Here is a 56,306-nt window from a genome sequence, read left to right on the forward strand (position 1 = left end):
GGTCACATTCCGAACCCGGAAGCTAAGCCCTCCAGCGCCGATGGTACTGCACCGGGGACGGTGTGGGAGAGTAGGACACCGCCGGACAAACTTTCAATTAGGCCCTCCACTTCGGTGGAGGGCCTAATTGTATTTGCGTTTCCCGGGCCCGCTTAGAATGCGGATCATGCGCCGAATCACGGGCTGGAAGAAGTACGCGTTGTGGGCGGCGCTCGGCGTCGTGACCCTGGCCGCCTCCGGTGGCGTCGTGTGGCGCGTACTGGGGCCGGCTGAGGTCGTCACCACGGCGGCGTCGGCGTACCCGAATCCCTCGGTGTCGCCGACACCGGGTGCGCTGGGCGCGCTCGTCAACAGCCCGCTGATCGTCGACGACCACCTTCGGGTGTACGCCGCCAAGCGGCAGATCCAGGCCGACGACCAACCGGCGTACCGATATGAGACGAGCCCCTATTGGTCGTATCGGCGCTGGCCGCAGCAGCTGATCGGGGTGGTGCATCCGCCGACGGCGTCGACGTCGGGCGTACCGGTGGTCGTGGGGAGCTGGTCGGACGGCAAGCTCACCGCGATCGACGCCCGGAGCGGTCGGGTGGCCTGGGAGGCGGCGGCCGACGTTCTCGGCACGGAGTATCCCGGGCGGCGTACGGGGTCGGCGGTCGTCTGGACGCCCGCAGGGCTGCTGACCGGCGTCACCAAGGCCGGCTTGGGTGTCGTCGTGACGGCGAAGGAAGGCGTTACCGCCACCGACGCTGCCACAGGCGCCCGACTGTGGAGTACGCCCGCCCCCGGCTGCGCCACCCAAGCGTTCACTGTCCCCAACGAGGTGGTCGTCCCCGATCGGTGTGACGGCCCCACTGTGCTGCGCCGGTTCGACTTGAGCACCGGTACGCCGACCGACCTGTCCATCGAGGCGGCGAAGACGGTGACGCCGCTCGGCTGCCGCGTCGGCGTCTCCGAATGCGGCGGAGTGCGTACGCACACCGGGGCGTGGACCTGGTCGGAGGGGGCGCCGAAGCCGGCCGAAGGCCTGCGCGGGGAGACCGCTTGGCTCGCGGGGACCACGGCGATCGACGCGCCGCTCGGCGACACCGCGGACACCCGTGCACTGACCGGCAAGGATCCTGTCACGGGCGCCGTCCGGTGGACGTGGAGCGCCGTCGGGGACGACCCGTCCGACGCGCAGATCATCGCCACGACGCCGACCCGGGTTCTCCTGCTGACCAGGGCGCGTACGCTCATCGCCCTCGACCCGGCCACGGGACGGGAACTGACCCGGGTGTCGGTTCTGATGGACCACGACCCCGACAAGCAGTACGCCGTCGGCCCGGTCGCCGCGAGCGGGGTCTACGTCGCGATCGAGCGACTGACCCTGACCGCCGCGGAGGCCGACACCGACGACGAGTACTACTTCACGAACCGTCCGGTCCTGCTGGCGGCTACCTGACTTGGCACTTCCTGATTAGAAGGCCTTCTCGGCCGCGTTGAGGAAGGTGTCGTTCTCCTCGGGCGTGCCGATGGTGACGCGGACGCCGTCGCCCGCGAACGGGCGGACGATGACCCCGGCCTGCTCACACGCCTGGGCGAAGGCCGTCGCGCCGTCGCCCAGCGGCAGCCAGACGAAGTTCGCCTGCGACTCGGGGACGTCCTGACCCAACTTCAGCAGCGCGTCCCGGACTCGGGAGCGCTCGGCGACGACCAGGGCGGCCCGGCGGGCCATCTCCTCCTCCTGGTCCAACGCGGCGAGCGCAGCAGCCTGGGCGGCGATGTTCGTGGAGAACGGCGTGATGACCTTGCGGACCGCCTCGGCGACCTCCGGCTGCGCCACCAGGTAGCCGGCCCGGAGACCGGCCAGGCCCCACGCCTTGGAGAGCGTCCGCAGCACGACCACGTTGGGCCGGTCGCCGAACTCCACCAGACCGTCCGGCACCTCGGTGTCGGTCACGAACTCCCGGTATGCCTCGTCCAGGACGACGACGACGTCGGGGCCTACTGCGTCGAGGAAATCGCGGAGCTCGGCCCGCCTGAGCGGCGTACCAGTCGGATTGTTGGGGTTGCAGACGATGACCAGCTTGGTGCGCGAGGTGACCGCGGCAGCCATGGCCGGCAGGTCGTGGCCGTGCGCGGCGGTGTTCGGCACGCGGACCGACGTGGCGCCGGTCGTGGCCGCGATGATCGGGTACGCCTCGAAGGACCGCCAGGAGTAGACGACCTCGTCCCCGGGCAGGCAGGTGGCCCGCATGATGTGCTCCGTCATGGCCACCGAGCCGCAGCCGGCGGCGATCCGGTCGACCGCGACGCCGAGCCGCCCGGCGAGCTTCTCGCGGAGCGCGACCACCCCGAGGTCCGGATAGCGGTGTACGCCCTGCGCGGCCTCGACGATGGCCTCGACCACGCCCGGCAGCGGGCCGTAGGGGACCTCGTTGCTGGCGAGCTTGATCGAGCCCGGCACCGTCCGCCCGGGGACGTAGCTCGGCAGTGCGGCCAGGTCGGCGCGGGTGAGATTCATCGCGGCCTCCTCCTTCAGTTCAATGGTGCCTTGCGATCGGGGATGCGCACCACGAAGGTGCGGGCCAGCCGGTCATGCCAGGCCAGCCGGAGGACCGAGTCGGTCGCGATGAAGAAGTTGTCGACGATCGGCAGGATGAAGCCGAAGATGCCGCAGCAGACGTAGAGCAGGAACGGGTAGCCGAACAGCGACCAGCGCCGGAACGAGCGGCCGAAGGGCAGCCGCTCGGTGCTCTCCCAGGGGATGACCCGCAGGCCGAGCAGCATCTTGCCGAGCGTCTGACCGCGGCTGTGGGTGACCGGCACCTCGTAGGCGAACCACAGGGCGTAGGCGATCAGGGAGATGATCAGGCCGAGTTCGCCGATCCGGCTCCAGGATTGCGTGTCCACCTCGCCGGAGCGCAGCCATTCCTGACCCAGCGCGGCCGACTCGGTGACCCACTGGAATAAGAAGTAGCCGTTGAAGATCAGGTTCAAGACGAGCAGCGCACCCAGGTCGATCGCGCGGGCGGCGAGGCGGCGGCCGGGTGAGGCGAGCGCGAGGCCGTGCGGCGTCACCGGACCCGCCGGTGGGAACGCGATGTTCTCCGGCCACCACGGCGGCTTCACCGGCGCGTACGGGCCGTGCGGGGGCTGGCCGGGATGCGGGGGCTGGCCGGGGAAGGTGAGCGGGGGCGCGACCGCGGTCTCGACCGGCCTCGGCGCCTGCTCCGCTGTCGCGGGTTCTGCGGTCTGCTGATCGGCCCAGCCTTCGCCGTCCCAGTACCGGGTCGTGGCGGGATCGGCGGGATCGGGGTACCACCCGGGAGCTACGGACATCTCATCAACCGATCTTCACTACGACGGTGCGGGCGGCCTTGTCGTGCAGGCATTGCTGAAGCGGCTTGTCCCAGAGCTGCCACAGCCCGTCGACGTAGGAGAAGAACGGGACGAGCGCGCCGCCGTGCTCCACCAGCCAACGCTTGGCGAGCATGCCGCGCGTACGCTCAGCGGCCGGGTCCACCGGGACGATCTTAAGCTTCACCACTCGCTTGCCGATCGTCTGCCCCGACCGCCAGGTGAACTCCACCAGATACAGGTAGGAGACGACCAGGTTCACGATCAGGATGACGCCGAAGATGGCCAAGTAGCCCCAGAGCAGGCCGGTGAACTCCGAGCTGTCGATCTGGGTGGTCCCGTCGGCGGAGGTCTGGATCGTCGTGACCTCGGAGACGAAGGTGTAGACCCACCAGATCACCAGCGGGATCGCCACGATCGCCCCGATCGAGCCCATGATGAGCCCGTCGATCAGGTACGCACCCAGCCGGCTGAAGAAGTCGGCCAGCGGCTGCCCGTTCGGCGCCAGCGGGGCCGGCTGCAGGTAGACCGGGCGTGGGTAGCCCGGCGCGTACCCAGGGTAGGTCTGCTGGGGAACCGCGTAGCCGCCCGGCGGCGGGGTCACCGGCTGGGGGGCCACTGGCGGGGCCACCGGCGTGGGCGTCGCCGGCTCGGGGGCGGACTCGGCCGGTGGCGACGATGTGGGTCCTGTCACGGCAGACATCCTGTCACGGCTCGACCACCGACGCCGCCGCCTGTTTCGCGCTGGATCAGGGATCTCGGCCGAATCTTGGGGCATGATTCGACCGCGATCCCTGATCCAGCGCTACGGGTGAAGCGGGGCAGGCCGTCGTCAGAGGTTTCCGCGCATGTCCTGCTCGCGCTCGATCGCCTCGAACAGGGCCTTGAAGTTGCCCTTGCCGAAGCCGAGCGAGCCGTGCCGTTCGATCAGCTCGAAGAACACGGTCGGCCGGTCCTGGACCGGCTTGGTGAAGATCTGCAGCAGGTAGCCGTCCTCGTCCCGGTCGACCAGGATGCGGCGGGCCTTCAGCTCCTCGATCGGAACCCGCACGACGCCGATACGCGCCCGCAGCTCCGGGTCGTCGTAGTAGGAGTCCGGCGTGGCCAGGAACTCGACCCCGGCCGCCGCCATCGCGTCCACGCTCGCCAGGATGTCGTTGGTGGCCAGCGCGATGTGCTGCGCGCCCGGGCCGCCGTAGAACTCCAGGTACTCGTCGATCTGCGACTTCCGTTTGCCGACGGCCGGCTCGTTGAGCGGGAACTTGACCTTCCGCGTACCGTTCGCGACCACCTTCGACATCAGCGCCGAGTAGTCGGTCGCGATGTCGTCGCCGATGAACTCGGCCATGTTCGTGAAGCCCATGACGCGGTGGTAGAACTCCACCCACTCGTCCATGCGGCCCAGCTCGACGTTGCCGACGATGTGGTCGACCGCCTGGAACCGGCGCTTGCCGGGGGCCACGATCGGGTCGCGCGCGATGAACCCGGGCAGGAACGGGCCGGTGTAGTTCGACCGGTCGATCAGCGTGTGACGGGTGTCGCCGTAGGTCGCGACGGCGGCGTACCGGATCGAGCCGTGCTCGTCCTCGACGGTCGTCGGCTCCGTCAGGCCGACCGCGCCGGTGCTGGTGGCGTGGGCGTACGCCGCGTCGACGTCCGGCACCTCCAGCGCGATGTCGACCACGCCGTCGCCGTGCTTGGCGTGGTGCTCGGCACCCGGCGCGGCCGCGTGCACCGCTCCCCGGAGGACGAACCGCGCCGAGCCGCTGACCAGCACGTACTCGGCGTAGTCGCGGTAGCCCTGCTCGGGGCCGCGATAGGCGACCAGGGTCATCCCGAAGGCGGTCGAGTAATAGTGGGCGGCCTGCTTGGCGTTGCCGACGAGGAACGCGACGTGGTCGACCGCTTTGACGGGGAAGACGTCCTGCTCATCGGCGGCCTCGTGGGCGGCCGGGATGGTCTGCGTGCTCATGGGGGTAGCGTGCGTCACACCGCCCGGATGGGCAACCAGTACGGTGATCACTAGTCAAGTTGTGCAATCTGCCTGACCGAACCCGCGAGTAGGTGGTCAAGATGCCTAGTGAGGTCGACGTCCTCGACGCCCGGTTGATCCGGCTCCTGCATGAGGAGCCGCGGATCGGCGTACTGGAGTGCGCCCGGCGCTTGGGGGTAGCCCGGGGCACCGTGCAGGCGCGGCTGGACCGGCTCCAAGCACGGGGAGTCATCACCGGATTCGGGCCGCAGCTCGACCCCGCCGCCCTCGGGTACGCCGTCACCGCCTTCGTCACGCTGGAGATCCGGCAGAGCCGGGGACATGACGCGGTGGCTGAACATCTTGTCGCCATCCCGGAGGTCCTGGAGGTGCACACGATCACCGGATCGGGCGACCTCGTCTGCCGGGTGGTGGCCCGGTCGAACGCCGATCTGCAACGGGTGATCGACGGCATCGTGGGCTACCACGCGATCGTGCGGGCCTCGACGATCATCGCGCTCGCCGAGCAGATCCCCTATCGCGTCCTGCCCTTGGTCGAGGCGGCGGCAGCAACTGGGTGATTCGCCCCAATATCACGTTGATCATGGACTCTCCTGTCACGACACGCCGCCGAGTCAACGGTCAACTTCATGATCAACGGGGTGGGGGCGGCTACCGTGTCCGCGTGGCCAAGGGGAGGTCGACCGCTTCGGGCTGGCTCGTCGCCGGCCTCCTCGTGCTGATCATCCTGGTGAGCACCGGCGTCTGGAACCCCTTCCCCGCCATCTGGAACTGGATCAACACCTCGGCCACGCTCGCCGAACCCACCCCGAAATGGCAGGAACGCCTCGGTGGGGTGCCGGTCCACGTGCTCGACGCCGACGGCACGGTCATCGTCGAACAGCGCGAATCCGTGGAGGGCCGATCCCTGGCCACCGGCGCGCACCTCTGGCAGCAGGAGGCCGACTGGACGGCATTGGCCGGGTCGGCCGGGCGTACCGTCGTCGTCACCGGCAAACTGCTCGTCAAGGGCTACCGCGTGCTCGATCCGCGTACCGGCAACCAGCTGCGCAAGAACGACAAGGCGGCGGCGGTGTGGACGTTCGCCGACGCGATGATCGACGTCACGTGCCGGACCTCGCAGGACTGCGTACTCACCGCCCGGGAACCGGCCAGCGGCGACGAGAAGTGGCGAGCCGACCTGCCCGGCGTCGGTTTCGTGCTCTTCGCCGACAACCCGGACCTGCCCGGCCTGCGCCCGTTCGAGGTCGACCAGGCCGACGGGTCGCTGACCGGATCCGGTCGCATGCCCCGCTACCTCGGCTTCCCGATCGACGACGAGATCCATCTCGTCGACACGCGTACGGGAGAGGTCGTCAACGTGCTCAAGAACGCGAAGAACGAGCGCGTCTACCTCGCCGGCGGCAGGGTCCTCCACAGCGAGGCCAAACCGATCTCCGGCGGCTGTGAGCAGCACCTCATCGCCCGCGACCCCATCACCAACCGGGTCGTCTGGCGGCTCGACGGGTTCAACCTCGGCACCATCTCCGGCGCCGCCTGCGACCAACGGTCCGAGCCGCGCGGCGCCGGGTCCGCGCTGCTCGCCACCCGGCCCGACGGGCGCCAGGTCCTGCTCGACGCGGCCGACGGCCGCCAGCTGCTCGTGGCCCCGGAAGGTGCGAAGATCATCGCAACCGATGGCGTACGCGCAGTGCTGCGCTCCAAAGACGGCAAGACGCTGACGGCGTACCAGTTGGGCGAGCCCGACGTGTTGTGGAGCCGGAAGGCCGACCCCAAGGCGAACGTCTCCGTCACGCGTACCCATATCGTGGTCTTCGATCGGAAGCCCGACCGGATCCGCGTGCTGGCACCGGACAGCGGGCAGCCGGTCGTCGAGGCCGCGAGCGAGGCGAAGGTTTTGGCGTTGCTGCCGCAAGGGCTCCTGCTGGGCGACCACCGGGATCTCGGCCTGCTGACGTTCCCGAGCGTCCAGCCGTGAGGTGAGGCACCGCTCCCGCTGGAGGCGACCGGCGGGTAGGTACTCTCATGTTCATGAGTTCCGGGGAGTTTGGGTACGCGCCGCTGCTGCCGCTGGCGCCTGACGCGACCGAGTATCGGCTGATCACGGACGAGGGCGTGGACGTGGTCCGCGGTCCGGGCGGGCGCGACTTCCTCACCGTGGAGCCGGCGGTGCTCACCCAGCTGACCGCCGAGGCGATGCACGACATCGCGCACTTTCTGCGCCCGGCCCACCTGACTCAGCTGCGATCGATCCTGGACGACCCGAAGGCCTCCCCGAACGACCGGTTCGTCGCGCTGGACCTCCTGCGCAACGCGAACATCGCGGCCGGCGGCGTGCTACCGATGTGCCAGGACACGGGCACCGCGATCGTCATGGGCAAGCGCGGCCGCCACGTCCTCACCGACGGCGGCGACGAACCCGCCATCGCGCGCGGTGTCTACGAGGCCTACACCAAGCTGAACCTGCGCTACTCGCAGCTCGCCCCACTGTCCATGTGGGAGGAGCGCAACACCGGCAGCAACCTCCCCGCGCAGATCGAGATCTTCGCCGAGGACCCCGACGGCCACCCGGACGCGTACAAGTTCCTCTTCATGGCCAAGGGCGGCGGCTCGGCCAACAAGTCCTACCTGTTCCAGGAGACCAAGGCGCTGCTGAACCCGACCCGGATGCTGCAGTTCCTCGAGGAGAAGCTGCGCGCCATCGGGACCAGCGCGTGCCCGCCCTACCACCTGGCCATCGTCATCGGCGGCACCAGCGCCGAGCACGCCCTCAAGACCGCCAAGCTGGCCTCCGCGAAGTACCTCGACGGGCTGCCGACCGAGGGATCCATGCTGGCCCACGGCTTCCGTGACGTCGAGCTCGAAGCCGAGGTGCTGGAGCTGACCCGGAACTTCGGGATCGGCGCGCAGTTCGGCGGGCGCTACTTCTGCCACGACGTCCGCGTCGTCCGCCTGCCCCGGCACGGCGCCTCGTGCCCGGTCGCGATCGCCGTCTCGTGCTCGGCCGACCGCCAGGCGCTCGCGAAGATCACGCCGTCCGGCGTATGGCTGGAGCGGCTGGAGACCGACCCGGCCCGGTTCCTCCCGCACACGACGGCCGAGGACGTTTCCGAGGAGGTCGTCCACGTCGACCTCAACCAGCCGATGTCGGTGATCCGCGAGACGCTCGCGCAGTACCCGGTCAAGACGCGGCTGTCGCTGAACGGCCCGCTCGTCGTCGCCCGCGACATCGCCCACGCGAAGATCGCCGAGCGCCTCGACGCCGGTGAGCCTCTCCCGCAGTACCTGCGCGACCACGCCGTCTACTACGCCGGCCCGGCGAAGACGCCCGAGGGTTACGCCTCCGGCTCGTTCGGCCCGACGACGGCCGGCCGGATGGACTCCTATGTGGCCAAGTTCCAAGAGGCCGGCGGCTCCTACGTGATGCTGGCCAAGGGCAACCGGTCGCAGCAGGTCACCGACGCGTGCGCCAAGTTCGGCGGGTTCTACCTCGGCTCGATCGGCGGACCGGCCGCGCGCCTGGCCGCCGACTGCATCAAGCACGTCGAGGTGCTGGAGTACCCGGAACTCGGCATGGAAGCCGTGTGGAAGATCGAGGTCGAGGACTTCCCGGCGTTCATCGTCGTGGACGACAAGGGCAACGACTTCTACGCGGCCACGTCGCAGCCGGTGCTCACCATCGGCCGTCGCTGACGCTCGCCTCGCGCTTGCGCTCGCCTCGCGTCAGCGGAGGGCGGCGGCGATCGCGGTGGCGGCGGTGAGCAGCGGTTCGCGTACGGCGTCGGGGTTCAGCTCGCCGAGCGAGACGACGCCGACGCTGGCCGAGATGCCCTCGACGCCGAGCACCGGGGCGGCCAGCCCGTACGCGCCCGGCTGCAACTCGCCCGCCGAACGGCTCAGCTCGCCGGTGAGGATGGCCTTCCCCGCCGCGCCCCGATCCAGGGGATGCCGGGAACCCACCCGGTACGCCACATGGAACATCGTGGAGCTGGGTTCCACGACGGCGACGGCCACTGCTTCGGCTCCGTCGGCCAGGGTGAGATGCGCGGTCGCGCCGACCTGCTCGGCGAGCGTACGCAGAGCCGGGAGCGCGGCGTCGGCCAGCAACGGCTGAGCTCGGCGGGCGAGGTGGATCAGGCCGATGCCGGGCAGCAGCCGACCGGCGGAGTCCCGGCGCACCATGCTGTGTTCGCCCAGCGTGGCGGCGAGGCGGTAGACGACCGCACGCCCGACGTTCAGCCGGTTGGCCGCCTCGGTGACGGTGACGCCGGCCGGGCTGTCGGCGACCAGCGTGAGCAGGCGCAGCCCGCGATCGAGCGTCTGAGCGGTGTCCATGGCGCACAGAGTACGTTGGTCCAATGATCACGACGGTGGCGTTCGACGCCGACCACACGCTGGTCGACCTGCTGCCGGCCGTGCTGGCCGGACTGGCCGCGGTGTCGGCGGAAACCGGCGTACCGGTGGAGGTGTTGCGGGCCGACGCGTCCGCGCACTGGGCGGCGACGCCGGAGCTGCCGGCGCGCGACATCCGGATCGCCGCGATGCGCCAGTCGCTGGCCCGTCACGGTCTCCAGGCGCGCCTGGACGACATGGTGGCGCTGTTCTTCGACGTCCGGTACGCCAACAGCCGCCCCTACCCGGGTGTGGTCGAGATGCTGGCCAAGCTGCGCAGCGACTTCCAACTCGGGTACGCCACGAACGCCAACAGCCGCGCGGAGCTGGTCGGCCTGGGTGGATTGTTCTCGTTCGAGATCTACGCCTTGCAGAACGGGGTGCCGAAGAAGCCCGCCGCCGAGTTCTTCCACGCCGTCCTCGCGGCGGCGAAGGCGGACGCGGCCGAGGTCGTCTACGTCGGCGACACGTACGCCCACGACGTCGCCGGGGCGGCCGCGGTCGGCCTACGGACTGTGTGGCTCAACCACGCCGGCGATCCGGTGCCCGGCGAGATCGTGCCCGACGCCGTCGTCGCGTCGCTCGACGAGCTTCCAGCGCTGCTTTCCCGCTGGAACGCGGCCTGATCAATCGACATACCCGGTCCCGCCGTCGCTGGGCGCTTTGACTATCCTTGACGGGTGACGCTGAGACTCTTCGACACCGCGACCCGGTCGGTGCGCGACTTCATGCCGCGCGTACCCGGCAAGGTTTCGATGTATGTCTGTGGTCTCACCGTGCAGTCGCCGCCGCACATCGGGCACCTTCGTTCCGGGGTGAACAACGACGTGCTGCGCCGCTGGCTGATCCATCACGGGCTCGCGGTCACCTACGTCCGCAACATCACCGACATCGACGACAAGGTGCTGGCCAAGGCGGTCGAGCAGGACCTGCCGTTCTGGTCCATCGCGTACGCGAACGAGGTGCGGCTCGAAGCGGCGTACCGGGCGTTGAACGTCGCGGCGCCGACCTATGAGCCCCGGGCCACCGGCCACATCCCGGAGATGATCGAGCTCATCCAGATCCTGATCGAGCGCGGTCACGCGTATGCGGCCGAGGACGGTTCCGGCGACGTCTACTTCGACGTCAAGACCTACCCCGAATACGGCGCGCTCTCCGGCCAGCGGGTCGACGAGATGCTGCCGGCCGGGGACGCCCCCGACCGCTCCAAGCGGGACCCCCGGGACTTCGCCCTCTGGAAGGGCGTCAAACCGGGCGAGCCGGAGAACGCGTACTGGCCGTCGCCGTGGGGCCGCGGCCGGCCGGGCTGGCACATCGAGTGCTCGGCGATGACGTGGCGCTATCTCGGCGCCGAGTTCGACATCCACGGCGGTGGCCTGGACATCTCGTTCCCGCACCACGAGAACGAGATCGCCCAGTCGCGGTCGGCCGGGCTGCCGTTCGCCCGCTACTGGGTCCACAACGCCATGCTCAATCTGGGCGGCAGCAAGATGGCCAAGTCCGTCGGCAACGTGCTCGACGTCGAGGCGATCAGGAAGCTCGGCGTACGCCCGATCGAGCTGCGCTATTACCTCAGCTCGGCCCACTATCGGTCGATCATCGAGTACTCCGAGGAGTCGCTGCGCGAGGCGGCCAGCGGCTTCCAGCGCATCGAAGGCTTCCTGACCCGGGCCACCGAGGTCGTCGGGGATACGGAGCCGAGCGTGTTGTGCGCCGAGTTCGTCGAGGCGATGGACGACGACCTGAACACCTCGGCCGCGTTCGCCGCCATTCACGACGTCGTGCGCGAGGGCAACACCGCGCTGGCGGCCGGTGAGACGAAGACGGCGGCCGGCGCGCTGGCGAGTGTCCGGGCGATGCTCGGTGTGCTCGGACTCGATCCGCTCGACCCCGCTTGGGCGCAGGGCGACTCGGCTGCGGGCGGCTTGCGCTCCACTGTGGATGCGCTCGTCGCGCTCGCCCTCCAGCAGCGGGCCGCCGCCCGCGAACGCAAGGACTGGGCCGCCGCGGACGCGGTCCGCGACCAGCTCAAGCAGGCCGGCGTCCTCGTCGAGGACACCCCGCACGGCCCGCGATGGACGATCGGAAGTGACACGTAATGCCCGGCAACTCCCAGCGCCGCAACGCGCGTACCACCTCGAAGAAGGGCGCGCCGGGCGGGTCGGGCGGCAAGGGCCGCGACACCCTCAAGGGCCGCGGCAAGACGCTGCCCGCGGACGAGCGGCCGTGGCACAAGGGCTACTCGGGGACCGAGAAGCTGCCCAGCAAGACGGCCTGGAAACAGGACAAGGAGCGCAAGGCGGCGGCGGCCGAGGGTCGCGCGCCCAAGATCGGCAAGCCCGGCACCAAGGACACCACCTGGGGCAAGGGCGGTACCGGCAAGGGCGCCCCGACCAAGCGCACGGCCAGCCGGACCCCGGTCTCGCGTGGCCCCAAGGTCGCACCCGGCCGCCGCTCGGCGACCCCCAAGGATGCCCCTGAGCTGCTCGTCGGGCGCAATCCGGTGGTCGAGGCGCTGCGCGCGCACGTCCCGGCCACCGCGCTCTACGTCGCCCTCGGCATCGACATCGACGAGCGGGTTAACGAGGCGGTACGCACAGCGGGCGATCGTGGCATCCCGCTGCTGGAGGTCAGCCGGGCGGAGTTGGACCGGCTGACCGGGGGAGTGCTGCACCAGGGCATCGGACTCCAGGTGCCGCCGTTCGCGTACGAACCCTTCGAGGACCTGCTGAACGCGGCGCTGGAGCAGCCCACGGCCCCGCTGCTCGTGGCGCTGGACGGGGTGACCGACCCGCGCAACCTGGGGGCGGTCATCCGCTCTGCGGCCGCTTTCGGAGCGCATGGGGTGTTCGTGCCGGAACGCCGGGCTTCCGGCATCACCGCGACCGCTTGGCGCACCAGCGCGGGCGCGGCGGCCCGGGTGCCGGTGTCGCAGGTGACCAACCTGACCCGGGCGCTCAAGCAGGCCCAGCAGGAGGGGTTCACGGTCGTCGGACTGGACGCCGACGGCGAGACCGCCCTGTACGACCTGGAGGCGGCGGTCGGTCCGCTGGTGATCGTGGTCGGTTCCGAGGGGCGCGGGCTGTCCCGCCTCGTGGGAGCCACGTGTGACCTGCGGGTGAGCATCCCGATGGCGTCCACGGTCGAGTCGCTGAACGCTTCGGTGGCCGCCGCGGTCACGCTGGCCGAGGTCGCCCGGCGTCGCGCTGAATAGTCCGATTCATCCGGGGGTAATAGCGCTCCCGTGACAGATCTCAGGCATCGGCCGCACACCGAGGAGTCCACGGCCGACCTGGTACGCCAGGCGACCGAGCAGATCAGCACGCTGGTCCGGCAGGAGATGCAGCTCGCCCGGACCGAGCTGGCGGAGAAGGGCAAACGGGTCGGCTTGGGGGTCGGGCTGTTCGCCGGCTCCGGAGTGGCCGTGTTCTACGCCGTCGGCGCCCTGCTCGTCGCGGCGGGGCTTGCGCTCGCCCTGGTCATGCCCGGCTGGCTCGCCGCTCTGATCGTCGGAGTGGTGCTGCTGATCATCGCCGGGGTGGAGGCCCTCGTGGGCCGGGGCCAGGTCAAGCGCGGTACGCCCCTGACCCCGAACCGGACAGTCGACAGCGTACGGGCCGATCTGTCCGAGGTGAACGAGGCCTTCGGCGAGAGGAACTCCCGATGACCACGCACAACGGCCAGCCACAACCGATGAGTGTCGCGGAGCTGAGCGGCGAGATCGCGCAGACGCGGCAGGCGCTGGGCGAGACCGTCCGGGCGCTGGCGGCCAAGGCCGACGTCAAGAGCCGGGCCGAGGAGTTCGTCCAGGACACCCGGGACCGGGCGGCCGTCTCGGTCCGGGAGCACCGGACGCAGCTGGCCGCGATCGGCATCGGTCTCCTGGCCGTTGTCGGCGCTGTCTTGATCTGGCGTAACCGTGAGGCGGTGAACTCGTGATGGTGATCCCCGACCCAGTGTCCCCGACGCGACCCGAACCGTTGCCCGACCCGTTCCCGGTGCCGGACCCGGCCCCGCTGCCCAAGCCGGAGCCGGAGCCCGAGCCGCCGGCTCCGGAGCCGCAGCCCGGCCCGCTGCCCGGACTGGACTAGCTGCCGGGGCTGGACTAGTAGTACTCGCCCAACGGAACGTCGCACCACTGTCCACCGATGCGACGCAGGACGAGGTCGTGCTCGTAGTCGGGAGTCGGCTTACCCCGCTCGATCTCGTCCGCGTAGACCTCGGAGTCGTCCTTCGGGATGTAGCCGAGCGTCTCGCCCTCGGCCAGGGACATGAACCGCCGGGTGTTCCGGCTGATCCCCCACAGGTAGCGAAGCCCCGGCGACTCCACCGCGAGGCAGGCCTCGAACATGCTGGTGGCGTCGTCGGGGGACAACCACAGCGCGAGCGACCGCACGTCGATCGGCTGCGGCATGCACATCCCGATCCGGGGACAGAGCACGTCGATGCCGTAGCGGTCGGCGTACAGGCTGGCCATGGCTTCGCCGGCGACCTTGCTCCAGCCGTAGAGGGTGTCCGGGCGGCCCGGGGCGTCGGCGGGGAACCCCTCCGGCGGAGCGTCGACGCGGTCGAGGAATCCGGCCGCGTGGTTGGAGGACGCGAAGATCACCCGGCCTACGCCGGCCCGCCGGACCGCCTCGAAGAGGCAGTAGGTGCCGTGCGCGTTGTTCTCCAGCACGTCGGCGAAGTGGGACTCGCGGCTCTGCCCGCCGAGGTGGATGACGGCGTCGGCTCCGGAGACCAGGGATTCCAGTGCGGACAGATCCGTGACGGTGCCGGTGAAGACCTCGGCGTCCTCGTCGGGGGCGGCGGGCTCGGGCGGGACGATGTCGACGAGGCGGAGTGTCCGCCCGGGGCGAGCAAGCCGCTGGCGAAGGAGGCGGCCGACCTTTCCGGCGGCGCCGGTGATCACGACGGTCTGCGACATGCCGCCCAGCATAGGCCACGTACGCGCTGCTGAATAGCATCCACATATGTGGACGGCAAAGCTTGATCATTGCGTCAGCCATGCTGTGAGAGCGGGCATTTCGCCGCGCGAAACAGCATGGCTGACGCAATGATCACTAGAGGTGGGCGCCGGCGAAGAGGGGGACCAGCAGGGCGACGGCCGGTGCGGGCAACACCGGTCCGGACCGCAGGGTGGGCGTCCAGCCCGCGTCCGAGCTCAGGTCCGGGTCATGAGCCGAGTTGTACGCGTCGAGCAGGCTCACCGGTTTCGGCGCCGCGTCGCCGACACGCAGCCAGGTGCCGCGCTCGGTGAGGGCAGTGCCACCCCAGTCGTGGACGATTTCGGCCGGGTCGACCCCGTCGGCGAGGCCGACGTAGTTGTTCTCGGCGTACAGCGCGGACTGGAAGCCGACGCCCCAGGCGTACTGGAACTCGTCGCCGCCGAGCCGGTAGGCGTTGTTGTAGAGGTCGACCTGCCCGAACCGGACACGCGGCAGGCGCTGGTAGGTGCCTTCGAAGTAGTTGTGGTGCAGGGTCACCTTCAGCCGGCCGGGGTCGCCGCCGGACGGGTTGTCGGTCGAGCCGATCAGCATCACCTTGTCGTGCCCGGTGACCGCGCTGTAGGAGACGGTCACGAGGTTCGAGGTGTGCGTGATGTCCATCGCGCCGTCGTGGACCTGGTACGGCCGTCCGAAGTAGATCGGCTGGGTCGAGTCCGGGTTGCCGGCGTCGGAGAACGAGTTGTGGTCGAGCCAGACATGCTGGCTACGCCGGACCGAGACGTTGTCGAACTGGGAGTTCCAGTTGCCGGTCGCGCCGTCGGTGGGTGACCAGGCCGGGAAGCAGTCGTGCGAGTCGGCGAAGGTCAGGTTCCGCACGATGACGTTGTCGGCCGTGTCGATCATCAGGGTCAGTTCGTCGAACCGGGCGCCCCGCAGGCCGACGATGGTCGTGTTCGGCCCGACGTTGATCTGCGTCTGCGCGGTCTGGTTGGCCACCGAACGGACTCGGGCCTCCTCGAGAGCGCCGGTCGGCTTCGTGCGGCCCCACGTCTCCGGGGCGTACGCCGTCAGGTAGCCGCTCAGCGAGTAACCGGGATCGGCCAGGTCGGCACAGGTGAGCCGGGTGCCGTCGGCCCGCTCGAAGCCGTTGACCGCGCCCCGGACGAAGATGAGTTTCGGCGTGGCGTTCGTCCGGTTGGTCGCGTTGTCCCCGCCGAGGGCGGCGACCAGCTCCGCCCGGTCGTCCACGACGAAGACGTGGTCGGCGTCGGCCGCGGAGCCGCCGGTCGTCCCGGTCCCCTCGGCGGCCCAGCCGTCACCGGTGGGCAGAGTTGCCCGGCCGAGGGCGATTGCCCAGGGGGTCAGCCCGTCCCGTGACCCGCCCGAGGCAGCGGCGGGGGCGGCCGCGCCGGTCGCCAGCAGCGCCACCGCGGCCACCACGGCGGTGGATCGAAGAGTTCTCATGCGCTCGACTGTGCGCCGCGCTGCCATAACAGTCAATACCATCGATTTGCAGATGTTTTGCGGCTATTTCTGGGCAAAGCTGGTCGACCCGGTGAGGAAATCACCGAGTATTGTCCAATTTGGAGGCATTCGGCGCGGCCGCGTCATTCCCGTTGTTGCAGTGGGGTTTCCGTCGGCAGGTCACCGACTTCGGAGAACAACGCGAGGCGGCGCGCCGCTGTGCGTACCAGCTGATCTATGCCGGGAATGACCACCTGGCGGGACGGGCCCACCTGGCGTTCGACGAGCCGGGCCGGGTCGAGGGGCCGCGGCGCCGGCGCCGCCTGGATGTGCTCGAGGACCGCGGTGAACGGGGCCGTGACCGCGAGCGGCGCGATCAGCTCGTCGCGCTGGTCGAGGAGATTGAGGAGCAGGTCGGCGCGGCCGGTGGTCGTCCAGTCCGGAGTGGACAGGCGCAGCCGGTCCGACGGGTATTCCAGCTCCGCTTCCCCCGCCGTGCCCTGGACCAGGACCGAACCGCGCAGAAAGTCCTCGGCGCACAACGTGACGGCGACGACGACCGGCGGCCCGTCGACCGGGCGGATACGCAGGCAGGCGGTGTCGTCGACCTCGATCGGCCGGGCCCGGTAACGCTCGACCTCGATCGACGCGATCCGGACCGGCTCAGGCAGGAGGGCCAGACACTGCATCGTCGCGTGGGCGAACGGGTTGGCCAGCGCGCCGTCGAGCGACGGCCGGCCGTCGACCATGCGTTTGCCCGCCCAGGGCGACCGGCTCCAGTACGCGTCGTCACGCTGCCAGGCGCCGAAGGCGGAGATGCCGGTGATGTCGCCGAGAGCGCCGCTCCCGATCGCCGTCCGCAGCTCCGCCAAGCCGGCTGACCCGAGGGCCTGAAAGCCGACCTGGCAGACCTGTCCCGTCTCAGCAAGCACGGCCTGAAGGACGTCGTGATCGGCGAGCGAGAGCATGGGCGGCTTCTCGAGGAGGATGTCCGCCCCAGCCCGTACGCACTCCAGCGCGATCGGCAGATGCGTGTGCGGCGGAGTGCAGATGACGACGACATCCGGACGGGTCTCGGCGAGCATCGCCCGATGATCCCGAAAGACCGGAACCCCGCCAGGCTCGTCGACCTCCGAGACGTCGCAGTACGCCGCGATCTCGAGCCGGCCCGCCTCGCTCAGCTCGACGAGCTTACGGCGGTGATTGCGGCCGTGGCCGTTCGCGCCGATCAGCGCGACCCGCTTACGCGCGATCATTGCGCCACCCATGCTGTTTCGCGCGGCGAAATGCCCGAGTTAACGACGTGGCTGACGCAATGATCATGACGCGCCCGCCACCGTCGCGCGAACGCCGTGCGTACTGAGGTCACGGTGCCACTCGGCGACGAGGTCGCGGAAGTCCCCGGTGAGTTCCGGCGGGAAGATCTCGCTCAGTGCCAGCAACTTGTCGACGACCGGGCCGGGAGCGGCGAGCGCGGCCCGGATCTGCGGGGCCAGCGGATCGTTGAGCGGCAACGCCTCCCCATTGTCCGCCGTACCCTCGGCGAAGCGCATCCAGGCCGCGACGACGAGCGCGCCGAAGCGGGGCGAGAGCCCGCGGGCGCGAACGTCGAGCACCGTACGCAGGACGCGATAGGGAAGCTTCTGACTGCCGTCCATCGCGACCTGAATGGTGCGGTGCCGAATGGCGGGATTGGCGAACCGCTCCAGCACTTCTTCGCCGTACGCCACGACGGAGACGCCTGGCGGTGGCGTGAAACTGACGGCGATCTCGTCGGCGATGAACCGCCGGAGGAGGTCCGTCAGCCCCGGCATGAGGAGCGCCTCGGCGATGGTCTCGTACCCGGCGAGCGCCCCAAGATAGGCCACAGTGGAGTGAACGCCGTTGAGCGTACGCAGTTTCAGCTGCTCCCACGGGGCGACGTCGTCGGTGACCACCGCTCCCGCCAGATCCCAGGCGGGGCGCCCGCCCGGGAAGTCGTCCTCGATGACCCACTGCAGGTAGGGCTCGGCCTCGACGGCGGCCAGATCGTCGACGCCGAGCGCACTGCGTACCAGGGCGTAGGTCTCGGCCGTGCTGGCCGGGACGATCCGGTCCACCATCGTCCGCGGGAAGGTCACCGAGGTCGGCAGAGGCACCGCCTCGGCGACGAGCGCCCGCAGCTGCGACCCGTTCGACGGCAGGTTGTCGCAGCTCACCACGGCGAGCGGCGGCGCGCCGGCGCTGATCCGTGCGCGAATGCCGTCCACGAGCAGCTTCACCATCGCCGAGCCGGGCTGATAGGCCTTCTCGGTCACGGTCAGCGTCACCACGCGGATCGCGGGATCGGCCAGCAGATCGGTCACTGCCGAGCGCTCGCTCGGCGCGTGCAGCACCCGGCCGACGGCACCGATCACCCGGGTACGCGCACCGGCGCCGGACAGGCTCGTCACGCTGAAGAGCCCGTCCTGCGCCCGCAACGCGTCCACGACGGCGGCGGAGTTCGGGGCGACCTCGGCGATCGCCCAGTCCCCGCCGCCGGCCGCGATGGCGTCCTCGGTGTAGACGGCCTGATGTGCCCGGTGGAAAGCGCCGACTCCCAAGTGGACGATGCCGACTCCGGCGTCCCCGTCGATCGTCGGGCGGGCGTCCGCCGGGAGGGCGGCGAGCGCGGCTCGACTCAGGCGCGCCATACCGGGCCGTCCGGGAAGGCGTACTCCGCGATCGACTCGGTACGCAGCGTCGTGCTGTATCCGGGCTGCTCGGGAAGCAGGTAACGGCCGTCCCGGGTGCGTACCGGGTCGACGAAGTGCTCGTGCAGGTGGTCGACGTACTCCACCATCCGGCCGTCCAGCGAGGTGCCGACGCGCAGATAGTCGAAGATCGCGAGGTGCTGGACGTACTCGCAGAGCCCGACGCCGCCGGCGTGCGGGCACACCGGTACGCCGAACTTCGCCGCCATCAGCAGCTCGGCCAGCACTTCGTTGACGCCGGCCACCCGGCACGCGTCGATCTGCATCACGCCGATCGCCTCGGCCTGCAGCAGCTGCTTGAAGATGACCCGGTTGGCCGCGACCTCGCCGGTCGCCACCCGGATCGGGTCCACGGCGCGGGCGATGCGGGCGTGCCCGAGCACGTCGTCGGCGTGCGTCGGCTCCTCGATCCAGTAGGGGTTCACCTCGGCGAGGACGGCCATGTTGGCGATCGCCTCGTCGACGTCCCAGACCTGGTTGGCGTCCATCATGAGCAGCGCGTCCGGGCCGATCTCCGAGCGGATGATCCGCGCCCGGCGAAGGTCGTCCTCGATCGGGCCGCCGACCTTCATCTTCATCGCGCGCCACCCCTGCTCGTACGCCGTCCGCGTCAGCGCGCGCACCTTGTCGTCCGGGTAGCCGAGCCAGCCCACCGACGTGGTGTACGACGGGAAGCCGTCGCGTTCGAGCAGCGCGAGCCGGTCGGCCAGGCCCTCGCGGCCGCGTTCGAGGATGTCGAGCGCCTCCGCCGGGGTGATGGCGTCGGTGATGTGGTGGAAGTCGACCGTCCGGACCAGTTCCTCGCTCGGCAGCTCGGCGAGCAGTCGCCACAGCGGAACCCCGGCGACTTTGGCCCGCAGGTCCCAGACCGCGTTGACGAGCGCCCCGGCCGCCATGTGGATGACGCCCTTCTCCGGGCCGAGCCAGCGCAGCTGCACGTCGGCGGTCAGTGACCGCCAGAAGGCCACCGGCTCGTCGACGATCTCGGCGAGGTCACGGCCGACCACATGATGCTGGAGAGCGGTGATCGCGGCGCAGGTGATCTCGTTACCGCGTCCGTTGGTGAAGGTGAACCCGGCGCCGGTCAGGCCGCCGTCGGTCTTCAACTCCACATAGGAGGCCGAGTAGTCGCCGCGGTTGATGGCGTCCGACCCGTCGCCCGCGGCGGCGGTGGGGAAGCGTACGTCGTGGACTTCGGCGGCAATGATCTTGGTCATCGGTTCGCAACCTTAAAGATTCGTCTGGGCTGGTGGTACGCGATGTCGGCGGCGGTCTCGGCGGCCTCGTCCAGGCTCAGCCGATGCTCGGCGACCAAGCGGGCGAGGAAGCCGGCGTCGACCCGGCGAGCGATGTCGTGCCGGACCGGAATGGAGCAGAACGCCCGGGTGTCGTCGACGAACCCGGCGGTGTTGGCGAAGCCGGCGGTCTCGGTGACCGCCTCACGGAAGCGGCGCATGGCCTCCGGCGAATCGAGGAACCACCAGGGCGCGCCCAGGTAGAGGGCGGCGTACCCGCCGGCGAGGGGCGCCAGCTCCCGGGTGAACGTCGTCTCGTCCAGCGTGTAGAGGACCAGGCGCAGCCGGGGATCGTTGCCGAACTCCCGCAACAACGGGGCAAGGCCGTGCACGTAATCGGTGGCCTGCGGGATGTCTCCGCCGACGTCGGTCCCGTACGCGCCGTACAGCCAGGTGTTGTGATTGCGGACCGAGCCGGGATGCAACTGCATGACCATCCCGTCGTCGACCGACATCCGGGCGAACTCGACGAGCATCACGGCCCGGAACGCCTCCGCGTCCTCCGCGGTCGCCTCGTCGCGCAGTCCCCGCTCGAACAACTCCTGCTTGTCCCGTTCGGGGAGGACGAGCGTACGCGCGGTGGGGTGGCCGTGATCGCTGGACGTGGTGCCCATCGCGAGGAACGCCGCCCGTCGTTGGCGCAGCGCGGCGAGGTATCCGGTGAACGTCAGCGTGTCCTCGCCGGTGATCTCGCCCAGCCTCACGACGCGCTCGCGCCAGGCTCGCGTACCGGTCGCGCCGGTGAGGCCGCCGAACTCCATGTCCACCACGTCGTCCGGGCGGAAGGTGCTGACCACCCGGTCGCCCCAGCCGTCGGCGGCCAGCTTCGCGTGCTGGGTCAACGGATCCAGCGGCGACTCGGTGGTGGCGAGCACCTCGATGTTGAACCGCTCGAACAGCGCCCGGGGCCGGAACTCCGGCCGTGCCAGACAGGCGGCGACCGCGTCGTAGACCTCGTCGGCGGTGTTCTCGGTCAACGGAGTGGTCACGCCGAAGACGCCGTCGAGCGTCTGCTCCAGCCACAGCTTGGACGGCGTACCGCGGAAGAGGTGCCAGTGCGCGGCGAAGGTTCGCCAGATCTCCCGCGGTTCGACGGCCGCGGCCGAACCGTCGCGGCGGGGCACGCCGAGGGCGTCCGGATGCACGCCCTGGCTGTAGAGCATCCGCGTCAGATAGTGATCGGGCACCACGAACAAGCGAGCCGGGTCGGGGAACGGCTCGTCGTCGGCGAGGAGCCGCGGATCGATGTGCCCGTGCGGCGAGATGAGCGGCAGGTCCCTGACGTGGGCGTACAGCTCGCGGGCGATCTCCCGCTGCCGTGGGTCGGCCGGGAACAGCAGATCAGGGTGTGGCAAGGCGACTCCCGTTCAGGGTGTTACGGCCGCCGCCGGCTACTGCGCTGGATCAGGGTTCCGGGTCGAATCTTGGGTCAAGATTCGACCGAGAACCCTGATCCAGCGCGGACGGGGTAGGCGGCCCGCGGGGGCTACAGGGTCAGCAGGTCGGGGACGTGCACCGGGGCGCCGGTGGCCAGGGCACGGTTGGCGGCCAGACCGGTGAACAGAGCGAGCGCGCCGTCGCGCTCGGTCGCGCTGCGGCGCAGCGGATCAATCGCGCCGCCGAAGAGGATCTCGGCCATCTTGGCGTCCGCGCCGCCGTGGCCTTCGCGGGACTTCTCCGGGACGTCGATCTCGACCGGCGGCTCCCAGAACCGGTGCAGCGTCAGGCGTACGCCGCCCTGTTCGGCGGCGGCCTCCTCGCCGTGCAGCGCCGCGCCCTTCAACGCTCCGGAGGCGCCCAGGCTGACGTGGTCGTTCTCGACCACCTCCAGCTCCAGCCGGCCCCGGCTGCCGTTGACCATCAGGCGATAACCCTCCCAGGGCGAGTACGCCGTGAGGTGGTAGCTCATCGTGGCCCCGGTGTTGTAGCGCACCATGACCGCGAGGTCGTCCTCGATGTCGATGCCGCCGGCGAAGACGTTGCGGTCGCGCCGGTAGCCGTCGGCCGTCTCGGCGTCGAGGTACAGCTCGCGCAGACGCGGATGAGCGGCGAGGTGCAGGGCGAACGGATCGTCCGCGGCGGTGGGCGCACCGTGGGCGCGCTCGTAGTCGCGGGCGTAACCGTGGCGGTGGCCGTTCTCGCCGTAGAAGAACAGTCGCCCGTACGCGAAGACGTCCACCGGCTGGGCGGACAGCCACCAGTTGACCAGGTCGAAGTGGTGGCCGGACTTGTGCACCAGCAGGCCGCCGGAGTTCGCCTTCTCCCGGTGCCACCGGCGGAAGTAGTCCGCGCCGTGGCGTACGTCGAGGAGCCACTCGAAGTGCACCGAGCCGATCTCGCCGACGGCGCCCTCGTCGAGCAGGCGCTTGACCTGCTCGTGCACGGGGTTGAAGCGGTAGTTGAAGGTGACGGTGACGTTCCGGCCGGTTTCGCGGACGGCGTCGAGGATGGCCTCGCATCCGGCGAGGTCGGTCGTCATCGGCTTCTCGGTCAGCACGTCGCAGCCGGCTCGCAGGGCCCGCGTGATGTAGTCCGCGTGCGTGCTGTCCATTGTGGTCACGATGACCGCGTCGACCTGTTCCTTCGCGAGCATGTCGGTGAACTCGGCCGCGTCGTACGCCGCGACCGGTGGCGCGCCGAGATCGGCGAGGAATCGCTGGTGTGCCTGTACGCGTATCGGGTTGGTGTCGCAGAGCGCGACCAGCGACGCCGTTGCCGCGTGGTCGCGGACGACGGCCCGCTCGAACATCTCCGCCCGTGAACCTGTTCCGACCAGCGCATACCGCTTGGGATCGGTCATCGACGCCTCCCCAGGAGAACTGCAAAGGTTTGCAGCAGAACTAACCACGAGTCGCCAGCGGCGTCAACAGTTCGGTAACAGGGCCGCCCGGATTCGACCGTTTAATGTGGATATTTGCGTGAAGAAGTGGGGTCTGCGGAAACCGATCGGCAATATTTGGCCGTTGACAACACAGCAAGCGTTTGCATTAATTGGCCAACCAAGAGTGAGAGGGGTGACTATGCCGGCGACCATCCGGGATGTCGCGCGAGCGTCGGGGGTGCACATCTCCACCGTCTCGCGTGCCTTCTCCGCGCCGCAGTTGGTCAACCCCGAGACTCGCAGCAAGGTGCTCGAGACCGCCGAGAAGCTGGGATACCGCCCCAACCGGGCGGCGCGGGCGCTCATCACCGGCCGCACCCACAACATCGGGCTGATCGTCGCCGACATCGCCAACCCGTTCTTCCCGCCGCTGATCAAAGCGGCGGAGCGCGAAGCCCGCCACCGCGACTACCACGTCTTCGTCGCCGACAGCAACGAAGACCCGGCCGTCGAGGAGGAGCTCGTTCGCGCGCTTGCCAAGCAGGTCGACGGGATTCTGCTGGTCAGTCCCCGGCTGGCCAACAGCGTCATCGAAGGCCTGTCGCGAGAGGTGGCCGTCGTCGTGGTCAACCGGCAGGTGCCCGGCCTGCCGTCAGTGGTCATGGACGTCGGTCACGGTGCCCGTTCGGCGATCGAACACCTCGCGGAACTGGGCCACCGTTCCATCGGCTACCTCGGCGGACCCCGCGGATCCTGGACCAACCGCGAGATCCGCCGGGCCGCCATCGCCGCCGCCCGAAACCTGGGCGGCCCCGGCGACCCCGTCGAGGTGACCCCGCTCGGCCCCAACGCGCCCACCGGCGACGGCGGGCTCGTCGCGGCCGAACAGGTGCACCGAGCGGGCTTCACCGCCGTACTCGCGTACAACGACCTGATGGCGATCGGTCTCATCGAAGGCCTCGCCACTCTGGGCGTACGCGTTCCGCAGGACGTCAGCGTGGTCGGCGTAGACGACATCGCGCTGAGCCGGCTGACCCGGCCGGGTCTGACCACGGTGGCCAATCCCACGGCCGCCGCCGGGCGGGCCGCGGTCGACATGCTCCTGCAACACGGTGACGACCGTCGTACCACCGGGCAGATCACCCTCGCGACCGAACTGGTCATCCGCGACTCCACGGGCCCGGGTCCGCAGGGCAATGCGGACCCGGGCTAATGCGGCCGTCACCGCCTCCGCGGAGTCGTCTCCTACGCGTCAAGGAGTCAGTGCCATGAAACCCACAGCACCCCTCGCGGTGGGCGCCCACTCGCCGCTGCACCACGGTAGCGCCAGTCGCCGGACCCTGTTGAGGGGCATCGCGGCGGCCGCGCTCGCCGCCCCGGCCGCGGCCGTGCTGGCCGCCTGCGGCGACGACAAGCCGTCCACCGACCCGAACGCGCCCGTCGAGCTGTCCATCTTCTGGTGGGGCGGCGACGCCCGGGCCAAGATGACCGAGCAGGCGCTGGCGCTCTACACCGCCAAGCACCCCAACGTCACCTTCAAGAAGACCTGGCAGGCCAACGCCGGGTACTACGACAAGCTCGCGACCCTGACGGCGGGCGGCAACGCGCCGGACATCTTCCAGATCGACGACGGTGCCCTGTCCGAGTACGCCGAGCGCAACCAGACGCTGGACCTCACGAAGTACGCCGACTCCGCCAAGCTCGACAAGAGCAAGATCCTCCCGGGTCTGTGGCAGGCGGGCGTCGTCGAGGGCAAGGCGGCCGGCGTGCCGATGGGGGAGAACACCCCGGGCATGATCTACGACAAGGGTCTGCTGAAGACGCTGGGCCTGCCCGAGCCGACCACCGGGATGACCTGGGACGCCCTGATCGCCTGGGCGGCGCAGGTCACCACGAAGTCCGGCGGCAAGGTCTTCGGCACCATGGACCCGTCCGCCGACTACAAGGCGCTCTGGGTCTGGCTGCGCCAGCAGGGCAAGCAGCTCTACGACGGCAAGAAGGTCGGCGCCTCGGTCGAGGACCTGACCAAGTGGTTCGACCTGTGGAAGGGTGCGCGGGACATGAAGGCCGCCCCGCCGGCCGACGTCATCCACGGCGCCAACGCGGGCGCGGTCGCCAACCAGCTCGTGGTCACGGGCAAGGCCGCCACCTCGTTCATGTGGGCCAACCAGCTCCCCGAGCTGCAGAAGGCCACCAAGAGCGAGCTGGGCGTGGTGGCGTACCCGGGTGATCCGAGCGGTCAGTGGGCGCGGGCCGCGCTGTACTTCTCGATCTACAAGGGGACCAAGCACGCCGATGTCGCCGTGGACGTGCTGAACTTCCTCGTCAACGACGTGGAGGCGGGCAAGATCCTCGGCACCGACCGTGGTCTCAACGCCAACACCGACGTGCGTACGGCGGTCGCGTCCACCCTCAAGGACTCGGCGGCCACCGCGGCCCAGTTCGAGACCGAGCTGGCCGGCAAGTTCGGCCAGCCGCCGGCCGTGCCGCCGAAGGGCCACGTCAAGGTGCGTTCGCTGCTCATCACGTACGCCGAGAACGTGCAGTACGGGAAGGCGACCTCGGCCGCGGCCGCGGACTCGTTCCTCAAGGAAGCCAATGCAGCCCTCGCTGGCTGAGCTGGGCCCCCGCACCGACGCCGGACCGCTCGCCCCCACGGGAGCGGCCCGGCGCCGCGGCAGCAGCCGCCGCGGCGAAGCGACGGCCGGCTACGTCTTCCTCTCCCCCTGGCTGCTGGGCCTCCTCGGGATCACCGCGCTGCCGATGATCTTCTCGCTCATCCTCAGCTTCACGAACTACGAGCTGCTGGACGACTGGTCGCAGGTGGAGTTCGTCGGGCTGGCGAACTACAAGCGCATGTTCACCGAGGACCCGCACTACTGGCACTCGGTCGCCGTCACCCTCCGGTACGCCCTGATCGCGGTGCCGCTGAAGCTGGCCGCCGCCCTCGGCGTCGCGCTGCTGCTGCGGCGGGACCGGAAGGGCAACGGCCTGTTCCGTGGTCTGTTCTACCTGCCGTCGCTGCTGGGTGGCAGCGTCGCGCTGGCGTTGGTGTGGCTGGCCATGTTCAGCCGGGACGGCGCGTTCAACGCCTTCCTGAGCGTCTTCGGCATCGAGGGCAAGCCGTGGGTGAACGACCCCGACTGGTCGCTGTCCACGCTGATCGTGCTGGCGGTGTGGCAGTTCGGCGCGCCGATGGTCATCTTCCTCGCCGGGCTCAAGCAGATCCCGGTCGAGTTGTACGAGGCCGCGTCGGTGGACGGCGCCAGCCGGATGCGCCAGTTCTGGCACATCACGCTGCCGATGCTGAGCCCGGTGCTGTTCTTCAACCTGGTCATGGAGGTCATCCACGGCTTCCAGGGCTTCACCGGGGCGTACGTGATCAGCGGCGGCGAGGGCGGTCCGGTGGACTCCACCCTCATGTACACGCTGTACCTCTACGTCGCGGGCTTCACGGACTTCAAGATGGCGTACGCCTCCGCGATGGCCTGGGTCTTCCTGCTGGTGATCGGCGTGATCACGGCTGGGCTCTTCGCCACCGGCCGGTACTGGGTCCACTACTCGGACGGAGGGGACAAGTGACCAAGAACATCGCCCGCATCGCCGTCCTCGTCGTCGTGGTGGCGGCGGTGCTCTACCCGCTGATCTGGATGGTCGGCAGCTCGCTGAAGTCGCCGGAGGAGATCAGCAACAACCTCTCGGTCATCCCGCGCGACTTCACCTGGTCCAACTACGACAAGGGCTGGACCAGCCTCGACATCGTGTTCGGCCGGTTCTTCCTCAACAGTGCGATCATCGCGCTGGCGACGGTGCTGGCCAACTGCGTGTCGTGCCTGCTCGCGGCGTACGCCTTCGCCCGGTTGCAGTTCCGGGGCCGGACGCTGTTCTTCACGATCATGATCGGAACGCTGCTGCTGCCCCACCACGTGCTGCTGATCCCGCAGTACCTGCTGTTCAACAACTTCGGCTGGATCAACACGCCACTGCCGCTGGTCGTGCCGAAGATGCTGGCGACCGAGGCGTTCTTCGTCTTCCTCATGGTGCAGTTCATGCGGGGCATCCCGCGTGAGCTCGACGAGGCGGCGAAGATCGACGGCGCCGACCCGTACCGGATCTTCCGGCACGTGATCTTCCCGCTGGCCCGGCCGGCGCTGGTCACGACGGCGATCTTCTCGTTCATCTGGACCTGGAACGACTTCCTGCCCCAGCTGATCTACCTCAACGACCTGTCGCACTACACCGTCCCGGTGGCCCTGCGGCTGTTCGTCGACTCCAGCGGGCAGAGTTCGATCGGGCCGATGTTCGCGATGTCGGTGCTCTCACTGTTGCCGGTGTTCCTCTTCTTCCTCGCGTTCCAGCGGCTCCTGGTCGAAGGCATCAACACGGCCGGCCTCAAGGGATGACGGGAAGTTGGCGATGAAACGCTCCGGACTGCGCCCCGCCTGGCAGGACACCGTGTCCGACGCCGCCGATCTGGCCCTGCTCGGGATCGTCGCGTTCGTGGCGTCACTGCCGATCGTCACGGCGGGCGCCGCGGTGTCCGCCGCCAGCCGGGCGGTCCACGACCGCCATGCGCTGGGGAGTCTGCCCTCTTGGCGTACAAGTCTGGGGCGCTTCGTCCGGGGACTGGTGCCGGGCCTCGGCGCCACGGTCGTGACCCTCGCGGTGGTCGCGCTCATCGTGATCGATGTGCGCGGCCTCGCGCGGGGCGTCGTGCCCGGGGGTGGCCCGGCCCTCGCGCTCACCGTCACGGTGATCGCGTTGATCATCGGGTACGCCGGACTGACAGTGGTCGCGGTGGGCACGGGATCCGGCTGGCGGGCCGCCGTACGCGCGGCCGGCGCGCTGGCCTGGCAGCGGCCGGGCGCCCTGGTCGCCGCCGGCGGCATCGGAGTGGTCGCGGTGCTGCTGGCGGTCGCGATCCCCGTGACGCTGCCGCTGGTCTTCGCCGGCTGGCTGCACGCCCTCCACGCCGTGTCCGCGCTGCTCGCCGCTCGCTCGCGCGCCTCCGCTCGCTAGCTTGCCCCGCTCCGCTCGGTCTCCAAGGCCCTCGTCCGGTCGATCATGAGCTGACCTCGTGATCGACCGGCGTGTCGTGTCCCAGGCACCCTGATCGACTCCCTCAGCGGGTGATCAACTGGGCCCGGCGAAGGCCGCGCGGGGAGCCGCAGCGCGCGCCAGAATGGGGGAATGACGAAGTACCGGGTGGAACACGACACCATGGGCGAGGTCCAGGTCCCCGAGGACGCGCTGTGGGGCGCGCAGACGCAGCGAGCGGTGGAGAACTTCCCGATCTCGGGGCAGCCGCTGCCGAGCGAGTTGATCCACGCGCTGGCGGAGATCAAGGCGGCCGCGGCGAGCGCGAACGGTGCTCTCGGCGTCGTCGACGACGCCATGGCCAAGGCGATCGGGGCCGCGGCCTCGGCGGTCGCGGCCGGTTCGCATGACGCGCACTTTCCGATCGACGTGTTCCAGACCGGGTCGGGCACTTCCACCAACATGAACGTCAACGAGGTCGTCGCACGGCTCGCGAGCGCTGATCTCGGCCGTCCGGTGCACGCCAACGACCACGTCAACGCCTCGCAGTCCAGCAACGACGTCTTTCCGTCGGGCGTACAGCTCGCGGCGTTGCGGGGCGTCGCGACCGATCTGGTCCCCGCGCTGGATCAGCTCGCGTCCGCGTTGGAGGCGAAGTCCGCGGAGTTCGCGGCGATCGTCAAGGCCGGGCGTACGCACCTCATGGACGCGACGCCGGTGACGCTCGGCCAGGAGTTCGGCGGGTACGCCTTCCAACTGCGCCGCGCGATCGAACGGCTGGAGGCGACCGCGCCCCGGCTCGGTGAACTGCCGTTGGGCGGGAGCGCCGTGGGGACGGGCGTCAACGTTCCGGACGGGTTCGCCGCACACGTGACCGAGGTGCTGGCCGCGTTGACCGGGTTGCCCATCCGGGAGGCGGCCAACCACTTCGCCGCCCAGGGAGCGGCCGACGCCCTCGTCGAGGTCTCGGCGCAACTGCGTGGTGCGGCCGTCAGCCTCTACAAGATCGCGAACGACATCCGCTGGATGGGCTCCGGGCCGCGGGCCGGCCTGCGAGAGCTGGGCATCCCAGACCTCCAGCCGGGTTCCTCGATCATGCCGGGCAAGGTGAACCCGGTCCTCGCCGAAGCCGCGCGACAGGTGTGCGCCCAGGTCATCGGCAATGACGCCGCTGTCGCCTTCGCCGGTACGCAGGCCGAGTTCGAGCTGATCGTCATGCTGCCGGTGATGGCCCGCAACATCCTGGAGTCCATCCGGCTGCTCGCCAATGTCTCCCGGGTCTTCGCCGACCGCTGCGTCGCCGGACTCGTCGCGCACGAGGAGATCTGCCGGGCGTACGCCGAAGGGTCGCCGTCGATCGTGACTCCGCTCAACCGCGTCCTGGGGTATGAGGAGGCCGCCTCCATCGCGAAGGAGGCGCTGGCCACCGGACGGTCGATCCGCGAGGTCGTCGTAGCCCGGGGACACGTCTCGACGGGCAAGATCAGTGCGGACGACCTCGATCGGCTGCTCGACGTGCTCGCGATGACCGGAGTGCGTCCCGTCTGACCTGCTGCCTCCCTCTCGCCGTTCACCCCGCGCGTCCCGTCTGACCTGCGGCCGGGGTCGGGATCGCCCCGGAGTCGATCAAGGTCGCCGGGGAGTGATCAGGGCGCGGCGGACACGACTCGCCGGTCGATCACGACCGTTAGTTCATGATCGCGCGCAAAGGCCGGGGGAAAGCGGGGGAGGGAGAGAAGGCAGGGCTAGCGGATGCCGTGGCGGCGGAGGAGGGTGGCCAGGCCGGTGGTGGCGCGGGTGACCGCGTCGGAGACCCGGGCGACTTCGGCGTCGGTGGCCAACGGGGCCGGCATCGAGCAGCTGATCGCGTCGGTCGCCGGGATCCGATAGTCCACAGTGGCCGCCACGCAGGCGACTCCGACCGTGCCCTGCTCTCGTTCGATCGCCCAGCCGCGGTTGCGTACGCCGTCGAGTTCCTCGTGCAGTTCGGCGCGCGAGGTGATGGTCTGCTCGGTGAAGCGCTCCAGTTCCGGCGGCAGGATCTTGTCGATCTCGTCCGTGGTGAGCTGGGCGAGCAACGCCTGGCCGAGCGCGGTGAGGTGGGCGGGCAGTTTCCGGCCGACCCGGGAGACCACGTGCTTGCTTTCCCGCGCGTCGCGGCTCGCGAGGTAGAGCACGCTGCCGTCGTCGCGGCGGGCGTAGTGGACGGTGTAGCCGACCTCCGCCCGCAGGTCTTCGAGTGCCGCGTGCGCGAACGGCAGAGCCGGATCGCGATCGAGGTATGCCGTCCCCGACAGCAACGCGTGCGGCCCGACGCCGAAGGCGCTGCCGGACTCGTCGGCCTCGACCCACTTCAATTCGCGCAGGGTCCGGATGAGTGCGTGCAGGCTGGAGCGCGGGTAGCCCATCCGCTCCTGGAGCTGGGACAACGTGAGCTTGGTCGGCGACGCGGCCAGCGTCTCGAGGATGTGGACAGTGCGCTCGGCCGACTTCACCGGGGAGAGTTCCGTACCCATGGTCACCAACCAGCTCGAAGGTATTGACCGTCACTGTACCGGAGGCTAACTTGTCGTTGCGTCACCGCCACATTTCAAGAAGACGTCCACATATGTGGACACGCGCTCGAAGAACACCGAGAGGGGCACCGTGCGACTCCAGGGTCTGCTCTCCTTCCCGCTCACCCCGTTCACCGCCGACGGCGGCGAGGTCGCGCTGGACGTCTTCGCCGAGCACGTCGAGGCCCAGGTCGCGGCCGGCCCCAGCGGTCTGTTCGTGGCCTGCGGGACGGGCGAGTTCACCGCGTTGAGCCTGGCCGAATACAGCGAGATCGTGGCGACCGCGGTGCGCGTGTCGGGTCGCCGGGTGCCGGTCTTCGCCGGGGCGGGCGGCGGTCCGCAGCTCGCCCGCCAGTTCGCCACCATCGCCGCCGATCAAGGCGCGGACGGCTTGCTGCTGCTCCCGCCGTACCTGGTCGCCGCCCCACCCCGCGGGCTGGTCGAGCACGTGCGCCTGGTGAGTCAGGCGACCGATCTACCGATCGCGGTCTACCAACGGGCCAACGCCGTCCTCGACCCGGCCTCGGCGGTCGCCCTGCTCGACATCCCGACCGTGGCCGGGATCAAAGACGGGCGCGGCGACGTGGACGCCATGCTGCGCCTGGTCACCGCGGTACGCACCAGCGGCCATCCCCGCGCGGCCGAGTTCGGCTTCCTGAACGGGCTGCCCACCGCGGAGCTGAGCGTCCGGGCGTACCGGGCGATCGGGGTCGACAGCTACTCCTCGGCCGTGCTGTGCTTCGCCCCGGAGATCGCGACCCGGTTCTGGCGAGCCGTCGAGGCCGACGACGAGGAGGCGATGAACGCCTTGCTGGCGACGTTCTATCTGCCGCTGGTCGCCTTGCGGGACAAGGTCCCCGGATATGCAGTCGCCCTGGTCAAGGCGGGCGCGAAACTCCGGGGGCTCGACGTCGGCCCGGTCCGGCCGCCGCTGGTGGATCCGACGCCCGAGCATCTCGACGAACTCGCCGCCCTCCTGGCCGCCGGCCTCGACACCGTGAAAGCCCTCGACGCCGCGAGCAACCTCAACCCCGCGAGCAACCTCGACCCCGCGAGCAGACCCGACCCCGCGATAGATCTCGGCACAGGGAAGGGGCCGGCGTGATGCGGATCAGGGAAGTACGGATCACCCCGATCGCGTTCCCCGACCCGCCGCTGCTCAACGCGGCCGGCGTCCATCAGCCGTGGGCGCTGCGGACGATCGTGGAGGTCGACTGCGGTGACGGCCTGGTCGGGCTGGGCGAGACCTACGGCGACGCCCCGCACCTGACCTTGATGCGGGCGGTCGCGCCGCAGCTGGTGGGGGAGGATCCTTTCGCGACCACCAAGATCCAGCGCAAGCTTCAGGCGCTGCTGGGGGAGAAGGACGCCCCGGACCTGCACGGGCTGACGGGCCGGTCGAGTCCGGAGAAGACGGTCTCCCGCGTGTTCTCGCCGATCGAGGTCGCCTGCCTGGACCTGCAGGGTCAGGCGACGGGTCGGCCGGTGCACGACCTGTTGGGCGGAGCCGTCCGTGACGCGGTGCCCTTCTCCGCCTACCTGTTCTACAAGTACGCCGCGCACCCCGGTCAGGACGCGGACCCCTTCGGCGAGGCGTTGACGCCGGAGCAGATCGTGGCGCAGGCCGGCCGCATGATCGAGCAGTACGGGTTTCGCTCGATCAAGCTCAAGGGCGGTGTCTTCCCGCCTGACGAGGAATTACAAGCGATCCGTGCGCTGAACGAAGCGTTCCCGGGCCATCCACTGCGGATAGACCCGAACGCGGTGTGGAGTGTGGAGACTTCGCAGCGGATCGCCGCCGAGGCGGACGGGCTGCTGGAGTACCTGGAGGATCCGACGCCCGGCCGGGCCGGGATGGCCGAGGTCGCGAAGACGGCGACCATGCCGTTGGCGACCAACATGTGCGTCGTCGCCTTCGACCACCTGCCCGAGGCGATCGACCTCGGCAGCGTCCAGGTGATCCTCTCCGACCACCATTACTGGGGCGGCCTGCGGCAGTCGGCCCGGCTCGCCGGGATCTGCCAGACCTGGGGGCTCGGGCTGTCCATGCACTCCAACAGCCACCTCGGGATCAGCCTGGCGGCGATGACCCATCTCGGTGCCGCCGTGCCCGAACTCTCGTACGCCGCCGACACGCATACGCCCTGGCAGTTGGGGGTGGACGTGGTGGAGAAGCCGCTGCGTTTCATCGATGGGGCGGTCGCTGTGCCGACCACGCCCGGCCTCGGCGTCATCCTCGATCGGGACGCGCTCGCCCGGATGCACGAGGACTACCTCCACTGTGGGGTCACCGAACGCGACGACACCACATATATGCAGCAGACGTTCCGGCCCGGGTTCCGGAACGAAAGTCCACGATGGTGACTACCAGAGTTGAGCCAAGCTCGCGTAGCGAGGATCGCAGTGGATCACCGAAAGCCGGCATGGTGAGGCTGAGCGGGCACGCGTACCCCTGGGATGTGAACGGAGATCCCGCCTTCGCGGACCGGGTGCGCGACCACGGCCTGGAGTGGGTGACGCTGGCCGCGGCCTATCACTCCACGCGGGCCGCGACCCCGCTGCACCCCGGGCATCAGCTGGTGGACGCGCATTCCGCCGCGCTGTATCGGCCGGTGCGGGACGTCTGGCGGGGACTCGAACCCGTCGGCGCGAGCTGGCTGCCGGAGACCGATCCGTTCGGCCAGGCGACCGAAAGCCTGCGCCGCAAGGGATTGCGGGTGAGCGCCTGGATCGTGCTCACGCACAACACCCGGCTGGGTCGCGAGCATCCCGAGGTCGCGGTGGTGAACTGCTTCGGCGAGCGGTATCCCTACGCGCTGTGCCCGGCTCAGGAGGCGGTTCGCGATTATGCGGCGACGCTGGCGGCCGAGGCGGTGCACGACGTCGAGGTCGACGGCGTCTCGCTCGAGGCCTGCGGCCAGCTCGGCCTGGTCCATCTCAGCCATCACGAGAAGACCGACGACGCCTGGACTCCGCTCGCCCAGCGACTGCTGTCGATCTGTTGCTGCGCCGCCTGCCGGACCGCCTGGTCCGCGCGAGGTCTCGACCCGATTGAGGTGGTCGCGGGTCTGCGGGCCGCGGTCCGGTCCGGCGACGACCTCCCGCCCGAAACGTCCGCGCTGGTCCTGGCCGCGCGGCACCAGGCGGCTGATCAGTTGCGCGCGGCCGTTCTCCAGCTTGTACGCGAAAAGCAGCCGACGGCCGAGGTGACCCTCCACGGGCACCCCGACCCGTGGGCGACCGGGGCCTCGCCCGGGCTCACGCCGACGGCGGCGGCCGACGTGGCGGCCGTGCTCGTGCCGTGCTGGCCGGTCGCCCCCGGAAGTTACGACCTCGTCGAGCGCGCCGCCGCGTTCGGTAGTGTGGACGCGTACCTGACGGTCCTCCCGCCGGCAGGTGCCGACGCCGTCGTCGCGCACGGGCAACGCCTGGTCGCGGCCGGGGCACAGCGGATCAGCCTGTATCACCTGGGGCTGGCCGCGGCCTGGCGGCAACCACTGTTCACGCAGCTCGTCGCTGCCCTCTCGGGAGGTCGTCCGTGAGCCTCGTCTTTCACGTCCCGTCCACCTCGCCCGGTACGCCCGCCCAGCGCCGGGAACTCCTGTATGCCCTCGCCACCGCTCTCGAAGCGGCGCGCGACGAGGTCGTCAAGGTCGCCGGGGAGGAGACCGGGCTGACCGAGGCCCGGCTCAATGGCGAACTCGACCGGACCTCCGGTCAGCTGCGCCTGCTCGGCGACTATGTGGCCGACGGGCGGCACCAGTCCAGCCGGGTCTCGCCCGGAGCCGGCCCCGGGGGCGCCGACATCCGGCAGATCGTCGTGCCGGTCGGCCCGGTGGCCGTCTTTGCCGCCTCCAACTTCCCGCTGGCTTTCGGCGTACTGGGCGGTGACACCGGCTCTGCCCTCGCGGCGGGCTGCCCCGTGCTCGTCAAGGCGCATCCGGCGCAGCCGCGTACGTCGGAGCTGCTCGCCTCGATCGCCGCGCCGATCCTCGGTGGCGCCTTCGGGATCGTCCACGGCGGCGCCGACGTCTCGCTCGCGGTCGTACGCCATCCGGAGATCAAGGCCGTGGGCTTCACCGGCTCGCTCGCGGGCGGCCGCGCCCTCATGGACGCCGCCGCCGCCCGACCCGACCCCATTCCCGTGTACGCCGAAATGGGCTCGATCAACCCGGTCTTCGTCCTGCCCGGGGCGGCTTCCGACCTGGATCGGGCGGCCACGCTGGCCGCCGCGGTGACCGGATCGTCAGGTCAGCTGTGCACCAAGCCCGGCCTGGTCGTGCTGCCGTCGTCGGCGACCAAGTTCGCCACGGCGCTGGCGGAGGCGGTCGCCGAGACCCCGGTGCACCGGATGCTGACCGAAGGGATGGCGGCCGCCCACGCGGACTGGATCGGCACCCTGCGTACGTCGGGGCACGCGGTCTCCCTCGGCTCGGCCTCGCCCGCCGCCGTCGCGACCATCGTCGACGCTGCCGCACTGGGGGAGTCGCTCCTCTCGGAGCATTTCGGGCCGTCTGTCGTGATCGTGCTCGCCGACGACTTCACCGCGCTGGCCGCGACGCTCGAAGGACAGCTCACCGCGACCATCCACGCCTCGTTGCCGGAAGACGCCGAAGACGCCCGCGAACTGCTGCCGGTGCTCGTGCAGAAAGCAGGCCGGGTCGTGTGGAACGGCGTACCCACCGGGGTGGCGGTCGTGGACGCGATGCTGCACGGCGGACCCTGGCCCGCGACCTCGGCGGCCTGGTCGACGTCGGTCGGCACCGCGGCCGTCGAGCGCTTCCAGCGCCCGGTGGCGCTCCAAGGCGTCCCCACCGACCTCCTCCCCTAACCGCACCCTCCCCCTTCCCGCGCGTTCTCCCGCCCTCTCTATCCCCGTTGATCATGGAGTTAACTGAGGTATCGGCGGCGTGTCGAGGGGGCAAACTCCATGATCAACGGCGCACGGCGACGGTCCGGTGCGGCGGGCGGGGTAAGGGCGGTGGGACGGGTCAGGCCGCCTTCTTCCGGGTGGTCTTCTTCGCGGGAGCGTCCTTCTTCGCCGCCGACTTGGTGGCTGATTTGGCGGCGGTCTTCTTCGAGGCCGCCGCCTTCGAGGTGGCCGCCTTCTTCGCGGGCGCCTTCTTGGCGGTCGACTTGGACGCCGGAGCGGCCTTCTTAGCGGCGGCCGGTGCCTTCTTCGCCGGTCGCCGGCCGCCTTCGCGTGCGGCTTCGACGGAGGCGGTGAGGACGGCGAGGAGGTCGGCGGACTTCGTCGGCTTCTCGGCCGGCACCTCGAGCGTCTCGCCGTTCAGCTTCGCCTCGACCAGCGCTTGGACCGCCTCGCGGTACTCGTCTGTGTGCTCGGTCGGATCGAAGTCACCTGCCATGGATTCGACGAGGGCCAGCGCCATCTGCCGCTCCTGCGGCCGGATCTTGGCGTCCTTGCCTTCGAGGTCGAAGTCCGGCTCGCGTACCTCGTCGGGCCAGAGCATCATGCTCAGCACGATCACGTCGTCGCGTACGCGGAGAGCCGCCAGATGCTCCTTCTGGCGCAGCGCGATCTTCGCGATCCCCACCCGATCAGCCCGGCCGAGCGCCTCCTTGATCAGCAGGTATGGCTTGAGCGCGGCGGCGCCGTCCGGGGCCACGTAGTACGCCTTGTCGAACAGGATGGGGTCGACCTGCTCGGACGGCACGAATTCGAGGACGTTGACGGTCTTGGCCGTCGGCACCGGCACCTCGTCGAGGTCTTCGTCGGTCAGGATCACCATTTCGCCGTCCAGCTCGATGCCCTTGCCGATCTCGGCGTACGGGACCTCCTCGCCGTCGGCCGAGCAGATCCGCTTCATCTGGATCCGGCCGCCGTCGGCGGCGTGGACCTGGTGGAAGCGGAGGTTCTTCTCCTCGGTGGCGGTGTAGAGCTTCACCGGTACGCCGACCAGGCCGAGCGAGATCGACCCCTTCCAGATCGCGCGCATGGTCGCCATGACCCCAGCCTGGCATGCCGAATTTTCCGGCAAGAGGGATTTGTCGGATCTGGTGCGGAGAGGGAGGATGGAAGAGCCGCCTGCGGGACTCGAACCCGCAACCTTCCGATTACAAGTCGGGTGCGCTACCAATTGCGCCAAGGCGGCGATGCCGGACATCGTACCCGGCCGCTGGACGGCGACTGCCGCACGGTCGTCGCGAGCAATCGGACTGCTCCGCGCGAATCGGACACCGTATGCCCGGGCGAGTCCCGCGATGGGTCGCACCAGGTGTCCAGCAGATGATCGTGGACTTGGCAGGCGGCCGGAATACGGTTACCTTGGCTGCCAGACCGGGTGTTGTATGCCCGGGCCTTTTACTCGGATCGTCCGGCACGTTCCTGCCGGTGAAAGGAAGCACCCCTTATGGCTACGGTCTCCTACCGTAAGGCCTCCCGGGTCTACCCGGGCAGCCAGAAGCCCGCTGTCGACGGGCTCGACCTCGAGATCGCCGACGGCGAGTTCCTCGTCCTCGTCGGCCCGTCCGGCTGTGGCAAGTCCACCAGCCTCCGGATGCTGGCCGGTCTGGAAGACGTCGACTCCGGCGCGATCTACATCGACGACCGCGAGGTCACCAACCTCCCGCCGAAGGCCCGCGACATCGCGATGGTCTTCCAGAACTACGCCCTCTACCCGCACATGACGGTGTACGAGAACATGGCGTTCGCGCTCAAGCTGCGCAAGACCCCGAAGTCGGAGATCGACGTCCGGGTCAAGAAGGCCGCGCAGATGCTGCAGCTGGAGGACTACCTCAACCGCAAGCCGAAGGCGCTGTCCGGTGGTCAGCGGCAGCGTGTCGCGATGGGCCGCGCCATCGTCCGGGAGCCGCAGGTCTTCCTCATGGACGAGCCGCTGTCGAACCTCGACGCCAAGCTGCGTGTGCAGACGCGTTCGCAGATCGCCGGCCTCCAGAAGGAACTCGGCATCACCACGGTCTACGTCACGCACGACCAGATCGAGGCCATGACCATGGGCCACCGGGTCGCGGTCATGCTCGACGGTGTGCTCCAGCAGGTCGCCAGCCCGCGTGAGCTGTACGACCGGCCGTCCAACGTCTTCGTCGCGGGCTTCATCGGCTCGCCGGCGATGAACATCAAGAAGGTCCAGCTCACGGACGCCGGCGCGGTCTTCGCGTCGCTGATCCTGCCGCTGACCCGCGAGCAGGTCGAGGCGGCGCGGGCCGAGGGCGGCGACGGCCAGGTCATCGTCGGCTTCCGTCCCGAGGACTGCGACCTCGTCGGCGCCAGCGAGGGCGGCATGCCCATCGAGGTCGAGCTGGTCGAGGACCTGGGCGCCGAGGCGAACGTCTACGGCCACGCCCAGATCAACGGCGGTCTCGAGCGGTTCGTCGTGAAGACCGACCGGCGCAGCATGCCGGACATGGGCCAGACGGTCTACGTCAAGCCGCGCGTCGGCCAGCACCACGTCTTCAACGCCGCCACCGAGCAGCGGATCTGACGTATAGCAAGCAGTGAACAGAACGGCCCCGGCGCTCGCGCCGGGGCCGTTCTCCTGTTCGACGGTCAGTCGAGCGGCAGCAGGTTCGCCACCGTGCCGACCAACGGCAGGCTGCGCAGCACACCCGAGGCGACCGGCAGCGAGCCGACGATGGGCAGGTCGCTCACGACCGGCAGCTGCGACAGCGTACGCCCGAGGGACAGGCCGGGCAGCGCGCCGACGACCGGCAGACCCGACTCGCCGCGCGACGGGAAGTCCACGTCCTCACCGGCGACCGGGCGGTCGGTCTCGGTGTGCCGGGCCGCGTGCGCCTGCGGAGCCGCCAGGCGGGTGACCGCCGTCGGGGCGGCCGACACGGGCCGGGCCGTGGTCATGCCCGGTGCCGGGAGGGCGCTCAACGGCTCCGCCTGCGTACCACCGAGGAGACCGCCGGTGACCCCGCCCAGCGGGTTGCCGCCGAGCGCGCCCAGGGCGTCGCCGCCGGTGACGCCACCCAGGCTGCCCGTGAGCCCACCCAGGATGCCGCCGGAGTCGCCGCCGGTGAGCCCGCCGAGGACGCCGTCGGCGCCCCCGCCGAGCAGGTCGCCGACCATCGGCACGCTGCCGACGACCGGGAGGCCGGCGGAGCGGCCGTCGCTGAGCAGGCCGCGGCTCATCAGCTGGTTGACCACCGGGACGCTGTCGACGCTGGGCAGGCCCTGACCGTTGAGGACGGTGCCGACGACCGGCAGCTTCTGGGCCAGGTTTCCGACCACGATGAGCTTGCCGAGCCCTGAGTCGCCGAGGATCGGGCCGACCACCGGCAGGCCGTCCACGACCGGGATGCTCTCCGGAGCGACCATTTTGACGTCGACGTTCGGGTTGTCGGCGAAGAACAGCGACGGGTCGAGCCCGCCGAGGTCGTCGCCGAGCAGGGCGTCGTCGCCGACCGCCGAGTCGTCGCCGAGGTCCCAGTCCAGGTCGAACGGGCTGGGCGCCTGGCTGCCGTCCGGGCCGAGGTTGGCCGCGGCCTGCGCGATCATCATCGGCACGAGATCCTGGCCGGCCTGGGTGAGCTGGTCGGCGATGGCCGGGTCGAGGTCGGCCGGCTTGCCGGTCGAGGTCTGCACGGCCGGGTCGTCGCCGAACTGGGCCGCGTCGAACTGCGACGGGTCGAACTGGGCCGGGTCGAACTGCGACGGGTCGAACTGCGACGGGTCGAACTGCGACGGGTCGGACTGGTCGGGGCCGGCTACCGGGGCCTGCCGGGCCGCCTGCGCGGTGTCGCCGCCGGTCAGCCCGCCGAGCAGGTTGCCGCCGGCGAGCCCGCCGAGGATGCCGCCCGAGTCGCCACCGCCGGTGAGGCCCCCGAGCAGGTTGCCGCCCGGTGCGGCGTCGCCGCCGGTCAGGCCGCTGGTGAGGCCGCCCCGGGTGAGCCCGTTGACGACGTTCAGCGGACCGCCGGAGCCGGTGAGACCACCGAGGATCCCGCCGGCGCCGCCGCTACCGGTGAGGCCGTCGGTCAGGTTCGACAGCCCCGGCAGCCCTTCGGTGCGCTCGGGGAGCATCGCCACGGCCGGGACCGAGTGGGCCAGGTCGGGCAGACGGCCGCCGAGGAAGATGTCCTGACGCTGCGGAAGGTGTGCGGTGACACCCGTACGCCCGTCGTTCGCCCGCAGTTGCAGCGGCGTGTTCGCGTCCAGGCCGGCGTCGACGCCGTTGCCCGGCAGATCCACGGAGACTCCGAGGTCCGACAGGCCGTTGGTCGGCGAGAAGATGTTGTTCAGGAGTCCGCGCAGGGCCTGGGGGTCGGTCACGGGCGCTGCCGTGGCCTCGTGGGCGTGCGCAGCGGCGCCGCCGAGCAACCAGATACCGCTCGCGACGCCGACGGTGCCGACGGCGCGGAAGAGCCACTTGTTCATGTCCATCCATTCGTTGCTGACCGGTGCACCGAAGCACGTCCGTGTGCAGTCGTCCGACAAAATCAACGACCAAGTCGGGCAAATCGTTCTGCACGGGCACGTAACACCCGACGGAGGCTTGTGCCGCAACCCCTACGATGCGGGCGTGGCCCCCTCAGCCTCCCTGCCCCCGTTCAGCCGGGGCGTACCGAAAATGCTGGCCGCGTTGCGGCCGTCCGCCCGCGCCGGTGACGCCGACACCTTCGTGGTGTGCGGTGCGAACGCGTTGACCTATCGGCTCGTCGAGGAGCTGGTCCAGCGGTACGGCGCCCAGGTCACCGTGGTGATGACCCCGGCGCAGAAGCGCACCGGCCGGGACTTCTCCGATCTCGCCGGCGTACGCGTGGTGACCGCTGACCGTCTCGACGACCGGGCCTTCATCAGCGCCGGGATTCGGGAGGCGGCCGGGTTGGCCTTGACCGAACAGGACGACGTCGGCAATATCCACGCCGCCATGCGGGCCGAGGAGATCAACGGCCGGCTGCGGATCGTGATCCGGATGTTCAACCTGAGCCTGGGCCTGCGCGTACGCCAGTTGTTCCGGGACTGCGCGATCATCTCGGACTCCGCCATCGCCGCCCCGGCCTTCGTCCAGGCGGCGTTGGGCGACGGCGCGCCCACCTACTTCCGCCTCTCCGGCCGTACGCTCTACGCCGCGTCCCGGGCGGACGTCGCCCCGAACGACGTGATCTGCGACCTGTCGCGGACCGGCCCGGACGGTGCACCCGACGTGCTGCCCGACATCGACGTGCCCGGTCCCACGGATGTCGTGCTCGCCGTGGCGCACGGGGAACGGCAGACCAACGGGCACGGGCGCGGGAGGCCGAAGCGGAAGACCCGGCCGTGGAGCGTCGGCCCACTCGTCCGCAACCTGCGGCAGTCGGTCAGCCGGTCGCTGCGCATCGCCTTGGCGGTGACCTTCGGCGTGCTGCTGGCCGGTGGGGTGAGCTTGGCGGTCAGCAGCGACGAGGGCGTCTGGGTCGGGATCTACAAGACCCTGCTCACAGCGTTCTCCGGAGCCGACGCCAGCGACAGCACCGCGGTGCAGATCAGCCAGCTCGTCGTCACGGTCGCCGGGATGGCCCTCGTGCCGCTGCTCACCGCGACGGTGGTCGAAGGCCTGGTCAACACGCGGCTCGCGGTCTCCTCGGGACGCCTGCTGACGCCTCGCGAGAACCACGTCGTGGTGGTCGGGCTGGGCAACGTGGGCACGCGGGTGATCCGGTCGCTGCACGATCTGGGCGTATCCGTCGTCGCCATCGACAAGAACCCGGATGCGCGGGGTGTCGCGCTCGCCCGTGAGCTGGACATTCCGCTGATCATCGGCGACGCCAGCCGGGAGGAGACGCTGCGGACCGCCTCGGTCACGACCTGCTCCGCGCTGGTCATCGTCTCCACCGACGACGTCGTCAACCTGGAGGCGGCGCTCGGTGGCCGTGCGCTGCGACCCGGACTCAAGATCGTGGTGCGGCTGTTCGACACCGACTTCGCCGAGCGCCTGCAACGCACCTTCAGCATCGGCACTTCCCGCAGCGTGTCCGCGCTCGCCGCGCCGGCCTTCGCGGCCTCGCTGCTCGAACGAGAGGTGCTCGCGACCATTCCGATCGGCCGCCGAGTCCTGCTCGTCGCCGAGCTGCCGATCGCGCCTCGGTCCCGGTTGGACGGCCGCACCATCGGCGAGATCGGCTCGGACGGCGAGGCCCGCGTGATCGCTCTCAACGCGGCGCCGGGGAGGCTCTCGGCCGAGCCGCCAGGAGTGCAGTCAGCCGAGCCCCGCCCGATCTGGTCACCGTCGGCGGCACGCCGGCTGGAACCGCTCGACCGGCTCACGGTCATCGCCACCCGGGCCGGGCTCAGCCGGTTGTTGCGGCTCGCGGCGGGGCCGGAAGACCCGATCGGTCACGCGGTCGCGGTGGCTCGCTGATAGATCAAGATCTTGCGGGTACGCCGCCAGACGCGACGGACGCGGCGACGGGCGGGGAAGGTGATCAACAGGAGGCCCAGCAGCACCAGTCCGGCCGTACGCACGAGGCCGGCGGTGTCGACCGGCGGTCCCGACATCTGCCGCCACGAGTTGAAGCCGACTCCGGCGGCGAAGACGTCGACGGTCGCCTGGCAGCCGGCGTACTCCGAACCGGTAGTGGTCTGTTCACACTGCGTACGCAGATCGGCGACGAGCCGGGAGTCGATCGCCGTACGCGCTTCCACCCCGAGCGGCTCGCCCCGGCGCTCGGCGTACCGGAGCAGGTCGTAGCCGAAGTCGTGGGCCTTGCAGGCGGTGGCGAAGGCGAACGGACGGCCCTGCCCGGGGACCGAGCAGGAGCCGTTCGGGTTGATCGTGCGTACCTCGCCGTCGGCGAGCGTGGCGGTGACGGGGGTGTAGCCCATGACTGCGGCGAAGCCGTCGGGCACCGCGGCCCGCCCGGTACGCACCAACGCGGTGACGGCGGCGCTCGCCGCCGGGTCGCTCCTCCCGGTCGAGGCGGGGGCGGGAGCGACGATGAGGATCGTGCTGAGCACAGCACCGAGGGCGGCGGCGAGCCAGAGCTTGCGTCGTCGCGTCACGAGGGTTCCTCGCCATCGTCGGTGGGGGGAACCCCCGGGGTCGGTCCGCTGCGTTCGGCCGGCGGATGGGGACCGCCGAGGGGATGAACGCGCAGGCCAGGCTACCGACCGGGGTCGCGGAACCCGGGGAGGCTGTGACATCTGTCACCGGTCGTGTCGCCCGGCCGGGGTCCGCCGGACCGGCCTTACAACTCAGGCGAAACGGTCTCCTCGGCGGGCTCGTCGTCGTCGGCGTCGTAGCCGAGGATGGCCTGCTCGTCCGGTCGGTGGACCAGCACGTCGTTGAGGAACGACTGGACGGCCGGGGCCAGGCCGACGTCGCGGCCCGCCTTCTCGGACAGATGGAACCGGTGCTCGATGATCTGGACGAACAACTCCGGCGGCTCCAGCTTGCGCCGCAGCGCGGGTGGGACCGCGCGGACGACGGGCTCGAAGACCTCGGTGAGCCAGCGGTGCGCCGCCTGTGACTCGTCGGCGAGGTCCGACTCGGCCCGGTACGCGTCCAGGTCGTTGAGCAGCCGCCGGGCCTGGTTCTCCTCGGCGTCCAGGCCGGTCAGGCGCAGCAGACGGCGAGTGTGGTGACCGGCGTCGACGACCTTGGGCCGGATGTGCACCTGGCTGTCCACAACCGACATCGAGACCTCCTCGACGTCGAAGCCCATCTCGTTGAGCCGGCGGATGCGCCGCTCCATGTTCCGCCGGGTGTCCTTCTCGACCTTCTCCTCGTGGGTCAGCTCGTGCCACAGGGTCTCGTAGCGCCGGACGACCTCGTCGGAGACCTGCTCGGGGTCGATCGCCTCGTGAAGGAGCCCGGCAGCCTGCAGGTCCAGCGACTCGCCGAAGATGTTCGTCCGGGCGATCTCGAGGTCCTCGTCGCGCTGGCCGTTGGACAACCGCAGGTGCAGCGCACCGGTCTCCGCGTCGACCAGGTACGCCGCGAACGCGCCCGCGTCCCGGCGGAACAGCGTGTTCGACAGCGAGCAGTCGCCCCAGAAGAAGCCCAGCAGGTGCAGCCGGACCAGCAGCGCCGCCAGCGCGTCGAGCAGCCGGTTCATCGTCTCCGGCCGCAGCGTGTGCGAGAAGACCGCCCGGTAGGGCAGGGAGAACTGGAGATGCCGGGTCACCAGGACCGGCTCCAGATGCTCGCCGTCGGCGGCCACCCGGTCGGCCACGATCGCGACCGCCTCCACCGCCGGGGCGCCCAGCCGTTCGAGCGCGCGGAGCAGGTCGTACTCCCGCTCGGCGATCCGTTCGCGGGTCTCCTTGGCGGCGTACACGGTGCCGTCGAGCCGGACGAACCGCACGACGTGCCGGGAGATGCCCTGGGGCAGCGCCACGAGGTGGTCCGCCGGCCAGTCCTCGAGCGGCGTGGGCCAGGGCAGCTCGAGGAGGGCCGGGTCGACAAGGGCCGAGGTGATCCGCACCCGACCATCCTCCTGGATCGGCGCACGCGTCGCGAGTAGATCGTGGCTCGTTGCACATCCCGTGAAGCCGGCCACCCCTGCAGGAGGCGATGAATGCGACGTACCCTGGCTCTCGCTCTAGGCCTGGCGGCCGTGCTGGCGGCGGGCACCGCGACCGCCGCGCACGTGCTGCGCCCGGACGACCAGCCCCAGCAGCAGATCTGGTCCGTGGGGGCCGAGGAGACCGGCAAGGTCGAGGCCGCGCGGACCATTCTCGGCTATGTGGGTACGCGGAAGGACGCGACCTTCCGCTATCCCGGCGCCGACTACGTGAAGGTCCACTTCACCCGGTTGGCGTTGCTGCCCGGCGACTACCTGACCGTCTCCCGGCCGGACGGCGGCGAAGTCCAGCGGTACGACGGAAGGCTGCTCGAGGGAGTGACCGACACGGTCAGCTCGCTCGTGGACGGGTCCGGCGGCAAGTGGGCGATGTCGATCACTGGCGACACCGCGGTCGTCCGTCTGCACCTGGCCGACGACGTCCTCGGACTCCGGGGAGACCTGGCGCGGCTGGGTGTGACCGTCGACAAGGTCGCCCGGGGCATGACCGCCACCGAGCGGGCCGCGAAGAAGAAGGCCGACGACGATCGCAAGCGGGAGCTGGCGCGGAACGGGCGGGAGGAGAGCGTCTGCGGCGGCGACGACAAGGCCGACGCGGTCTGCTACAAGACCACCGACCCGGTCATGTACCAGCGCTCCAAGGCGGTCGCCCGGCTCTTGATCAAGGGCACCGAGCTGTGCACCGCGTGGCGGGTCGGCCCGGACAACCGGATGATCACCAACCATCACTGCTTCACCACCGACGCCGAGGCGGCCGACACGGAAGTGTGGTTCAACTACGCCTGCGCCCGGTGCGGCGGGTACGAGGTGTTCAAGCCGACCAAGGTGTGGGCCGCGCACGTGCTGGCCACCGACAAGCGCCTGGACTACACCCTGTTCACCGTCGACGACTTCGCCGCCGTGCAGCAGTACGGCTATCTGCAGTTCGACGTGCGCGCCCCGGCCAAGGGCGAGCAGGTCTACATCCCGCAGAACCCGGCCGGTGAGCCGACCGCGATCGCCGCGTCCAGCGACTCCGACCGGCCGGGCAACTGCCAGATCGTCGACCCGGCGTACGACGGGTACGACACGGACACCGACGCGTCGTACTACTGCGACACCGAGGGCGGCTCGTCCGGCTCGCCGGTGATCTCCCGGGCCACGAACAAGGTGATCGCACTGCACCACTTCGGCGGCTGCCCCAACTCGGGCGTACGCATCGACGAGATCTATCAGGCGATCGGACGCCTCCTGTAGTTTGGGCGGATGATCTCCCCCCGGTGGCGTTCCTGGTGGTGGGACGGCCTGCTGCTGGCAGCGCTGGCCCTGACCACCTGGCTGGCCGCCACCGGGGTCACCGATGATCTCGACCTGGCGATCCGGGCGTGGTGCATGGATCACGACCCGACCTGGGCGCGGGGCGTCGGCATCGTCCTGAACCACTTCGGCCAGGGCTGGGTGCTGACCGACGTGCTGACCGGTGGACTCACGCTCATCGCGCTCGTGCGTACGCGCAAATGGCAGGTGGTGCTGCCGGGAGTGGCGGCCTACCTGCTGGCGGGCTTCGGGGCGGGTCCGCTGAAGATCTGGTCGGAACGAGACGCGCCGAGTTCGACGCTGTATCCGCCGGAAATCGCCGTCCAGTTCTTCAACGATCTCGCCGACTACGCCCGGTCCTACCCGTCCGGGCACATCGTGAACACCTTCGTGTGGTGGCCGGCCATTCTGACGCTGCTGGCGATCGTGCTCGGCCGTCCGGTGCCCACCGGCGTACGCCGCTTCCTGCTGATCGCCCCGCCGATCATCGTCTTCGTGACGACGATCTTCGTGTCGTACCACTGGCTCACCGACGACATCGCGGCCGTTTTCCTGGGCCTCTTCCTCGCCCGCCTCTATGCCCGCATCCCTTGGCGCCGCCTAGGCCTTGCCGTTCCCACCGGATCAGGGATCCCCGTCGAATCTTGAGCCAAGATTCGACCCAGATCCCTGATCCAGCGCGAAAGCTAGCCCAGGAGGGTGAGGAAGGCGGCGACGGTATCGGCCATCGCGGCCCGCGCCGGCTTCAGGTACTTCCGGGGGTCGACCAGTTTGGCGTCCCCGTCGAGGATCGGCCGGACCGCTCCGGTGAAGGCGATGTTCAACGCCGTGCCGATGTTGATCTTCACGAGGCCGCCCGTGACCGCCCGGCGTAGCTCGTCGTCGCCGACGCCGGACGAGCCGTGCAGCACCAGCGGCACGTCGACGGCCGTCCGCAAGGAAGCGATCAGGTCGTGGTCGAGGGCGGCGTCCCGGCTGGTCATCGCGTGCGAGGAGCCGACGGCGACGGCGAGCCCGTCCACCCCGGTGGCCGCCACGTATGCGGTCGCGTCCGCCGGAGAAGTCCGCGCCCCCGGCGCGTGCGCCGACAGTGGGGCCTCACCGTTCTTGCCGCCGACCTTGCCCAGCTCCGACTCCACCCACAGCCCGTGCGCGTGGCCGAACTCGGCGGCCGACCGCGTCGCGGCCACATTGTCCGCATAGGACAACGCCGAGGCGTCGAACATCACGCTGCTGAAGCCGTGCTGCGGAGCCTGTTTGAGCAGCTCGACCGACTCGACGTGATCGAGATGCAGCGCGCACGGCACGGCCGCGTCCCGGGCGACCGCCAGGGTCGCGGCGGCGATCGGGCCGACCCGGCCGTGGTGGAACTTCACGGCGTTCTCGCTGATCTGCAGGATCACCGGCCGTCTGGCGGCCTCCGCTCCCGAGACGATCGCCTCGGCGTGCTCCAGGGTGATCACGTTGAACGCGGCGACCCCGGTGCCGCTCGCCGCAGCCCCGGCCACCAGCTCAGCCGTGCTCGTGACACTCATGCGGTCACCACCGAGGTCACCTCGAAGGACGGCGACAGCGTGACGACGTCGGCGCGCTTGCCGACCTCCAGCGAACCGCGGTCGCCGTCGAGACCGAGGACGGCCGCCGGGGTCGTGCTCGTCGCGCGTACCACATCGGAGATCGAAAGACCGGCTCCGACGGCCTGGCGGAAGGCCGCGTCCATGGTGAGCGTGGACCCGGCGATGGACCCGTCGCGCGCGAGCCGGGCGACCCGGCCGGCCACGACGACCGCCTGGCCGCCCAGTTCGTACTCGCCGTCGGGCATGCCCGCGGCGGTCATCGCGTCGGTGACCAGCAGCGTCCGATCCGGACCCGCCGTACGCGCAGCGAACGCGAGCGTCCCGTCGTGCAGGTGGAAACCGTCGGCGACCAGTTCCACCGCGATCTGGGCCGAGCCCAGCAGGGCCAGGATCGGTCCGGGTTCCCGGTGGTGGATGGGGCGCATGCCGTTGAAGAGGTGGGTGGCGACGGTGGCGCCGGCGGCGATCCCCTCGAGCGACTGCTCGTAGGAGGCGTCGGTGTGCCCGAGAGCGGCCACGACCCCCTCCGCGACCAGCAGGCGGATGGCGTCGAGCGCACCCGTCCGCTCCGGTGCGATCGTCATCATCCGGACCGCGCCCTCGCCGAGCTTGATCAGCTCGATGATCTCCGCAGGAGACGGATCCCGCAGGTACGCCGGATTCTGCGCACCGCAGCGCAGCTCGGCCAGGTAGGGCCCCTCGAAATGGATCCCGCCGAGCACACCTTCCTCGACGAGCGGCCGGTACGCCACGGTCGCGTCCCGCATCAGCTCGAACGGGCTGCTGACCAGGCTGGCGAGCAGGGTTGTCGTGCCGTGCCCCCGGTGGAAGGCGGCCACCTTCCGGGCGGCGTCGGCGTCACCGGTCGTGAACGTGTGCCCCCCGCCCCCGTGAGTGTGGATGTCGACGAAACCCGGGACGATCCACTGCTCGGTGTCCGCCTTGCCAGGCGTGATGGCGGCGATGCGGCCGTCCTCGACGCTCAGCGAGCCGGTGACGACGCCGGACGGGGTGACGATCTTGCCGCTCAACCGGGTCACAGCTCGGCCTCCAGGGGGGTCAGCACCGCGGGGTCGGTGGGGTGGTCGAACTCGGCGACCGTCAGCGCGAGCAGGGCCGCGCCGAGGCAGCCCGCCTCGTCGCCGAGGCGCGCCCGGACGATCTCGGGTTCGGTGAAGAACGCGATGCGGTCCCGCAACGCCTGCCGGAGCGGGCCGAGCAGCTGCTCACCGGCTTCGGCCAGGCCGCCGCCGATGATGACGAGCGACGGGTCGTACAGGGCCTGCGCGGTGAGCAGCGCGTCGGCGAGTGCGTCGACCGTCTCGGCCCACACCTCGGCTGCGACGGGATCCCCGGCGGCCGCCTGCGAAGCGACCTCGCGGGCCGACGCCGTCACACCGACGCGTTCGGAGTAGCGCCGCCCGACCGCCGACGCGGAGGCCATGGCTTCCAGACAGCCCCGCTGGCCGCATCCGCAGACCGGGCCGCCCGGCCGGACGATGATGTGCCCGATCTCGCCCGCGCCCCAGTGGCCGCCCGCCAGCACCTTGCCGCCGACGATGTGCGCGGCGGCGATCCCGGTGCCGATGGGGATGAAGAGCACCTGGTCGTAACCGGCGCCGGCGCCCAGCGTCGCCTCGGCCAGCCCACCCGTACGCACGTCGTGCCCGACGCGTACGGGCAGCCCGACGCGGGCGGTCGCGAGGTCGCGCAGCGGCACGTTGCGCATGCCGCCGGTGTTCGCGGCGTACCGGATGACGCCGTCGGCCTCGTCGACGACGCCCGGGATGCAGATGCCCACGGCCACCGGGACGAGGTCGTCCGCGACCGCCTTGGCGGCCAGGCCTTCGACCACGCTCAGGATCGTCTCGACGACCGCCTCCGCGCCCCGGTCGGCCCCGGTCGCGTGCCGTTCCGAGTGCACGACCTGATGGTCCGGGGTGACCAGGGCGCACTTGATGCCGGTGCCGCCCACGTCGACGGCGATGACGACCTGCGCGTCGGCCGGGGATCCGGCGGGGAAGTTCTCGCTCACGGTTCCAGGATCACCGATCGGGTGAGGTTCCGGGGAGTGTCGGGGTCCAGTCCCTTGTGCCGGGCGAGCGCCACGGCGAAACGCTGGGCCAGGATCAGGTCCGCCATGGGATCCCGGCTGACCGCACTCCCGGCGGCTCGGCCGGGGCCTCCCCGGTCGGCGTGCACGAAGGTCGCGCCGGTTCGGGCGACGTCGGCTTCGAGACCGACCGGGACCTCGCCGAACGCCCAGACGGCCCGGCCCGGCGCGGAGATCGAGATCGGGCCGTGCCGGAAGTCCATCGCCGGGTACGCCTCGGTCCAGAACGCGGCGGCCTCCCGGCACTTCAGGGCGGCCTCCTGGGCCAGGCCGACGGTCCAGCCGCGGCCGACGAAGGTCACCTGCTCGGTGGCGGCCGGGTCCAGCGGCAGCTCGGCGGTCACCGTGTGCTCGGCGTCGGCGATCGCGGCGCTGAGATCGGCGCCGAGATGAGCGCGGAACAGCGCGAGAGCGCTGGTCGCGAACCTCGTCTGCACCACCGACTTCTCGTCCGCCCAAGGGAGCAGGACCGTCTCGTCCGCCGCCGTCACGGCGGGCGAGTCCGGGTCGCCGACGATCGCCGTCGTCGGCACCGACGTCGCCGCGATGAGGTCGAGGATCTCCGTCGTCGTCCCAGATCGGGTGATCGCCACGATCCGGTCGTACGGGCGGCTCAACGGGAACTCCGAACCGGCGAAGGCGTCCGTCTCGCCCAGTCCGGCGGCCTCCCGGAGTCCGGCGTACGCCATCGCCATGAACCACGAGGTGCCGCAGCCCACGACGGCGACCCGCTCACCCGGGCGGGGCAGCACATCGGCCGCCTCCCCGGCGAGGTCGGCCGCTCGCCGCCAGGACGACGGCTGGCTGGCGATCTCCTCATCGACGTACGCCATGAACCCACCTTTGCTCAAATTGGCTCGATAGAGCGAAGTTTCGAGCGACATTGTGCGCGAGACGGCGAACCGGCCGCAAGCCGCGCCGGACTTCGCGCAGGTCCGCGCTTTGCATCCGGGAGTATCGAGCATTACTGTGCACGAAACTACTCACCAAACGCGCAGGAGGCGACCGGTGGACCGCTACGCGCGCTGGAACTCGCTGTTGGAGCTGCTGACCGAGTCGGGCCGGGTCACGGTGGAGGAAGCGGCCGAACGCCTCGACGTCTCGCAGGCGACCATCCGGCGCGACTTCGATCAGCTCGCCCAACAGCAGATGATCACGCGTACGCGCGGTGGTGCGGTCGCCAACGGCGTCTCGTACGACCTGCCGCTGCGCTACAAGACGGCCAAGCACTCCGAGGAGAAGCAGCGGATCGGGGCGGCCGCCGCCGCGTTGGTGAGTCCGGGGATGGTCGTCGGTCTCAACGGCGGCACCACCACGACCGAGGTGGCGCGCGCGCTCGCCGTACGCCCAGATCTCGCCTCAGGCGCGGACGACGCGCAGCTGACCGTGGTCACCAACGCCCTCAACATCGCCAACGAACTGCTCGTCCGCTCCCGGATGAAGATCGTGGTCACCGGCGGTGTCGTCCGCCCGCAGTCGTTCGAGCTGGTCGGCCCGCTCGGCGGCGGCATCCTGCGCGAGGTCACCCTCGACGTGGCGCTCCTCGGCGTGGACGCGCTCGACGTCACCCTCGGCGCGGCGGCCCACCACGAAGGCGAGGCCGCGATGAACTCGCTGATGGTGGCACGGGCCAAACGGGTCGTCATCATCGCCGACGCCTCGAAGCTCGGCGGGCACGCGTTCGCCCGGATCTGCTCGGTCGACCGGATCGAAACCCTGGTCACCGACTCGAGCGCCGACCCCGACCTGATCGAGGGCTTCCGGCACGCCGGCCTCACCGTCATCGTCGCCTGAACCCCCGGCCCCCGCCGGCCCGCCGGTCCCGCCGCCGAACCCGCTGGATCAGGGATCTCGGTCGTATTCTCGCCAAGATTCGACCCAGAACCCTGATCCAGCGCCGAACGACGCACGAAAAGCCGGGAAACGCCGGGCGCGCGCCACGGGACAGCGGTATCTCGTAATGCGCTGTACTGTCCCCGCATGGCTCCCGTACTCGAGATCCACGGGCTTCACAAGACCTACCGCGGGCTGTTCGGCGGGTCGCGTACCGCCCTGGACGGCTTCGACATGGTCGTCGAGGCCGGTGAGGTGCACGGCTTCCTCGGCCCCAACGGTTCGGGGAAGACCACGACGCTGCGGACGCTGCTCGGCCTGATCAAGGCCAACGGCGGCGAGATGCGCGTCCTCGGCCGGCCGGTGCCCGACGATCTGCCCGCCGTGATCGGCGAGGTCGGAGCCATCGTCGAGAGTCCACAGTTCTTCGGGCACTTCTCCGCGCGCGACACGCTGAGCCTGCTCGCCGACGCCGGGAACGTGCCGCAGACCCGGGTCGACGAGGTGCTGGAACTCGTCGGGCTGCGCGACCGTGCCAAGGACAAGGTGAAGGCGTACTCGCTGGGCATGAAGCAGCGGCTCGCGGTGGCGTCGGCGCTGCTCAAGCAGCCGCGCCTGCTCATCCTGGACGAGCCGGCCAACGGCCTCGACCCCGGTGGCATCCGTGAGATGCGCGACCTCATGCGGGGCCTCGCCGCGGGCGGCATGACCGTGGTGCTGTCCAGCCACATCCTCAACGAGGTCGAACAGATCTGTGACAGCGTCACGATCATCTCGCGCGGCCGCCGCGTCACCGCCGGGTCCGTGGCGCAGGTGCTCGCCGCGCACTCCACCGGTCAGGTTTTGGTACGCCTGGAGTCGCCGGCTGATCTCGCGACGGCTGGCGCGGCGTTGACCGACGTGGGCGGACGGGTCACGGCCCACCCCGATCATCTGCTCGTCGCCGGGATCGCCAAGCCGGCCGAGATCACGCGTACGCTCGCCGCCCGAGACCTGTTCGTCAGTGAGCTCTCCCCGGTGGTGGCCGACCTGGAGAGCGTCTTCCTCCAGCTCACCGGCACCGCGCCGGTCGCCGGTCAGCACCGGCAGGTGGATCAGTCCGTCGTCGCTCCGACCTCCGAGGTGACCGCATGAGTCTCGTCCGCGCCGAGCGCCGCCGCCTGCACAAGCGCCGCGTCACGGTGGTCATGCTGGCCATCGGGTTGATCCTGCTCGGTCTCATCGCGGGCGGCACCTGGTTCAGCAACCAGAAGGTGAGCGAGGCGACCCGGGCCGCCGCAGTAGCCCAGGCGGAGCAGGAGTACCAGCGGTCTCTTGAGGACTGGAACAGGCACAAGCAGGACTGCGAGGACGAGGTCAAGGCGGGCCGGGTTCCGGCGGAGGCCTGTCAAGGGCCGCAGCGTGAATACTTCCGCGCCGAGTACTACATGCCGAGCACGTTCGACTTCAAGGCGTCGTTCCGCGAGATGATCACGGTGTGGGCGATGATCATGGCGTTCGTCGCTCTCATCGTCGGCGCGTCGTCCATCGGGGCCGAGTGGAGCAGTGGCTCGATGATGAACCTGCTGACCTGGCAGCCCCGGCGCGTACGCGTCCTCGCCACGAAGCTGGGCGTGCTGATCGGTGTGCTCACCGGGTGGTCGCTGGTCCTCGGAGCACTGTGGACGGCGGCGATGTGGGTCACAGCGGTCTTCCGGGGCACCACGGCCGGAATGACCTCGGGCACCTGGCAGTCCTTCGCCCTTACCGGGCTCCGTGGACTCGGCGTGGTGGCGGCCGGGGCGATCTTCGGCTTCGTCCTGGCGTCGCTCGGCCGGCGTACGGCGGTCGCGATGGGCGTCCTGATCGCGCTGATCGTCGTCACCCAGTTCGGCCTCACGATCCTGCTCTTCATGGCGAAGGTCCGCTATCCGGAGATGTTCTTCGTGGGCAACTATCTCCAGGCCTGGATGAACGGCTCGGTCACGCTCTACGACCAGACCAGCTGTGACTTCAGCACCGGTGCCTGCCAGCCGCAGGAGCTCATCCTCACCTGGCAGCGAGCGGGCTCCATCTTCGGCGTGGGGCTGGTCGCCTTGGTGGGTGCGGCCATGTGGCAGATCCGCGCCCGCGACGTCGCTTGATTTCCCCGTTAGACTGGGCGAACGTGCTCAGGATAACGGCGGAGGTCGATAAATGGCGGAACTGGACGTCCACCAGCAAGCCATAATTCCCTCCCAACGTGAAGAGTCTGCATCCGGAGCCGAGGAGTCCGACGACTTCCTCGACTCGGATCTGCCCGCGCGTCCGATCCCGACGCAGCGGGTCACCTTGTCCGAGCGGGACCAGGCCATCCTGGCCTTCGAACGGCAGTGGTGGAAGCACGCCGGGGCAAAGGAGCAGGCGATCCGGGAGACCTTCGAGGTCAGCGCGACCCGGTATTACCAGCTGCTCAACAAGCTGCTGGACGATCCGCAGGCATTGGCGTACGACGCGGTGCTGGTCAACCGGCTGCGCCGGTTGCGGATGAGCCGCGGCCGCAGCCGCGCCTGAGCCGCCTCACCCGGTGGCCCGCTGGTAGCGGGCGGCCACCTTGCGCAGCTCCTCGACCAGCTCGGGGGAGTCCTCCACCGTGAAGTCGTGCCCGATCGCGCCCAGCCACACCGCCATCATCTCGACGTTGTCCGCGCCCAGCGTCACCGCGCTGCGATCTTCACCGACCGCCTCGACCTGGCCCAGCATGGCCGGCAACCGTTCGGCCACAACCTGGGCCGACGCGTGGATGATCACCCGGGCGGTGAACCGCCACGCCGCCGTGCCGACCCCGCGGGACACGTACGCCGCCAGATCCTCGGCCGGCAGCGGCCGGGGAGCGAAGCGTGGCCCGGTCGGGATCTTCGGCTCCAGACGGTCCACCCGGAAGGTGCGCCAGTCGTGCCGTTCGACATCCCAGGCGACCAGGTACCAGCGGCGACCCCAGGTCACGAGGCGATAGGGCTCGACGTCGCGCCGGCTGACCGAGGTGTCGTGCGAGCGGTAGTCGAAACGCAGGCGTTCGTGGTCGCGGGCGGCGTTCGCGATGGCGGTCAGCACGCCGGCGTCGACTTGCGGACCACGTTGTTCCGGCCCGACGGCGACGGTGTAGCTCTGGAGGGTGTTGACCCGGCGGCGCAATCGGCTCGGCAGCACCTGCTCCAGCTTGGCCAGCGCCCGTAACGCGGTCTCCTCGATGCCGGAGACCGATCCGGTCGCCGCCGTACGCAGTCCGACCGCCACCGCGACGGCCTCTTCGTCGTCGAGGAGCAGCGGCGGGAGATCGGCGCCCGCGCCGAGCCGGTAGCCGCCGATCGCGCCCCGCGTCGCGTGCACCGGATAACCCAGCGAGCGCAGCCGGTCGACGTCGTTGCGAACGGTCCGGGTGCTCACTTCGAGGCGGTCGGCGAGTTCGTTGCCGGTCCATTCGCGGGGGGTCTGCAGCAGGGAGAGCAGACGAAGCAGGCGGGCGGAGGTCTCCAACATGCTCGTCATTCTGCCGGACCATTAGGAACGAGGTGTTCCTATTCGGCTGGCAGAGTCCTGAGCATGAGAAATCACAAGTGGCTCGGTCTCTTCGCCGTCCTCGCCGCGACGATCATGAACCTGCTCGACTCGACGGTGGTCACGGTGGCCGCCCCGGCCATCCGGGCCGACCTCGGCGGTTCGTATGCGAGTCTGCAGTGGATCGCCGCGTCCTACACCCTGGCGCTGGCCGTCGGGCTGCTGACCGGCGGGCGGCTCGGCGACATGTTCGGCCGCCGGCGAATGCTCATGATCGGCGTCGTCGGCTTCGTCGTCGCCTCCCTGGCCTGCGCGGTCGCCTGGTCGCCCGAGGCGCTGATCGGAGCGCGCGTCCTCCAGGGGTTGTTCGGCGCGGTCATGATCCCGCAGGGCTTCGGACTCATCCGCGACCTGTTCCCGCCGCACGAGATCGGCAAGGCGTTCGGGGCGTTCGGCCCCATCATCGGCCTGTCGACGATCCTCGGCCCGATCGTGGCCGGCCTGCTCGTCGACGCCGACCTGGTCGGCACCGGATGGCGCGCGGTCTTCGCCATCAACCTTCCGATCGGGCTCTTCGCCCTCCTGGCCGGGGCGAAAGCACTTCCCCCGGGTGTCCGCCCCGCTGGGCGTACCCTCCGCTTGGACCTGGGCGGCGCGGTCCTGGCCGGGACCGGGATGCTGATGCTGGTCTACCCGCTGGTGCAGGGCCGGGAGCTGGACTGGCCCGCGTGGATCTTCGCCCTGCCGGCCGCCTCGGTGGCCGTGCTGGGCGTGTTCGTCGCGAGCCAGGTACGCCGCAAGCGGGCCGGCCGCACCCCGCTCGTCGAGCTGAGCGTCTTCGCCAAGCGGTCCTACTCGACCGGCGTCCTCTTCGTGATCGTCTTCTTCGGCGCGGTCGTCGGGCTGTCCCTCGCGATCGCGATGTTCCTGCAGCTCGGACTGGGCTACAGCCCGGTCAAGGCCAGCCTCACCATGGCCACCTGGGCGGTCGGCGCGTTCCTCGGCACCGGCTTCGCCGCCGGCACGATGGCCAAGCTGGGCCGGCGCGTGCTGCACCTCGGACTGGCGCTCATCGCGGCCGGGCTGACCTGGGTGTACGCCGTCTTCGCGCAGGCGGGCGTGGGCGTCGACGGCGGCGACCTGGCCTGGCCGCTGCTCGTCTACGGCATCGGCATGGGCATGATCTTCGTGCCGCTGTTCGACATCATCATGGGGCAGATCGCCGACCACGAGGTCGGCTCGGCCGCCGGGATGCTGGAATCGCTCCAGCAGCTGGGCGCCTCCCTGGGCGTGGCCGTGCTGGGCACCGTCTTCTTCGGCACCATCGGTACGCGCTTCGACCCGGCCGCCTTCGTGACCGCGACGAAGCTGGTCGTCCTGATCACCTTGGGCCTGATCGGACTGGCCTTCGTCCTCGGCTTCCTCCTGCCCCGGCGGGCTCGGGCGCACACCCCCGCTGCCGCTCCTTCTCCCGCCTCCGCCGAGGCTCCCGCCGCGGATGTCGTCGCCGCCTGACGCGCCTCGCTACGCCCGCGCTTTGTGCGCTGGATCAGGGTTCTCGGTCGAATCTTGGCCCAAGATTCGACCCGGAACCCTGATCCAGCGCCGAACGTCGGAGCGGCGCGGCACGGGCATCGGGGGGAACCCCGATGCCGGTGCGCGGAGCCACCCTTACGGTTGGCCTCATGCGCAGCATCTCCCGGCGCCTTGTCGGCGTCGTTGCCGCGGTCGGCCTCGCCGTCGCGGCGGTCGCGATCGCGGCCCAGCCCGCTCAGGCGGCGTACCAGACGGTGGACGCGATGGTGCCGGGCGCGCAGGGCGACGATCCCGCGGTCCTGGACACGACCTTGTACCTCCCGGGCGACGGCAAGAGCAAGCATCCAGCCGTGTTGCTGGCGCA

52 protein-coding genes, 1 tRNA gene and 1 rRNA gene (1 of these 54 running past the window's edge) are annotated in these 56,306 nt (G+C 70.2%); 31 read left to right on the forward strand and 23 right to left on the reverse strand.

Going from position 1 to position 56,306, the window contains the following annotated elements; genetic code table 11:
• Positions 1-87 (forward strand): 5S ribosomal RNA (gene rrf / locus AB0H43_RS30090); the annotation flags it as partial.
• 79 nt (positions 88-166) lie between these two features.
• Positions 167-1,441, forward strand: coding sequence for a PQQ-binding-like beta-propeller repeat protein (locus AB0H43_RS30095; protein WP_360004829.1), 1,275 nt, complete (start codon positions 167-169; stop codon positions 1,439-1,441).
• Positions 1,442-1,456: 15 nt separating this feature from the next.
• Here AB0H43_RS30095 and hisC read toward each other — a convergent pair whose 3' ends face one another.
• The 4 genes from hisC to hppD form a co-directional block, all read right to left on the reverse strand.
• Complete coding sequence (gene hisC, locus AB0H43_RS30100) at positions 1,457-2,503, reverse strand: histidinol-phosphate transaminase (protein ID WP_360004831.1); 1,047 nt, start codon at positions 2,501-2,503, stop codon at positions 1,457-1,459.
• A 14-nt stretch (positions 2,504-2,517) separates the two neighbouring features.
• The gene (locus AB0H43_RS30105) at positions 2,518-3,321 is read right to left on the reverse strand and encodes an RDD family protein (protein WP_360004833.1); all 804 of its coding nucleotides are present in this window, start codon (positions 3,319-3,321) and stop codon (positions 2,518-2,520) included.
• 4 nt (positions 3,322-3,325) lie between these two features.
• Positions 3,326-4,033, reverse strand: a complete 708-nt coding sequence (locus tag AB0H43_RS30110) for an RDD family protein (RefSeq protein WP_360004835.1) — start codon at positions 4,031-4,033, stop codon at positions 3,326-3,328.
• A gap of 138 nt (positions 4,034-4,171) precedes the next feature.
• Positions 4,172-5,311 (reverse strand): 4-hydroxyphenylpyruvate dioxygenase, encoded by a 1,140-nt coding sequence (gene hppD, locus AB0H43_RS30115; RefSeq protein ID WP_360004837.1) that lies wholly within the window; start codon positions 5,309-5,311, stop codon positions 4,172-4,174.
• Between the two features lie 101 nt (positions 5,312-5,412).
• Between hppD and AB0H43_RS30120 the strand changes: the two genes are divergently transcribed.
• The 3 genes from AB0H43_RS30120 (at position 5,413) to AB0H43_RS30130 (ending at position 9,025) form a co-directional block, all read left to right on the forward strand.
• Positions 5,413-5,892: an Lrp/AsnC family transcriptional regulator gene (locus AB0H43_RS30120; RefSeq protein WP_360004839.1), complete on the forward strand. Its 480-nt coding sequence runs from the start codon at positions 5,413-5,415 to the stop codon at positions 5,890-5,892.
• Between the two features lie 104 nt (positions 5,893-5,996).
• Positions 5,997-7,310: a PQQ-binding-like beta-propeller repeat protein gene (locus AB0H43_RS30125; protein ID WP_360004841.1), complete on the forward strand. Its 1,314-nt coding sequence runs from the start codon at positions 5,997-5,999 to the stop codon at positions 7,308-7,310.
• 53 nt (positions 7,311-7,363) lie between these two features.
• Positions 7,364-9,025, forward strand: a complete 1,662-nt coding sequence (locus AB0H43_RS30130) for a fumarate hydratase (protein ID WP_360004843.1) — start codon at positions 7,364-7,366, stop codon at positions 9,023-9,025.
• Positions 9,026-9,055: 30 nt separating this feature from the next.
• On the opposite strand, the gene AB0H43_RS30135 is transcribed toward AB0H43_RS30130, so the two are convergent.
• Complete coding sequence (locus AB0H43_RS30135; RefSeq protein ID WP_360004844.1) at positions 9,056-9,667, reverse strand: helix-turn-helix domain-containing protein; 612 nt, start codon at positions 9,665-9,667, stop codon at positions 9,056-9,058.
• A gap of 23 nt (positions 9,668-9,690) precedes the next feature.
• Between AB0H43_RS30135 and AB0H43_RS30140 the strand changes: the two genes are divergently transcribed.
• From AB0H43_RS30140 to AB0H43_RS30165, 6 genes are read left to right on the forward strand one after another with little or no spacing between them, the layout of a single operon-like run.
• The gene (locus tag AB0H43_RS30140) at positions 9,691-10,350 is read left to right on the forward strand and encodes an HAD family hydrolase (RefSeq protein WP_360004846.1); all 660 of its coding nucleotides are present in this window, start codon (positions 9,691-9,693) and stop codon (positions 10,348-10,350) included.
• Positions 10,351-10,404: 54 nt separating this feature from the next.
• The gene (cysS, locus tag AB0H43_RS30145) at positions 10,405-11,823 is read left to right on the forward strand and encodes a cysteine--tRNA ligase (protein ID WP_360004848.1); all 1,419 of its coding nucleotides are present in this window, start codon (positions 10,405-10,407) and stop codon (positions 11,821-11,823) included.
• On the forward strand, positions 11,823-12,938 hold the full coding sequence (rlmB, locus tag AB0H43_RS30150) for a 23S rRNA (guanosine(2251)-2'-O)-methyltransferase RlmB (protein ID WP_360004850.1): 1,116 nt from the start codon (positions 11,823-11,825) through the stop codon (positions 12,936-12,938). The genes cysS and rlmB overlap by 1 nt, the downstream gene beginning before the upstream one ends.
• Positions 12,939-12,968: 30 nt before the next feature.
• Positions 12,969-13,391: a phage holin family protein gene (locus tag AB0H43_RS30155; RefSeq protein ID WP_360004852.1), complete on the forward strand. Its 423-nt coding sequence runs from the start codon at positions 12,969-12,971 to the stop codon at positions 13,389-13,391.
• Positions 13,388-13,663, forward strand: a complete 276-nt coding sequence (locus tag AB0H43_RS30160) for a DUF3618 domain-containing protein (RefSeq protein WP_360004854.1) — start codon at positions 13,388-13,390, stop codon at positions 13,661-13,663. Before AB0H43_RS30155 ends, AB0H43_RS30160 begins: the two co-directional genes overlap by 4 nt.
• The gene (locus AB0H43_RS30165; RefSeq protein WP_360004856.1) at positions 13,660-13,815 is read left to right on the forward strand and encodes a hypothetical protein; all 156 of its coding nucleotides are present in this window, start codon (positions 13,660-13,662) and stop codon (positions 13,813-13,815) included. The genes AB0H43_RS30160 and AB0H43_RS30165 overlap by 4 nt, the downstream gene beginning before the upstream one ends.
• Positions 13,816-13,829: 14 nt before the next feature.
• Here AB0H43_RS30165 and AB0H43_RS30170 read toward each other — a convergent pair whose 3' ends face one another.
• The 7 genes from AB0H43_RS30170 to AB0H43_RS30200 all read right to left on the reverse strand — a co-directional run bounded on the left by AB0H43_RS30170 (position 13,830) and on the right by AB0H43_RS30200 (position 22,964).
• Complete coding sequence (locus AB0H43_RS30170; protein ID WP_360004857.1) at positions 13,830-14,651, reverse strand: NAD(P)-dependent oxidoreductase; 822 nt, start codon at positions 14,649-14,651, stop codon at positions 13,830-13,832.
• A 136-nt stretch (positions 14,652-14,787) separates the two neighbouring features.
• Positions 14,788-16,137, reverse strand: a complete 1,350-nt coding sequence (locus AB0H43_RS30175; RefSeq protein WP_360004859.1) for a polysaccharide lyase family 1 protein — start codon at positions 16,135-16,137, stop codon at positions 14,788-14,790.
• A 143-nt stretch (positions 16,138-16,280) separates the two neighbouring features.
• Entirely contained in the window at positions 16,281-17,393 is a 1,113-nt protein-coding gene (locus tag AB0H43_RS30180; RefSeq protein WP_360004861.1) for a Gfo/Idh/MocA family oxidoreductase, read from the reverse strand.
• A gap of 63 nt (positions 17,394-17,456) precedes the next feature.
• A complete protein-coding gene (locus AB0H43_RS30185) occupies positions 17,457-18,809 on the reverse strand; it encodes a mannitol dehydrogenase family protein (protein WP_360004862.1) in 1,353 nt (450 codons plus the stop codon).
• Positions 18,797-20,086, reverse strand: coding sequence for an enolase C-terminal domain-like protein (locus AB0H43_RS30190; RefSeq protein ID WP_360004864.1), 1,290 nt, complete (start codon positions 20,084-20,086; stop codon positions 18,797-18,799). The genes AB0H43_RS30185 and AB0H43_RS30190 overlap by 13 nt, the downstream gene beginning before the upstream one ends.
• Positions 20,083-21,519 carry a glucuronate isomerase gene (gene uxaC / locus AB0H43_RS30195; RefSeq protein ID WP_360004866.1) on the reverse strand — a complete coding sequence of 479 codons (1,437 nt, stop codon included), beginning with the start codon at positions 21,517-21,519 and terminating at the stop codon, positions 20,083-20,085. The genes AB0H43_RS30190 and uxaC overlap by 4 nt, the downstream gene beginning before the upstream one ends.
• A 131-nt stretch (positions 21,520-21,650) precedes the next feature.
• Positions 21,651-22,964, reverse strand: coding sequence for a Gfo/Idh/MocA family oxidoreductase (locus AB0H43_RS30200; RefSeq protein WP_360004868.1), 1,314 nt, complete (start codon positions 22,962-22,964; stop codon positions 21,651-21,653).
• 220 nt (positions 22,965-23,184) lie between these two features.
• Here AB0H43_RS30200 and AB0H43_RS30205 point away from each other — a divergent pair, with 220 nt between their 5' ends.
• From AB0H43_RS30205 to AB0H43_RS30230, 6 genes are all read left to right on the forward strand, one after another.
• On the forward strand, positions 23,185-24,198 hold the full coding sequence (locus AB0H43_RS30205) for a LacI family DNA-binding transcriptional regulator (protein ID WP_360004869.1): 1,014 nt from the start codon (positions 23,185-23,187) through the stop codon (positions 24,196-24,198).
• 55 nt (positions 24,199-24,253) lie between these two features.
• On the forward strand, positions 24,254-25,603 hold the full coding sequence (locus tag AB0H43_RS30210) for an extracellular solute-binding protein (protein ID WP_360004871.1): 1,350 nt from the start codon (positions 24,254-24,256) through the stop codon (positions 25,601-25,603).
• The gene (locus AB0H43_RS30215; protein ID WP_360004873.1) at positions 25,584-26,567 is read left to right on the forward strand and encodes a sugar ABC transporter permease; all 984 of its coding nucleotides are present in this window, start codon (positions 25,584-25,586) and stop codon (positions 26,565-26,567) included. The genes AB0H43_RS30210 and AB0H43_RS30215 overlap by 20 nt, the downstream gene beginning before the upstream one ends.
• Positions 26,564-27,388, forward strand: coding sequence for a carbohydrate ABC transporter permease (locus AB0H43_RS30220; RefSeq protein ID WP_360004875.1), 825 nt, complete (start codon positions 26,564-26,566; stop codon positions 27,386-27,388). Before AB0H43_RS30215 ends, AB0H43_RS30220 begins: the two co-directional genes overlap by 4 nt.
• 13 nt (positions 27,389-27,401) lie before the next feature.
• A complete protein-coding gene (locus tag AB0H43_RS30225; protein WP_360004877.1) occupies positions 27,402-28,004 on the forward strand; it encodes a hypothetical protein in 603 nt (200 codons plus the stop codon).
• Positions 28,005-28,175: 171 nt separating this feature from the next.
• Complete coding sequence (locus tag AB0H43_RS30230) at positions 28,176-29,570, forward strand: class II fumarate hydratase (RefSeq protein ID WP_360004878.1); 1,395 nt, start codon at positions 28,176-28,178, stop codon at positions 29,568-29,570.
• Between the two features lie 197 nt (positions 29,571-29,767).
• Here AB0H43_RS30230 and AB0H43_RS30235 read toward each other — a convergent pair whose 3' ends face one another.
• Positions 29,768-30,538, reverse strand: coding sequence for an IclR family transcriptional regulator (locus tag AB0H43_RS30235; RefSeq protein ID WP_360004879.1), 771 nt, complete (start codon positions 30,536-30,538; stop codon positions 29,768-29,770).
• 130 nt (positions 30,539-30,668) lie between these two features.
• Here AB0H43_RS30235 and AB0H43_RS30240 point away from each other — a divergent pair, with 130 nt between their 5' ends.
• From AB0H43_RS30240 to AB0H43_RS30255, 4 genes are all read left to right on the forward strand, one after another.
• Entirely contained in the window at positions 30,669-31,682 is a 1,014-nt protein-coding gene (locus AB0H43_RS30240; RefSeq protein ID WP_360004880.1) for a 5-dehydro-4-deoxyglucarate dehydratase, read from the forward strand.
• Positions 31,682-32,941: a glucarate dehydratase family protein gene (locus tag AB0H43_RS30245; RefSeq protein ID WP_360004881.1), complete on the forward strand. Its 1,260-nt coding sequence runs from the start codon at positions 31,682-31,684 to the stop codon at positions 32,939-32,941. Before AB0H43_RS30240 ends, AB0H43_RS30245 begins: the two co-directional genes overlap by 1 nt.
• A gap of 95 nt (positions 32,942-33,036) precedes the next feature.
• Entirely contained in the window at positions 33,037-34,119 is a 1,083-nt protein-coding gene (locus tag AB0H43_RS30250; RefSeq protein WP_360004882.1) for a hypothetical protein, read from the forward strand.
• Positions 34,116-35,408 carry an aldehyde dehydrogenase family protein gene (locus AB0H43_RS30255; protein ID WP_360004884.1) on the forward strand — a complete coding sequence of 431 codons (1,293 nt, stop codon included), beginning with the start codon at positions 34,116-34,118 and terminating at the stop codon, positions 35,406-35,408. Before AB0H43_RS30250 ends, AB0H43_RS30255 begins: the two co-directional genes overlap by 4 nt.
• Positions 35,409-35,568: 160 nt before the next feature.
• Here the strand turns inward: AB0H43_RS30255 and AB0H43_RS30260 are convergent, their stop codons facing one another.
• Together AB0H43_RS30260 and AB0H43_RS30265 are read right to left on the reverse strand one after the other, a co-directional pair.
• The gene (locus tag AB0H43_RS30260; protein ID WP_360004886.1) at positions 35,569-36,546 is read right to left on the reverse strand and encodes a Ku protein; all 978 of its coding nucleotides are present in this window, start codon (positions 36,544-36,546) and stop codon (positions 35,569-35,571) included.
• A gap of 74 nt (positions 36,547-36,620) precedes the next feature.
• Positions 36,621-36,693, reverse strand: a tRNA-Thr gene (locus AB0H43_RS30265).
• A gap of 258 nt (positions 36,694-36,951) precedes the next feature.
• Between AB0H43_RS30265 and ugpC the strand changes: the two genes are divergently transcribed.
• Positions 36,952-38,043 carry a sn-glycerol-3-phosphate ABC transporter ATP-binding protein UgpC gene (ugpC, locus tag AB0H43_RS30270; protein ID WP_360004888.1) on the forward strand — a complete coding sequence of 364 codons (1,092 nt, stop codon included), beginning with the start codon at positions 36,952-36,954 and terminating at the stop codon, positions 38,041-38,043.
• Positions 38,044-38,108: 65 nt separating this feature from the next.
• Here the strand turns inward: ugpC and AB0H43_RS30275 are convergent, their stop codons facing one another.
• Entirely contained in the window at positions 38,109-39,944 is a 1,836-nt protein-coding gene (locus AB0H43_RS30275) for a hypothetical protein (protein WP_360004890.1), read from the reverse strand.
• A 145-nt stretch (positions 39,945-40,089) separates the two neighbouring features.
• Here AB0H43_RS30275 and AB0H43_RS30280 point away from each other — a divergent pair, with 145 nt between their 5' ends.
• A complete protein-coding gene (locus AB0H43_RS30280) occupies positions 40,090-41,907 on the forward strand; it encodes an NAD-binding protein (protein ID WP_360004892.1) in 1,818 nt (605 codons plus the stop codon).
• Here AB0H43_RS30280 and AB0H43_RS30285 read toward each other — a convergent pair.
• Complete coding sequence (locus tag AB0H43_RS30285) at positions 41,883-42,548, reverse strand: phospholipase A2 (RefSeq protein WP_360004894.1); 666 nt, start codon at positions 42,546-42,548, stop codon at positions 41,883-41,885. The two genes, AB0H43_RS30280 and AB0H43_RS30285, sit on opposite strands and share 25 nt — an antisense overlap.
• Positions 42,549-42,733: 185 nt before the next feature.
• Positions 42,734-43,972 (reverse strand): DUF4032 domain-containing protein, encoded by a 1,239-nt coding sequence (locus tag AB0H43_RS30290; RefSeq protein WP_360004896.1) that lies wholly within the window; start codon positions 43,970-43,972, stop codon positions 42,734-42,736.
• A 93-nt stretch (positions 43,973-44,065) separates the two neighbouring features.
• On the opposite strand from AB0H43_RS30290, the gene AB0H43_RS30295 reads away from it, so the two are divergent.
• Together AB0H43_RS30295 and AB0H43_RS30300 are read left to right on the forward strand one after the other, a co-directional pair.
• Positions 44,066-45,307, forward strand: coding sequence for a serine protease (locus AB0H43_RS30295; protein WP_360004898.1), 1,242 nt, complete (start codon positions 44,066-44,068; stop codon positions 45,305-45,307).
• A 9-nt stretch (positions 45,308-45,316) separates the two neighbouring features.
• Entirely contained in the window at positions 45,317-46,015 is a 699-nt protein-coding gene (locus tag AB0H43_RS30300; RefSeq protein ID WP_360004900.1) for a phosphatase PAP2 family protein, read from the forward strand.
• 38 nt (positions 46,016-46,053) lie between these two features.
• Here AB0H43_RS30300 and AB0H43_RS30305 read toward each other — a convergent pair whose 3' ends face one another.
• Genes AB0H43_RS30305 through AB0H43_RS30320 form a run of 4 tightly spaced genes read right to left on the reverse strand, consistent with a single transcriptional unit; the run spans position 46,054 to position 49,890 of the window.
• A complete protein-coding gene (locus AB0H43_RS30305) occupies positions 46,054-46,902 on the reverse strand; it encodes a class II fructose-bisphosphate aldolase (RefSeq protein ID WP_360004902.1) in 849 nt (282 codons plus the stop codon).
• The gene (gene nagA, locus AB0H43_RS30310) at positions 46,899-47,984 is read right to left on the reverse strand and encodes an N-acetylglucosamine-6-phosphate deacetylase (RefSeq protein ID WP_360004903.1); all 1,086 of its coding nucleotides are present in this window, start codon (positions 47,982-47,984) and stop codon (positions 46,899-46,901) included. Before nagA ends, AB0H43_RS30305 begins: the two co-directional genes overlap by 4 nt.
• The gene (locus AB0H43_RS30315; protein WP_360004904.1) at positions 47,981-48,979 is read right to left on the reverse strand and encodes an ROK family protein; all 999 of its coding nucleotides are present in this window, start codon (positions 48,977-48,979) and stop codon (positions 47,981-47,983) included. Before AB0H43_RS30315 ends, nagA begins: the two co-directional genes overlap by 4 nt.
• The gene (locus AB0H43_RS30320; protein WP_360004906.1) at positions 48,976-49,890 is read right to left on the reverse strand and encodes a sugar isomerase; all 915 of its coding nucleotides are present in this window, start codon (positions 49,888-49,890) and stop codon (positions 48,976-48,978) included. The genes AB0H43_RS30315 and AB0H43_RS30320 overlap by 4 nt, the downstream gene beginning before the upstream one ends.
• Before the next feature lie 175 nt (positions 49,891-50,065).
• Here AB0H43_RS30320 and AB0H43_RS30325 point away from each other — a divergent pair, with 175 nt between their 5' ends.
• From AB0H43_RS30325 to AB0H43_RS30340, 4 genes are all read left to right on the forward strand, one after another.
• Positions 50,066-50,851, forward strand: coding sequence for a DeoR/GlpR family DNA-binding transcription regulator (locus AB0H43_RS30325; RefSeq protein WP_360004908.1), 786 nt, complete (start codon positions 50,066-50,068; stop codon positions 50,849-50,851).
• Positions 50,852-51,037: 186 nt separating this feature from the next.
• On the forward strand, positions 51,038-52,024 hold the full coding sequence (locus AB0H43_RS30330) for an ABC transporter ATP-binding protein (RefSeq protein ID WP_360004910.1): 987 nt from the start codon (positions 51,038-51,040) through the stop codon (positions 52,022-52,024).
• Positions 52,021-53,013 carry an ABC transporter permease subunit gene (locus AB0H43_RS30335; protein ID WP_360004912.1) on the forward strand — a complete coding sequence of 331 codons (993 nt, stop codon included), beginning with the start codon at positions 52,021-52,023 and terminating at the stop codon, positions 53,011-53,013. Before AB0H43_RS30330 ends, AB0H43_RS30335 begins: the two co-directional genes overlap by 4 nt.
• A gap of 52 nt (positions 53,014-53,065) precedes the next feature.
• The gene (locus AB0H43_RS30340; protein WP_360004914.1) at positions 53,066-53,422 is read left to right on the forward strand and encodes a DUF3263 domain-containing protein; all 357 of its coding nucleotides are present in this window, start codon (positions 53,066-53,068) and stop codon (positions 53,420-53,422) included.
• Between the two features lie 6 nt (positions 53,423-53,428).
• On the opposite strand, the gene AB0H43_RS30345 is transcribed toward AB0H43_RS30340, so the two are convergent.
• Complete coding sequence (locus AB0H43_RS30345) at positions 53,429-54,388, reverse strand: YafY family protein (protein WP_360004916.1); 960 nt, start codon at positions 54,386-54,388, stop codon at positions 53,429-53,431.
• Positions 54,389-54,451: 63 nt separating this feature from the next.
• Between AB0H43_RS30345 and AB0H43_RS30350 the strand changes: the two genes are divergently transcribed.
• On the forward strand, positions 54,452-55,921 hold the full coding sequence (locus tag AB0H43_RS30350) for an MFS transporter (protein WP_360004918.1): 1,470 nt from the start codon (positions 54,452-54,454) through the stop codon (positions 55,919-55,921).
• Between the two features lie 170 nt (positions 55,922-56,091).
• A protein-coding gene (locus tag AB0H43_RS30355; protein ID WP_360004920.1) for an alpha/beta fold hydrolase crosses the window boundary here: on the forward strand, positions 56,092-56,306 show its start. It continues 2,485 nt past the right edge of the window; 215 of the gene's 2,700 nt are visible here — the first part of the coding sequence; the start codon lies at positions 56,092-56,094; the stop codon falls past the right edge of the window.

The organism is Hamadaea sp. NPDC050747 (assembly GCF_040654195.1).
GTDB lineage: Bacteria > Actinomycetota > Actinomycetes > Mycobacteriales > Micromonosporaceae > Hamadaea.

Excerpts from the sequence above, each read along its gene's own strand:
- AB0H43_RS30170 (WP_360004857.1), bottom strand. The coding sequence starts at position 14,651 with ATGTCGCAGACCGTCGTGATCACCGGCGCCGCCGGAAAGGTCGGCCGC.
- AB0H43_RS30260 (WP_360004886.1), bottom strand. The coding sequence starts at position 36,546 with ATGGCGACCATGCGCGCGATCTGGAAGGGGTCGATCTCGCTCGGCCTG.
- AB0H43_RS30275 (WP_360004890.1), bottom strand. The coding sequence starts at position 39,944 with ATGAACAAGTGGCTCTTCCGCGCCGTCGGCACCGTCGGCGTCGCGAGC.
- AB0H43_RS30295 (WP_360004898.1), top strand. The coding sequence starts at position 44,066 with ATGCGACGTACCCTGGCTCTCGCTCTAGGCCTGGCGGCCGTGCTGGCG.
- rlmB (WP_360004850.1), top strand. The coding sequence starts at position 11,823 with ATGCCCGGCAACTCCCAGCGCCGCAACGCGCGTACCACCTCGAAGAAG.
- AB0H43_RS30305 (WP_360004902.1), bottom strand. The coding sequence starts at position 46,902 with ATGAGTGTCACGAGCACGGCTGAGCTGGTGGCCGGGGCTGCGGCGAGC.
- AB0H43_RS30350 (WP_360004918.1), top strand. The coding sequence starts at position 54,452 with ATGAGAAATCACAAGTGGCTCGGTCTCTTCGCCGTCCTCGCCGCGACG.
- AB0H43_RS30345 (WP_360004916.1), bottom strand. The coding sequence starts at position 54,388 with ATGTTGGAGACCTCCGCCCGCCTGCTTCGTCTGCTCTCCCTGCTGCAG.
- AB0H43_RS30135 (WP_360004844.1), bottom strand. The coding sequence starts at position 9,667 with ATGGACACCGCTCAGACGCTCGATCGCGGGCTGCGCCTGCTCACGCTG.
- hisC (WP_360004831.1), bottom strand. The coding sequence starts at position 2,503 with ATGAATCTCACCCGCGCCGACCTGGCCGCACTGCCGAGCTACGTCCCC.
- AB0H43_RS30230 (WP_360004878.1), top strand. The coding sequence starts at position 28,176 with ATGACGAAGTACCGGGTGGAACACGACACCATGGGCGAGGTCCAGGTC.
- AB0H43_RS30190 (WP_360004864.1), bottom strand. The coding sequence starts at position 20,086 with ATGACCAAGATCATTGCCGCCGAAGTCCACGACGTACGCTTCCCCACC.
- ugpC (WP_360004888.1), top strand. The coding sequence starts at position 36,952 with ATGGCTACGGTCTCCTACCGTAAGGCCTCCCGGGTCTACCCGGGCAGC.
- AB0H43_RS30245 (WP_360004881.1), top strand. The coding sequence starts at position 31,682 with ATGCGGATCAGGGAAGTACGGATCACCCCGATCGCGTTCCCCGACCCG.
- AB0H43_RS30180 (WP_360004861.1), bottom strand. The coding sequence starts at position 17,393 with ATGATCGCGCGTAAGCGGGTCGCGCTGATCGGCGCGAACGGCCACGGC.
- AB0H43_RS30210 (WP_360004871.1), top strand. The coding sequence starts at position 24,254 with ATGAAACCCACAGCACCCCTCGCGGTGGGCGCCCACTCGCCGCTGCAC.
- hppD (WP_360004837.1), bottom strand. The coding sequence starts at position 5,311 with ATGAGCACGCAGACCATCCCGGCCGCCCACGAGGCCGCCGATGAGCAG.
- AB0H43_RS30160 (WP_360004854.1), top strand. The coding sequence starts at position 13,388 with ATGACCACGCACAACGGCCAGCCACAACCGATGAGTGTCGCGGAGCTG.
- AB0H43_RS30330 (WP_360004910.1), top strand. The coding sequence starts at position 51,038 with ATGGCTCCCGTACTCGAGATCCACGGGCTTCACAAGACCTACCGCGGG.
- AB0H43_RS30105 (WP_360004833.1), bottom strand. The coding sequence starts at position 3,321 with ATGTCCGTAGCTCCCGGGTGGTACCCCGATCCCGCCGATCCCGCCACG.
- AB0H43_RS30185 (WP_360004862.1), bottom strand. The coding sequence starts at position 18,809 with ATGGCGCGCCTGAGTCGAGCCGCGCTCGCCGCCCTCCCGGCGGACGCC.
- AB0H43_RS30130 (WP_360004843.1), top strand. The coding sequence starts at position 7,364 with ATGAGTTCCGGGGAGTTTGGGTACGCGCCGCTGCTGCCGCTGGCGCCT.
- AB0H43_RS30140 (WP_360004846.1), top strand. The coding sequence starts at position 9,691 with ATGATCACGACGGTGGCGTTCGACGCCGACCACACGCTGGTCGACCTG.
- AB0H43_RS30320 (WP_360004906.1), bottom strand. The coding sequence starts at position 49,890 with ATGGCGTACGTCGATGAGGAGATCGCCAGCCAGCCGTCGTCCTGGCGG.
- AB0H43_RS30175 (WP_360004859.1), bottom strand. The coding sequence starts at position 16,137 with ATGAGAACTCTTCGATCCACCGCCGTGGTGGCCGCGGTGGCGCTGCTG.
- AB0H43_RS30120 (WP_360004839.1), top strand. The coding sequence starts at position 5,413 with ATGCCTAGTGAGGTCGACGTCCTCGACGCCCGGTTGATCCGGCTCCTG.
- AB0H43_RS30340 (WP_360004914.1), top strand. The coding sequence starts at position 53,066 with ATGGCGGAACTGGACGTCCACCAGCAAGCCATAATTCCCTCCCAACGT.
- AB0H43_RS30205 (WP_360004869.1), top strand. The coding sequence starts at position 23,185 with ATGCCGGCGACCATCCGGGATGTCGCGCGAGCGTCGGGGGTGCACATC.
- AB0H43_RS30235 (WP_360004879.1), bottom strand. The coding sequence starts at position 30,538 with ATGGGTACGGAACTCTCCCCGGTGAAGTCGGCCGAGCGCACTGTCCAC.
- AB0H43_RS30335 (WP_360004912.1), top strand. The coding sequence starts at position 52,021 with ATGAGTCTCGTCCGCGCCGAGCGCCGCCGCCTGCACAAGCGCCGCGTC.
- AB0H43_RS30225 (WP_360004877.1), top strand. The coding sequence starts at position 27,402 with ATGAAACGCTCCGGACTGCGCCCCGCCTGGCAGGACACCGTGTCCGAC.
- AB0H43_RS30095 (WP_360004829.1), top strand. The coding sequence starts at position 167 with ATGCGCCGAATCACGGGCTGGAAGAAGTACGCGTTGTGGGCGGCGCTC.
- AB0H43_RS30300 (WP_360004900.1), top strand. The coding sequence starts at position 45,317 with ATGATCTCCCCCCGGTGGCGTTCCTGGTGGTGGGACGGCCTGCTGCTG.
- AB0H43_RS30200 (WP_360004868.1), bottom strand. The coding sequence starts at position 22,964 with ATGACCGATCCCAAGCGGTATGCGCTGGTCGGAACAGGTTCACGGGCG.
- AB0H43_RS30215 (WP_360004873.1), top strand. The coding sequence starts at position 25,584 with ATGCAGCCCTCGCTGGCTGAGCTGGGCCCCCGCACCGACGCCGGACCG.